At 61.9% G+C, this 57369-nt stretch carries 50 protein-coding genes (1 of these 50 only partly in view); 20 read left to right on the forward strand and 30 right to left on the reverse strand.

Annotated features, from left to right (window positions below; all coding sequences use genetic code 11):
• Positions 1-13: 13 nt before the first annotated feature.
• The gene (locus BEN48_RS13740; RefSeq protein ID WP_070735501.1) at positions 14-913 is read right to left on the reverse strand and encodes an IS3 family transposase; all 900 of its coding nucleotides are present in this window, start codon (positions 911-913) and stop codon (positions 14-16) included.
• Positions 910-1218 (reverse strand): transposase, encoded by a 309-nt coding sequence (locus BEN48_RS13745; RefSeq protein WP_070735502.1) that lies wholly within the window; start codon positions 1216-1218, stop codon positions 910-912. Before BEN48_RS13745 ends, BEN48_RS13740 begins: the two co-directional genes overlap by 4 nt.
• 339 nt (positions 1219-1557) lie before the next feature.
• Between BEN48_RS13745 and BEN48_RS13750 the strand changes: the two genes are divergently transcribed.
• The 3 genes from BEN48_RS13750 (at position 1558) to BEN48_RS13760 (ending at position 5775) form a co-directional block, all read left to right on the forward strand.
• The gene (locus BEN48_RS13750) at positions 1558-3591 is read left to right on the forward strand and encodes an FAD-dependent oxidoreductase (RefSeq protein ID WP_070735503.1); all 2034 of its coding nucleotides are present in this window, start codon (positions 1558-1560) and stop codon (positions 3589-3591) included.
• Positions 3578-5188, forward strand: a complete 1611-nt coding sequence (locus BEN48_RS19965) for a hypothetical protein (protein ID WP_070735504.1) — start codon at positions 3578-3580, stop codon at positions 5186-5188. The genes BEN48_RS13750 and BEN48_RS19965 overlap by 14 nt, the downstream gene beginning before the upstream one ends.
• Positions 5189-5388: 200 nt before the next feature.
• A complete protein-coding gene (locus BEN48_RS13760; protein WP_158010195.1) occupies positions 5389-5775 on the forward strand; it encodes a hypothetical protein in 387 nt (128 codons plus the stop codon).
• Positions 5776-5820: 45 nt separating this feature from the next.
• On the opposite strand, the gene BEN48_RS13765 is transcribed toward BEN48_RS13760, so the two are convergent.
• Complete coding sequence (locus tag BEN48_RS13765; RefSeq protein ID WP_070735625.1) at positions 5821-7284, reverse strand: aldehyde dehydrogenase family protein; 1464 nt, start codon at positions 7282-7284, stop codon at positions 5821-5823.
• Between the two features lie 192 nt (positions 7285-7476).
• Positions 7477-8139 carry a hypothetical protein gene (locus BEN48_RS13770; RefSeq protein WP_125932654.1) on the reverse strand — a complete coding sequence of 221 codons (663 nt, stop codon included), beginning with the start codon at positions 8137-8139 and terminating at the stop codon, positions 7477-7479.
• 284 nt (positions 8140-8423) lie between these two features.
• Between BEN48_RS13770 and rluF the strand changes: the two genes are divergently transcribed.
• On the forward strand, positions 8424-9440 hold the full coding sequence (gene rluF / locus BEN48_RS13775; protein WP_070735507.1) for a 23S rRNA pseudouridine(2604) synthase RluF: 1017 nt from the start codon (positions 8424-8426) through the stop codon (positions 9438-9440).
• A gap of 14 nt (positions 9441-9454) precedes the next feature.
• Here the strand turns inward: rluF and BEN48_RS13780 are convergent, their stop codons facing one another.
• Positions 9455-10729 (reverse strand): S41 family peptidase, encoded by a 1275-nt coding sequence (locus BEN48_RS13780; RefSeq protein ID WP_158010196.1) that lies wholly within the window; start codon positions 10727-10729, stop codon positions 9455-9457.
• A gap of 95 nt (positions 10730-10824) precedes the next feature.
• Between BEN48_RS13780 and BEN48_RS13785 the strand changes: the two genes are divergently transcribed.
• From BEN48_RS13785 to BEN48_RS13815, 7 genes are all read left to right on the forward strand, one after another.
• Positions 10825-11487, forward strand: a complete 663-nt coding sequence (locus BEN48_RS13785; protein WP_125932655.1) for a hypothetical protein — start codon at positions 10825-10827, stop codon at positions 11485-11487.
• On the forward strand, positions 11448-11663 hold the full coding sequence (locus tag BEN48_RS13790) for a hypothetical protein (RefSeq protein WP_070735510.1): 216 nt from the start codon (positions 11448-11450) through the stop codon (positions 11661-11663). Before BEN48_RS13785 ends, BEN48_RS13790 begins: the two co-directional genes overlap by 40 nt.
• 65 nt (positions 11664-11728) lie before the next feature.
• On the forward strand, positions 11729-12703 hold the full coding sequence (gene rlmF, locus BEN48_RS13795) for a 23S rRNA (adenine(1618)-N(6))-methyltransferase RlmF (RefSeq protein WP_070735511.1): 975 nt from the start codon (positions 11729-11731) through the stop codon (positions 12701-12703).
• Positions 12704-12817: 114 nt separating this feature from the next.
• A complete protein-coding gene (locus BEN48_RS13800) occupies positions 12818-13330 on the forward strand; it encodes a cold-shock protein (RefSeq protein ID WP_070735512.1) in 513 nt (170 codons plus the stop codon).
• Positions 13331-13468: 138 nt separating this feature from the next.
• A complete protein-coding gene (locus tag BEN48_RS13805) occupies positions 13469-14314 on the forward strand; it encodes a DUF5694 domain-containing protein (RefSeq protein ID WP_070735513.1) in 846 nt (281 codons plus the stop codon).
• 103 nt (positions 14315-14417) lie between these two features.
• Positions 14418-15188, forward strand: a complete 771-nt coding sequence (locus BEN48_RS13810; RefSeq protein ID WP_070735514.1) for a DUF6503 family protein — start codon at positions 14418-14420, stop codon at positions 15186-15188.
• Between the two features lie 192 nt (positions 15189-15380).
• Positions 15381-15869 (forward strand): nuclear transport factor 2 family protein, encoded by a 489-nt coding sequence (locus tag BEN48_RS13815; RefSeq protein ID WP_083321066.1) that lies wholly within the window; start codon positions 15381-15383, stop codon positions 15867-15869.
• Positions 15870-15948: 79 nt separating this feature from the next.
• Here BEN48_RS13815 and lpdA read toward each other — a convergent pair whose 3' ends face one another.
• Both lpdA and BEN48_RS13825 read right to left on the reverse strand, forming a co-directional pair.
• A complete protein-coding gene (gene lpdA, locus BEN48_RS13820) occupies positions 15949-17355 on the reverse strand; it encodes a dihydrolipoyl dehydrogenase (protein WP_070735515.1) in 1407 nt (468 codons plus the stop codon).
• A gap of 113 nt (positions 17356-17468) precedes the next feature.
• The gene (locus tag BEN48_RS13825; RefSeq protein ID WP_070735516.1) at positions 17469-19133 is read right to left on the reverse strand and encodes a M1 family metallopeptidase; all 1665 of its coding nucleotides are present in this window, start codon (positions 19131-19133) and stop codon (positions 17469-17471) included.
• 123 nt (positions 19134-19256) lie between these two features.
• On the opposite strand from BEN48_RS13825, the gene BEN48_RS13830 reads away from it, so the two are divergent.
• Positions 19257-20222, forward strand: coding sequence for an EamA family transporter (locus BEN48_RS13830; RefSeq protein WP_070735517.1), 966 nt, complete (start codon positions 19257-19259; stop codon positions 20220-20222).
• A 198-nt stretch (positions 20223-20420) separates the two neighbouring features.
• Positions 20421-20816, forward strand: coding sequence for a group III truncated hemoglobin (locus BEN48_RS13835; protein WP_070735518.1), 396 nt, complete (start codon positions 20421-20423; stop codon positions 20814-20816).
• 14 nt (positions 20817-20830) lie between these two features.
• On the opposite strand, the gene BEN48_RS13840 is transcribed toward BEN48_RS13835, so the two are convergent.
• The 5 genes from BEN48_RS13840 to BEN48_RS13855 form a co-directional block, all read right to left on the reverse strand.
• Entirely contained in the window at positions 20831-21358 is a 528-nt protein-coding gene (locus BEN48_RS13840) for a DUF4126 family protein (RefSeq protein ID WP_083321067.1), read from the reverse strand.
• A 113-nt stretch (positions 21359-21471) separates the two neighbouring features.
• Positions 21472-23157 (reverse strand): 2-oxoglutarate dehydrogenase complex dihydrolipoyllysine-residue succinyltransferase, encoded by a 1686-nt coding sequence (odhB, locus tag BEN48_RS13845; protein WP_070735519.1) that lies wholly within the window; start codon positions 23155-23157, stop codon positions 21472-21474.
• A gap of 30 nt (positions 23158-23187) precedes the next feature.
• Complete coding sequence (locus BEN48_RS13850) at positions 23188-23598, reverse strand: HEPN domain-containing protein (RefSeq protein WP_083321068.1); 411 nt, start codon at positions 23596-23598, stop codon at positions 23188-23190.
• The gene (locus BEN48_RS20225) at positions 23550-23909 is read right to left on the reverse strand and encodes a nucleotidyltransferase domain-containing protein (RefSeq protein ID WP_083321069.1); all 360 of its coding nucleotides are present in this window, start codon (positions 23907-23909) and stop codon (positions 23550-23552) included. Before BEN48_RS20225 ends, BEN48_RS13850 begins: the two co-directional genes overlap by 49 nt.
• Positions 23910-23975: 66 nt before the next feature.
• Complete coding sequence (locus tag BEN48_RS13855; RefSeq protein ID WP_070735521.1) at positions 23976-26897, reverse strand: 2-oxoglutarate dehydrogenase E1 component; 2922 nt, start codon at positions 26895-26897, stop codon at positions 23976-23978.
• A 569-nt stretch (positions 26898-27466) separates the two neighbouring features.
• Between BEN48_RS13855 and BEN48_RS13860 the strand changes: the two genes are divergently transcribed.
• Entirely contained in the window at positions 27467-27898 is a 432-nt protein-coding gene (locus BEN48_RS13860) for an RlpA-like double-psi beta-barrel domain-containing protein (RefSeq protein ID WP_070735522.1), read from the forward strand.
• An 80-nt stretch (positions 27899-27978) separates the two neighbouring features.
• Here BEN48_RS13860 and BEN48_RS13865 read toward each other — a convergent pair whose 3' ends face one another.
• The 4 genes from BEN48_RS13865 to BEN48_RS13880 form a co-directional block, all read right to left on the reverse strand.
• Positions 27979-29157 carry an L-dopachrome tautomerase-related protein gene (locus BEN48_RS13865; protein ID WP_070735523.1) on the reverse strand — a complete coding sequence of 393 codons (1179 nt, stop codon included), beginning with the start codon at positions 29155-29157 and terminating at the stop codon, positions 27979-27981.
• A gap of 124 nt (positions 29158-29281) precedes the next feature.
• Positions 29282-30070, reverse strand: coding sequence for an SHOCT domain-containing protein (locus tag BEN48_RS13870; protein WP_070735524.1), 789 nt, complete (start codon positions 30068-30070; stop codon positions 29282-29284).
• 25 nt (positions 30071-30095) lie between these two features.
• Positions 30096-30824, reverse strand: coding sequence for a hypothetical protein (locus BEN48_RS13875; protein ID WP_070735525.1), 729 nt, complete (start codon positions 30822-30824; stop codon positions 30096-30098).
• Positions 30825-30848: 24 nt separating this feature from the next.
• A complete protein-coding gene (locus BEN48_RS13880; protein WP_070735526.1) occupies positions 30849-31103 on the reverse strand; it encodes a hypothetical protein in 255 nt (84 codons plus the stop codon).
• Positions 31104-31673: 570 nt separating this feature from the next.
• Between BEN48_RS13880 and BEN48_RS13885 the strand changes: the two genes are divergently transcribed.
• Complete coding sequence (locus tag BEN48_RS13885) at positions 31674-34412, forward strand: S8 family peptidase (RefSeq protein WP_070735527.1); 2739 nt, start codon at positions 31674-31676, stop codon at positions 34410-34412.
• Between the two features lie 268 nt (positions 34413-34680).
• On the opposite strand, the gene BEN48_RS13890 is transcribed toward BEN48_RS13885, so the two are convergent.
• The gene (locus tag BEN48_RS13890) at positions 34681-36510 is read right to left on the reverse strand and encodes an FUSC family membrane protein (protein ID WP_158010197.1); all 1830 of its coding nucleotides are present in this window, start codon (positions 36508-36510) and stop codon (positions 34681-34683) included.
• A gap of 12 nt (positions 36511-36522) precedes the next feature.
• On the opposite strand from BEN48_RS13890, the gene BEN48_RS19190 reads away from it, so the two are divergent.
• A complete protein-coding gene (locus tag BEN48_RS19190) occupies positions 36523-36732 on the forward strand; it encodes a hypothetical protein (RefSeq protein WP_158010198.1) in 210 nt (69 codons plus the stop codon).
• 214 nt (positions 36733-36946) lie between these two features.
• Here the strand turns inward: BEN48_RS19190 and BEN48_RS13895 are convergent, their stop codons facing one another.
• Entirely contained in the window at positions 36947-37360 is a 414-nt protein-coding gene (locus BEN48_RS13895) for a RidA family protein (protein ID WP_070735528.1), read from the reverse strand.
• A 169-nt stretch (positions 37361-37529) separates the two neighbouring features.
• Here BEN48_RS13895 and BEN48_RS13900 point away from each other — a divergent pair, with 169 nt between their 5' ends.
• The 4 genes from BEN48_RS13900 to BEN48_RS13915 all read left to right on the forward strand — a co-directional run bounded on the left by BEN48_RS13900 (position 37530) and on the right by BEN48_RS13915 (position 44542).
• Positions 37530-38354: an energy transducer TonB gene (locus tag BEN48_RS13900; protein WP_158010199.1), complete on the forward strand. Its 825-nt coding sequence runs from the start codon at positions 37530-37532 to the stop codon at positions 38352-38354.
• Between the two features lie 85 nt (positions 38355-38439).
• A complete protein-coding gene (locus BEN48_RS13905; protein WP_070735530.1) occupies positions 38440-39936 on the forward strand; it encodes a DNA integrity scanning protein DisA nucleotide-binding domain protein in 1497 nt (498 codons plus the stop codon).
• A gap of 112 nt (positions 39937-40048) precedes the next feature.
• Entirely contained in the window at positions 40049-41137 is a 1089-nt protein-coding gene (locus BEN48_RS13910) for an alpha/beta fold hydrolase (RefSeq protein ID WP_070735531.1), read from the forward strand.
• Positions 41138-41308: 171 nt separating this feature from the next.
• Positions 41309-44542 carry a WD40/YVTN/BNR-like repeat-containing protein gene (locus tag BEN48_RS13915; protein WP_070735532.1) on the forward strand — a complete coding sequence of 1078 codons (3234 nt, stop codon included), beginning with the start codon at positions 41309-41311 and terminating at the stop codon, positions 44540-44542.
• A 226-nt stretch (positions 44543-44768) separates the two neighbouring features.
• Here BEN48_RS13915 and BEN48_RS13920 read toward each other — a convergent pair whose 3' ends face one another.
• The 12 genes from BEN48_RS13920 to deoC form a co-directional block, all read right to left on the reverse strand.
• Positions 44769-46358: an amidase family protein gene (locus BEN48_RS13920; RefSeq protein WP_083321072.1), complete on the reverse strand. Its 1590-nt coding sequence runs from the start codon at positions 46356-46358 to the stop codon at positions 44769-44771.
• Positions 46359-46441: 83 nt separating this feature from the next.
• Positions 46442-46939 (reverse strand): PaaI family thioesterase, encoded by a 498-nt coding sequence (locus tag BEN48_RS13925; RefSeq protein ID WP_070735533.1) that lies wholly within the window; start codon positions 46937-46939, stop codon positions 46442-46444.
• 105 nt (positions 46940-47044) lie between these two features.
• On the reverse strand, positions 47045-48292 hold the full coding sequence (locus BEN48_RS13930) for a hypothetical protein (protein WP_125932657.1): 1248 nt from the start codon (positions 48290-48292) through the stop codon (positions 47045-47047).
• 8 nt (positions 48293-48300) lie between these two features.
• Positions 48301-49074 carry a hypothetical protein gene (locus BEN48_RS13935; protein WP_070735535.1) on the reverse strand — a complete coding sequence of 258 codons (774 nt, stop codon included), beginning with the start codon at positions 49072-49074 and terminating at the stop codon, positions 48301-48303.
• Positions 49075-49202: 128 nt separating this feature from the next.
• Complete coding sequence (locus tag BEN48_RS13940; RefSeq protein WP_070735536.1) at positions 49203-49772, reverse strand: RNA polymerase sigma factor; 570 nt, start codon at positions 49770-49772, stop codon at positions 49203-49205.
• A gap of 221 nt (positions 49773-49993) precedes the next feature.
• Positions 49994-51598, reverse strand: a complete 1605-nt coding sequence (gene amaB / locus BEN48_RS13945; RefSeq protein ID WP_083321073.1) for an L-piperidine-6-carboxylate dehydrogenase — start codon at positions 51596-51598, stop codon at positions 49994-49996.
• Positions 51599-51737: 139 nt separating this feature from the next.
• A complete protein-coding gene (locus tag BEN48_RS13950) occupies positions 51738-52193 on the reverse strand; it encodes a hypothetical protein (protein WP_070735537.1) in 456 nt (151 codons plus the stop codon).
• 255 nt (positions 52194-52448) lie between these two features.
• Positions 52449-53966, reverse strand: a complete 1518-nt coding sequence (locus BEN48_RS13955) for a Do family serine endopeptidase (RefSeq protein ID WP_070735538.1) — start codon at positions 53964-53966, stop codon at positions 52449-52451.
• Positions 53967-54367: 401 nt separating this feature from the next.
• Positions 54368-55192, reverse strand: a complete 825-nt coding sequence (locus BEN48_RS13960) for a hypothetical protein (RefSeq protein ID WP_125932658.1) — start codon at positions 55190-55192, stop codon at positions 54368-54370.
• A 36-nt stretch (positions 55193-55228) separates the two neighbouring features.
• Positions 55229-56422, reverse strand: a complete 1194-nt coding sequence (locus BEN48_RS13965) for a M20 metallopeptidase family protein (RefSeq protein ID WP_070735540.1) — start codon at positions 56420-56422, stop codon at positions 55229-55231.
• Positions 56423-56654: 232 nt separating this feature from the next.
• Entirely contained in the window at positions 56655-57209 is a 555-nt protein-coding gene (locus BEN48_RS13970; protein ID WP_125932659.1) for a sporulation protein, read from the reverse strand.
• On the reverse strand, positions 57190-57369 hold the final stretch of the coding sequence (gene deoC, locus BEN48_RS13975; RefSeq protein ID WP_070735542.1) for a deoxyribose-phosphate aldolase. Its footprint extends 489 nt past the window's final position; only the last 180 of its 669 coding nucleotides appear in the window; the start codon falls outside the window, past its right edge — the gene reads right to left on this strand; its stop codon occupies positions 57190-57192. Before deoC ends, BEN48_RS13970 begins: the two co-directional genes overlap by 20 nt.

The following is a 57369-nucleotide window of genomic DNA, read 5'->3' on the forward strand; positions in this document are numbered from 1 at the left end:
TGAGGTGGTCCAATTACGCTGGACAGTTTAGGGCGTTAGTTTGAAGAAGCTGTTGATGAGTGTGATAGGGCGTCTGATAGTCGATGCTGGAGTGTAGGCGCTCGTGGTTATAGTAGTCAAAGTAGTCGGCGACGCTGGCCTGCGCGTCGGCCAGGTCGGCAAAAACGGGCCGTTCGCGCAGTTCGATCACCTCGGTTTTGAGGCGTGACCAGAGGCTTTCGGCTTGGGCATTGTCGTAGCAGTCGCCGCGCCGGCTCTGCGAGCGCACGGCGCCGTGGTCGTGCAGCAGCTTTCGGTAAGCATTGCCGCAGTACTGCCCGCCGCGGTCCGAATGCACCAGCAGGCTTGGGGTCGGCGGCTGGGCCCAAAAAGCGCGTTGCAAGGCCCTGGTGACCAATTCTTCCGGCATCGTCGCCCCGACTTGCCAGCCGACCACCCGCTTGCTGGCCACGTCCTGGAAGGCGCACAGATAGGCCCAGTCGCCGTTCGCCAGCGGCAAGTACGTGATGTCGCTGACCCAGACCCGGTTCGCATGGGTCGGCTTGGGCTGGTCCAGCAGCCGGTTCGGCGCGCACCGCAGCCCGTGGGTTGAGTCGGTGGTGCGCGGGGTGTAGGCCTTGGGTTGCAGCGCGCGCAGGCCCCGCCGGCGCATGGCCCCGCGGAGGCGGTGACGGCCGACACAATGGCCTTTTCGGCGCAAAGCGACCTGCAGTCGGCGCGTACCGTAGCGGCGTTTGTGGTGGCCGAATGCCTTCACCAGCGCCGTTTCCCAAGCGGGCTCGCCTGGTGCTATACTTTGTTGTTGCGCGTGTTGCCACGCGTAATACCCGCTGGCCGGTACGCGCAACACCTGGCAGAGCAGGCGCACGGGGTGCGTGGCCCGCTGCCCGTCGATGAAGCGGTAGCGGCTCATAGGCTGTCGGTCGCCGAGAAGATGGCAATGGCTTTTTTTAAAATGGCCAGCTCCTGCGCCTGCCGCCGGGCCAAGGCCCGCAGCTGACGCAACTCCGCCGCCGTGGCCGGGTCCAAATCGGCCCCACGAGCCGCCGCCACGGGCGTGAGTGCCTCTTTCTGCCACTTGTAGAGCAGTTTGGGGCTGATATTTAGCGCGCGGGCGGCTGCCTGGGTGGAGCGGCTCTCGCCAGCCAGGCGTAAGGCTTCGACGCGGAAGGCGGCGTCATAACGCCGACGTTTGGCGGGTTGGGGGCTGTCTTTCATGACAATCGAAAGTTAAGACCCTATTCTGTCCAGATTTATCCGACCACCTCACCTCACCCCTGCCGGGCACGGCCCCGGCCCCTCTCCAAAAGAGAGGGGAGCCTCACGAATTCCTTGTAAAGTGAAGACAGTTGCTATTATTGAGGGCAACGTTTTCTAATCGGATAATTCACGCTTTCCTTGTGCGTGGCTCCCCTCTCTTTTGGAGAGGGGCCGGGGCCGTGCCCGGCAGGGGTGAGGTTGCTCGCGTGCGGCGCTAAAACACACCCCAAAAATACTCGGCACGCCTAACACTTTACTGAAAAATCGCTACCTTTTAGCCATTAAAATCCTCGCCTTATGTTCACGCTTACCCCCGAACGTTCTGCCGTTCTGCACGCCATTGCCGATACCATTATTCCGGCACTGCCCGATGGCAGCCCGGCCGGTTCGGTGGGCGTGAACCTGGAGAAGCTGGAAGCCGCCATTCAGGAGCAGCCGCTGGGCGCGCAGGCGGAGTTCGGCCAGCTGCTCACCCTCATGCAGAAGCCCATTCTGGGCCTTACCTGGTTTGGGCCGCTGAAACCGTTTCGCAAGCTGGAGCCCGAGCAGCGCGAGCAGCTGCTGCAAAGCTGGGCTACTTCTAACGTGCCACAGCTGCGCAAGGGCTTTCAGGCGGTGCGCAAGCTGTGCACCCTGCTCTACTACGGCGGCAGTATGGCCGAGGTGCCCGCCGCCTGGGGCCGCCTGGGCTACCCCGGCCCCGACGAGAAACCCGTGGACACACCCAAGCCCATCCATACCCTGCGGCCCGTGCAGGACACGGGGTACGACTGCGACGTGCTGGTGATAGGAAGCGGCGCGGGCGGCGGCGTGGTGGCCGGCGAATTGGCCCAGGCCGGCTACAACGTGCTGGTGCTGGAAAAAGGCCCCTACTGCCACGGCTGCGACTTTACCCAGCGCGAAGTGGACATGCTAGGCAAGCTATATGATGCGAAAGGCACCCTGAGTACTCAGGACGGCAGCATCGGCATCCTGGCGGGCTCCTGCCTGGGCGGCGGCACCACCGTGAACTGGGCCGGTGCCTTCCGCACCCCCGATTATGTGCTGCAGGAATGGGCCCGCGAGCACGACGCCCCCCATTTCACCACGCCGGAGTTCAAGGAAAGCATCAATGCCGTGGCCCGCATCATCGGCGTGAACACCAACTACACCCGCCACAACGGCCAGAACCAGGCCCTGTGGGACGGCTCGACCAGGCTGGGCCAGGAAGTGAAGCTAATTCCGCGCAACGAAAAAGGCCTCACCGACTCCGACAGCCACTTTCGCAGCCTGGGCTACACCAGCCTCGGCGATGCCCACGGCATCAAGCAAGGCACGCTGAACACGTATTTGCTCACGGCTTTTGAGCACGGCGCCCGCATTTTGGCCGATACCAAGGTAGACCGCGTGACCATTGCCAACGGCCACGCCACCGGGGCCGAAGCCGTGCACACCACGGCCGATGGCCGCCCGGTGTGCATCACGGTGCGGGCCCGGCGCGTGGTGGTGGCCGGCGGCGCCATCCAGACGCCCGCTCTGCTGCTGCGCTCCGGCCTGAAGCACCCGCACCTGGGCCGCCACCTGCACCTGCACCCTACCGTGGTGGTGGGGGCCCGCTACCCACACCCCATGAACTCCTGGCACGGCCCGAGCATGAGCGTGGTGAACGACAACTTCACCATGCTGCACGGCACCAACTTCGGCGCCAAGCTCGAAACGCCGCCCACCCACCCCGGCCTGCTAAGCATGGTGCTGCCCTGGCTCTCGGGCCGGCAGCACCACGAGCTGCTGCGCGACGCCAGCCACCTGGGCTCGTTTATAGTGCTCACGCGCGACCGCGACGGGGGCCGCGTGAGCATCGACAATCAAGGTGCCGCCCTCATTGACTACACCCTCTCAGATTTTGACCGCGCCAATATGCTGGAAGGCGTGCGTGCGGCAGCCCAGATTCACGTGGCGGCCGGCGCCACTGAGGTGTACCTGCCCCACGGCACCCTGCCTACCCTGCACGCCCAGAACGGCGTGCTACAAAACCCGGAGCTGCTCGACGAGCTGCCGCACCTGAGCTGGAAGGCCAATCAGTTTGGTCTCTACAGCGCCCACCAGATGAGCACCTGCCGCATGGGCGGCGATGCAGCCACCCACCCACTCAAGCTTAATGGCGAAACCGTGGAAGTGCAGGGGCTGTTCGTGGCCGATGGCGCGGCGTTTCCGGCCTGCAGCGGCGTCAACCCCATGCTCACCATTATGGCGCTGGCCCACTTCACGGCCCAGGGCATGAAAACAGGGGACGGCCGCTTCGGCCGCGCAGTACCTTTGGCCCCAACTTTGGGCCTCCATGCTACGAATTAACAACGCAGTAACGACGCGGCGAATAGCCGCAACGCTGTTTTTTGGCGGCCTGCTGTTGCTGGGACTGCTGCTTACGCCCAACTACGGCATGGGCTGGGACGAGCCCACCGACCGCGAGGCCGGTTATATCAGCCTGCGCTATGTGGCCCAGGTCCTGCACCCGGCGGCGCTCGACCACAGCTACTTCACGGGCCTGCCCGAGTTGCGCACCTACAAGGAGGCCGACCACGGCGTGGCCTTTCAGCTCCCCCTGGCCGTGCTGGAAGCTACTTTCTTCCCGCACGACATTCAGCGGGCCTATTGGATGCGGCACTTCCTGTGCTTTGCCACCTTTGTGCTGGGGGCCTGGGCGGTGTACAGAATGGGCGCCCGGCGGTTTGGCAGCTGGCGCTGGGGGCTGGTGGGCGCGGCCATGCTGATGCTCTCGCCCCGCATCTTCGCCGAGGCGTTCTACAACCACAAGGACGTGGTGTTTATGAACCTGTTTGCGCTGGGCGGGCTCACGCTCCTGCGGCTGTTGCGCCGGCCCACGGCGGGGCGGGCGGCGGTGCACGCGCTGGTTACGGCCCTGGCCGTGGATGTGCGCGTGATGGGGCTGCTGCTGCCGGCGCTCACGGTGGCCTTTGGGGCGCTGGAATGGTGGGCCCGCCCGGTGCGGCGGCAGGCGCTGGCCCGCAGCATAGCCGTGTATGCGGCGGCCACGGGGCCGCTGGTGGTGCTGTTCTGGCCTTACTTATGGGAGGCACCCGTAGCGCGGCTCTGGGAATCCTTTGGCAACTTCCGGCGCTTTCGCCAAACCATGCAGGTGTTTTACCTGGGCCAGATGGAATCCTGCCAGCGCCTGCCCTGGCACTACCTGCCGGTGTGGCTGCTGGTGACTACGCCGGTGGTGTACAGCCTGCTTTTTTTAGGCGGCGCGGGCGCGGTGCTGCGTGGCTTTTTTCGGGGGCCGTTGGCCTTTCTGCAGCGCACGGCGGGGCGGCACGACCTGCTTTTTGGGGCGTGGTGCGTGGGGCCGCTGGTGCTGATTGTGGCCATTCAGTCGGTGGTGTACGATGGGTGGCGGCACGTCTATTTTATATATCCGGCCTTTGTGCTGCTGGCGGTGCGGGGGTTGAAGGCGGGCGTGGCGGCGTATCGGGCTGCCCGGCCGGGCTCGGCGGGGCGGCGCGTGGGGCAGGTGGCCGGCGTGCTGCTGGCAGCGGGGGTGGCACACACAGCCGTGCGCCAGGTAGCCGACCACCCGCACCAATATGCCTACTTCAGCTTTCTGCCGGGGCCGGTGGCGGGCCAGCTTTTTGAGCGCGACTATTGGGGTATTTCGGCCCGACAGGGCCTGACTTGGGTGCTGGCCCACGACCCGCGCGCAACCGTGGCCATCAGCGACACGCTGTATTACCGGGACTTTCTGGGTAATAATTCGCAGTTGTTACCGGCCGCCGACCGCGCCCGGATTCGCCTGGTTCCCCATTATCGGGCGGCGTACTTTATTGGAATGTACCGTTGGCACCCGGCTGACTACGACGCGTCGTATGGCACGGCCGTGCACGAAATCCGGGTGGCAGGGCTGCCCATTCTCACCGTGTTTCGCCGCTGAGCCCTGGCAGCGTGTGTGCAGCGTGCGAAGCAGTTGCGGCCATGCCCGGTCGAACGAGCAGCAGTACTAATGCTTTGCCTACGGGCAGTCCTAGCAAGGCTTTTTGAGGCAAAACGCACCCAATCACGGCATTTTGCGTACTCGTGGGAACAATTCTTTTGTTCCTGCTCATGCGTTTCGCCTCATTTTCTGCTTCTGCTTTGCTTCTGGCCTCAGGTTTGGCAATGGGTAGCTGCACCCTGTTTCGCCCCCGCGATAAAGCCCCGGTAGTAGAAACGGTGCGCACCGTCGACTCTCCCACTCCGCCCACTGCGGCCCGGGACCTGGCCGATGTCATTGCCGCCGACCTGCAGCTTACTACTGAGCAAACCGGCCAGGTGCGCAGCATCCTCAACGGCACGGTGCAGCAGGCCAATGCCGCCAAGGCAAAGTACCCCGCTAAATCGCCGCAGCTAATGGCCGAGTTGAAGCGCATCAACGTCGATTCACAGAAGGAGCTGAAAGTTTTGCTGGGCCCCGTTAAATTCAAGCAGCTGCAAACCGACCAGCGCAAAATAGCTGCCGAGATGCAGCAGAAGCAGAAGTAGCGACTGGTCAGCGCGGCCGTGCGTTATTACAAGCAACTCAATTGCTTACAAATACTTCACGAGCCAGCTAATGAGCTTGCGCACCTTGGGCGTGTAGGGCGGGTACATGGCCTTGATGCCGGTGAAGCCCACACGCTGTCGCATCACGCCCTTTTCGTTGCTGAACGCCAGGAAGCCGGCGTGGCCGTGCGCCTTGCCCAGGCCGCTGTTGCCCACGCCGCCGGTGGGCAGCTCGGGGTGTGCAAAATGCAGCACGGTTTCGTTTACGCCCGCGCCGCCGGCCGAGATATTATCCAGCAAATAGCGGCGATTTTCGGCGTTGTTGCTGAACACGTACTGCGCCAGCGGCTTGAGGCGGGCGTTCACGTATTCGGTGGTTTCGCTTAGGGTCTTGAAGGTGAGCACGGGCAGCAGCGGCCCGAAAATTTCTTCTTCCAGAATGCGGGCCCCGGCCGGCACATTGGTCAGAATAGTGGGCTCGATGTAGTTCTGCGCGGCATCGACGGTGCCGCCGGCGGCCACAGTGGCGCCGCGGGTCCGGGCGTCTTCGAGCAGGCCCGCCAGCCGGGCCAAGTGGTGGTGGTTGACTACGCGGGCCAGGGACTCGGAGTGCTGAATGCCGGCCCCGTCGGGGTTGTAGGCCCGCTCAATGGCGGCTTTGAGCTCTACTAGCAGGGCTGGTTGCACGCTTTCCTGCACCAGCAGGTAGTCGGGGGCCACGCAGGTCTGGCCGTTGTTCAGGAACTTGCCCCACACTATTTTTTCGGCAGCGTCGCGCAGATTGGCCGTTTCGTCCACCACGGCGGGGTTTTTGCCGCCCAGCTCCAGGGTGAGGCCGCTGAGGTGCTCAGCAGCGGCGCGCATCACAATTTTGCCCACTTCGGGGCTGCCGGTGAAGAAAATATGGTCCCAGGGCAGCTTGAGCAGCTCGGTGGCCACCTCCTTGTCGCCCTGGATGAGCACCACTTCTTCGGGCCGGAACAACTCCTCGCACAGGCGCTGCAGCAGAGCCGAAGTGGCAGGCGTTTGCTCCGCTGGCTTGATAACCACGGCGTTGCCGGCTGCAATGGCCGAAATCAACGGCCCCACCGCCAGGTAAAACGGGTAGTTCCAGGGCGAAATAATGAGCGCCACGCCTTTGGGCTCTACCTGCACCCAGGAGCGGGTGCCCAGCAGCGCCAACGACGTGCCCACCCGCCGCCGCGCCATCCACTGCTTCAGGTGCTTGCTGGTGTGGTTGAGCTCGACCAGCGACGTCCAGATTTCGGTCATGTCCGTCTCAGCCGACGGCTTGCGGAAATCGGCATGCAGGGCCTCATGAATGGCCGTGCGGTTGGCGTGCAGCCAGTCAGAGAGCTTTTGCAGGCGCGCGCGCCGCTCGGCTACGCCCTCGCGACGAAGGGCGGGCGCGTGCCGGCGTAAGGCATCAAACTGGGCCTGAAAGGCATTGGCCGGCGCCGGGGCAACGGGGCCGGAAGCAGCACTGGGCCCGGAAGCAACTGGTTGCATAAGCAGGAGGGTAAGGTGGCTGGCCCCTACAAGGCCGGCTGCTTGAAAGATACGCCGCCAACTGAGCATTCTCGACGGGTGGCAACTGTGGGCCAAAAAACAGGGGTGCAATTTAGATTGCCTAGTAACAGAGGCAAACAAAAAGCCCATTCCACTACTGAAACGGGCTTTTTACCTGTCATCTCTCAAGCTTTAGAACAGCGGCTTCTTCACTTTCTTGTTGCCGTTTTCATCGATTTTGATTTTGGTGCCGTCGGCCAGCTTCACTTTGCGCGAGCCGTCGTCGCTCACCTTCACTTTGGCATCGTTCAGGTACTTGGTTTTGCGGTTGCCCTCGCCGTCGCGCTCTAGCTTTTTCACGCCCGAACCCTGGCCCACGTTGGAGGTGCTGGTACGGGTGCCGGTGCTAACCGTGGTTACGCGGGCCGGAGCCACCGAATACGGGCCGTTGCCGTAGCTGGCGCGGTTGGCCGAGTAGGTGTTGTAGTAATCGGGGTTATTGAGCGTGGTGCGCACTTCCTCGTCGGCGCGGTCGTTGGTTTCGCGCATGGCCGTGTAGCGGCCCGTGGTGTCGGCAGAGTAGCGGGTTTCGAGCTCGCCCAGGGTCCGGCCGCGGGTATAGTAGGTCTTCTCGATGCGGGTAACCACCACGGTGTCGGTCAGCTTCAGGTCTTCGGCCACCCGGGCAGCCAAGCGGCGGGCCTCGTCGCGGGCCATTACGTCATCTTCCGTTTCCACAGCCATGTTGGAGTCGGTAGCGGGCGTAGTGGCAACAACTTCCGTGGTTTTTTCTTGCGAGCAGGAGGCAGTGGCCAGCGTGGCAGCGGCCAAAAGGCCAAGGAGTTTACTATTCATGATGTTGAAGTTGAGTAACCATAAATGGCCATGTAGCCATTTTTAGGCCCTGATACGGCGGCACTGGTTCAGAGGTTCGAATGGGGGATATGGCCCCGCTTAAGCACTCACCACCGGGCTGCTGTTGGGTTGCCGCGTCTGGCCCGAGAAACAGCAGGTGTCCTCTGGGGCCAGGATTACACAGCACGGGGCTCCGCTTCCCCAAGCCGTACCTTTGGGGCTTCCGTTCCGGCGGGGGCGCCCGCGCCGTCATCGGTTTCGGTACTTCACCCACTCCTTGCCCAATGCCCCCCATCTCCTCCACCCGCCTCAATAAATTCATCAGCGAAAGCGGCTTTTGCTCCCGCCGCGAAGCCGACCGGTTTATCGAGCAGGGGCAGGTGCTGCTCAACGGCAAGCCGGCCCAGATAGGCGACCAGGTGGGCCCGCGCGACCGGGTGAGCATAAACGGCCACAAGCTGGAGCCCAAGCAGGCCGAAGATGCGGTGTATCTGGCCTTCAACAAGCCCGTGGGCGTGACCAGCACCTCCGAGCCGGGTGTGCGCGGCAACATCGTGGACTACGTGAACCACGCCGCCCGCGTCTTCCCCATCGGCCGCCTGGATAAGGATTCGTCGGGTCTGATTTTCCTGACCAGCGACGGCGACATCGTGAATAAAATTCTGCGCGCCGGCAACAAGCATGAAAAGGAATACCTCGTGCAGGTAAACCGCATTCTCTCCGACCGCATGCTGGAGGAAATGTCGCAGGGCATCCCCATGCTGGGCACCGTCACCAAGCCCTGCCTCATTGAGAAGGAGACGCCCTACATCTTCCGCATCACGCTGGTGCAGGGCCTCAACCGCCAGATTCGCCGCATGGTGGAGCATTTTGGCTACGAAGTGGTGAAGCTCGAACGCGTGCGCATTATGAATGTGACGGTGAAAGGCCTGCCCGTGGGCGACTGGCGCGAACTGACCCCGCAGGAGCTGGCCGGCATCATGAAAATGGTGGCCAAGTCCAGCGGCACCGAAGACGCCTCCGGTGGCCGCCGCCGCACCACCCAAACCGACGCCCCCAAAACGCCCGCCGTGGACCGGCGCCCCAAATCCGGCCCGCCCTCGCAAAAAAACCCCGCTGCCAACGGCTGGTGGGGCCCCCGCCCCGAAAAGGCTGCCGGGCCCGGCACCAGCAAGCGCCCGGCCAAAGCCGGTGGCGGTGCCTCAAAACCGAAGAACAGCGGCCCGAACAAACTGGGCAGCCGCCCCCCTGCCAGGGGCAACTCCGGGGGCCGCAGCAAAGGCCCGGCCCCAAGGCGATAAGGGCCGAAAGGTCTTTATTTCCGAACCTGCAACAGGCTGAGGGCTCTTTGCAGGGCCGGGTCCGGGCCATTGGCCGAATCCTTGCCATCAGCTACCGGGGCGACGTAGACCGGCGGGCGAAACGCTTCGCGAGGCTGCCCGTTGACGTGAAACAGACGCTCGACGGGAATGCTGAATCCGATACTGGAATTGGGCAGTTTGTAGGAATAAATAGCGCCGTTAAGGCGGGCCATTTCAGGACCCACCACCGTGGCTCGGCCCAGCGCGTCGAACCCAATGGCCAAGCCCTCGCCCATGCTGCCGGTCCAGCGGCCCACCAGCACTACCACCGGGGCCGCGTAGCGCACGCCACGCGGTGCCACCAGCTCCAACCAGCTCCGGCGGGTTTGGGTTTGGACATCTTCCGGCAGCTCGTGGCGCTGGTACGGCGCTTCCCGCTCAATAAAACGCCCCATGATGGCGCGGGCCACGGTGGTATTGCCACCACTGGGCGTTTCGCGCAGGTCTAAAATAAGGCCCTGGGTATTGCCCAGGGCCGTCAGTGCGCTGTCGAAAGGAGCAATGAGGCCGTTATCGAACAAGCTATTATTAACCTTAATATAGCCAACAGTGCCGATGCGGCGCACTTCCAGGAGCGTGGGGTAGCGGCTGTTCTCCAACTGCATGCCCGCGTCGTCGGGATGTGCTATGAAGGGCCCTCCCGCCGACTGCAGGCTCCACACGCGCGGGGTAAGGTGGTCCCCGGCCAGCAGCTGGAGCAGGGCAAAGTTGCGCGCGGCAGCATCGGGCCGGCGCAGGCTGCGGGGCAGGAATGGCTTGAGCGCTTCGTCCACCGGCACCCCGTTGACGGCCGCGACCACCATGCCCACCCGCACGCCGCTCCGCTCGGCCCCGAACGCGGGGCGCACCGCCCGCACCACGGCTTTGCCGCTCACAAACTCGGCCCACACGTCGCAACCCGTAGGCACTAGTCGGCGCGAATCGGGGCGGTTGGTGCTCAGGCCGGCGTGGGGGTCGTATAGCTCGGCAAGGGCGTTTTCGAGAAGGCGCACGAAGGCCCGGCGGCTGCTTAGCGTGTCAAGCTGCGGCTGGTAGAGGGCCTGCACTTGCTCCCAGTCGGTTTGTTTGGATGGGAAGTAGCCATAGCTGGTGCGGATGGTGTTCCAGAAATACACAAAATCCTCCTGGTATTGCGGGCGCGTGAGCGGCGGTTTCTGGGCAGCGGCCCGATTTGGTGAGAGCCACATTCCAATCAACCCGACAAGCAGAACCAGAAGGCGACTTTTCATGGACGTAAAGAAAGGCCAGCGGGCGGCAACGGGGCAAAAGTGCGGGCCGCGGGCCGCCGGAATCAAATCCATTCGTTTCGGGGTTAGGTTTGTTGATGAAGCACTTTCTACTACTCGCCCTGTGGCTGTGGCTGCCCGGGATGGCACGGGCCCTCGCGCCGCTGCAGCCCCTGCAGATTGCCGAGCAGTTTGTGGCCCCGGCCGGGTGGCCCGAAATGCGGGACTACCTCTGCTGCGAGGCCGCCGGCCAGGCCCGGCGCGAAACCCTGGGCCAGCAGATTCCGGCCCGCCTGCAGCGCGTGTGCCAGCTGGTGCAGCAAGGCCCCGCCACCGCCGTAGTAGCCGTGGAGCTGCGCGACTCCCTGGACCGCAAGGATTTTTACCTGCACTTCAGCAAGGAAGCCGGGGCCTGGAAGCTGCTCGCCATCCGCAACCTGGCCATGACGCACCTGGGGCCGCCCATGGTTGAAATCCTGGCGGGCATGACGCCCGCCGAAGTAGCCGATTACGACCAGAAGCACCCCGACGCCGGCCATGCCTTCACCCTGGGCAACCTGAGGCTGTGGACCAGCGCCGATGCCGACATTGCCGCCCACTTCGCCCGCAACCGGACCGATTTCCAGCAGCTGCTGCGCCTGGTGCAGGCGGCCGGTACTTTCCCCCGGCCCGGCTTGCAGCCGCGCACACCGGCGAGCAGGCCGCCAACGCCAACCCGGCCGTGCACGCCCTGCTCCGCAAGCTGTTTCTGGCCCAGGTAACGCGCCGCGAAACCAGCTGCACGAGTTGCCTGGAGTTCGTTATCGGCGGGAAAGTGCGCAGCACCGTGGGCCTGCTCTACCAGCCCGCGGCCTCCCTGCTCCCCGCCATGCACCCCGACCACCTCATTGTCCTTAAGCCCCTGGGCGACGGCTGGTACCTCTACAAAACGGTGTGAGCCGCACGGCTACCAACCGTGCCCCGGCTCAGGCTGGTACCTTTGTGGCCTCAATGCCCCACCCCATGAAGCCACCGCTCCCCACTGCTCCCCTCGAAAAAGACCAGCTGCACCCGCGCAACCCGCACCGCGCACCCTACGATTTTCCGCAGCTCAGCCAGATCAGCCCCGAGCTGGCTGCCTTTGTGCAGCCCAACCAGTACGGCAACCTCTCCATCGATTTTGCCAATCCCACCGCCGTAAAAGCCCTGAACCGGGCGCTGCTGCGGCAGTTCTACGGCATCGAGCACTGGGACATACCCAAGGGCTACCTGTGCCCGCCCATCCCCGGCCGCGCCGATTACGTGCACTACCTGGCCGACTTGCTGGCCGAAAGCAACGGCGGTGTGCTGCCGCCCGGCGAAGAAATAACGGTGCTCGACGTGGGCGTGGGCGCCAACTGCATTTACCCCATCATCGGTCGGCGGGAATACGGCTGGCACTTTGTGGGCTCGGATGTAGACGGTGTGGCCGTGCGCGCGGCCCAGCAGATTGAGGCGGCCAACCCCGCCCTGGCCGGCGCCATTGAGTGCCGGCTGCAGCCCGCCCGCACCCGCATTTTCGACGGCCTCATTCAGACCGGCGAGGTGTTTGACCTCACCATGTGCAACCCGCCGTTTCACGCCTCGGCGGCGGCGGCGGCGGCGGGCAGCCAGCGCAAAACCGCCAACCTGGGCACCGGCCGTGGCCCGCGCCCGGCCCTGAACTTTGGCGGCCAAAACAACGAGCTGTGGTGCGAGGGGGGTGAAGCCAGCTTCATTCGCCGCATGGTGCAGGAGAGCGGCCGGCGGCCCCGCTCCTGCTACTGGTACACGTCATTGGTCTCCAAAAAAGAAACCCTGCCCGGCGTGTACAAGGCCCTGAAAACGGCCGGCGCTACTGATGTACGCACCATAGACATGGCGCAGGGCCAGAAAAAAAGCCGCCTCGTGGCCTGGACCTTCCTCACGCCTGCCCAGCAAGCCCGGTGGCAGGCGGAGCGGTGGGCCGCTATTCAGTAGCCGCCCCAACGAACGCACCTTAATATTGCGTATCTTCGTAATAATCCACTCCTCTGTTTTGTGCTTCTACTTAAATTAGACAAAACAGATACAACGATTTAGCAGCACAAAACTATGGGTAGGTCACAAGAAACTTTTGGTAAGAAGGACAACGAGAAAAAACGGGCGAAGAAGAAAACCGAGAAGGAAGAGCGTAAGGCCGAGCGCCAGGCAAATGCCAAGGCCGGCCAGCCGCTGGAAGAAATGTTTGCCTACGTGGACGAGGATGGCAACATCTCGGCCACGCCGCCCGACCCCAAAAAGAAGCGCATCATCAAGGACGAGGACATCCAGATTGGGGTGGCCCGCCGCACCGACGATGACGACGACGACCCCGTGCGCAATGGCATCGTGAGCTTTTTCAACGATTCCAAAGGCTACGGTTTCATTAAAGACCAGCAGACCCAGGAAAGCATTTTCGTGCACGCCAACGGCCTGGCCGGTGGCCCCATTGGCGAAAACGACAAGGTGACATTTGAGGTAGAAATGGGCCCCAAAGGCCCCAACGCTGTGCGCGTGAAGAAAGCCAGCGCGACGCCTCCGCCCGCGTCGGCGGCTCCCGCGCCTCCTGCTGCCCCTGCCGAATAACCCCGGCTAACCATTGCTGCAAAGAGGCTGACACTTCCGAAGTGTCAGCCTCTTTGCGTTTCGACCAGGAGGTCGGCTCGGACTTTTCGCCAGTACAAGCCACTTTCTACTGAGCGGTGCTTTCGTAACCTTGCACCTATGAAACAATTTTTTCTTGTTCTTCTCTCGTTCGCTTTTGCCACTACGGGCTTTGCAAAGTCTAAAAAAGGCGACATCCTACTACTGGGCACCTTACACTTCGATAACCCGGGAGCCGATATGGCCAAAGTCAAAACCTTTGATGTGATGACCCCCAAGGTGCAGGCGGAGCTGGAGAAGATGACCCAAAAAATCAGCATTTTTCACCCCGATAAAATCTTCGTGGAATGGGCGTGGAATGAGCAGGTTGGGCTGGATGAGCTGTACAAAGCCTATTTAGGCGGCCAATACGAGCAGTACGTCACCACCAAATACGCCAAGAATCAGCGCGACTTTTATCTGAAAAGCGAAATCATTCAGCTGGCTTTTCGGGCGGGCAAAAAGACGAAACTAGCCCGGATTCACGCCCTCGATTACCGCAAAATATCCCTTCCATTCGACAGCGTGATGAATGCCATGAAGGCAGCCAACCAAACGGCGCTGATGCAAAAAGTGCAGGATGCCATCAGCGAGCTGGAAACCAGTCAGAATAAGAAAATTGAAAAGCTCACGCTCACTCAACTGCTGCTGGACACCAACACCAAAGAAGAGCTGGCGTTCAACAAATCCCTTTACATCGACATCCTCAACCGGGCGGGCAAAACCGACAATTTTGCGGGCGCGTTTCTAGTGTCGGAATGGTACCGCCGCAACCTCTACATGTATTCCCTGGTGCAGAAAAACATGACGCCACCGGACGGCAAGGCCCTGGTGCTGGTGGGTTCCGGCCACGCCGCCATGATGAAGGAATTCATCGAATCGGACCAGCAATTCCGGTTAAAAGAACTGAAAGACGTGCTGAAGTAAGCCGAATTCATCCCGAGCTTTTGGCTCGGCCAGGGCGTATCACGCAAGCCTGCGCCTGCCGCCTTCGGGGCGAGTCTTGCCTACTTTGTACTACCTTCCGTTCATGCGAATCATCATCCTACTGGCCGGCCTGCTACTCGGCTCGGCTTCTTCCCTATTTGCTCAGGTGCCAGCTTCTAGCCTGGCCCCCGCGCCCGCTACCCTTACCGGCCCCCAGGTGGTGCAGCGTAGCATAGCCTACCACGACCCCCAGGGCCGCTGGCCTGCCCTGCGCCAGCGCCTGCACTTTACCACTACCAACGCGACCGGCAAGGAAAGCCGCTTTGAGGTGGAGCTGGACAACCCCGGCGGCTACTTCTGCTACATTAGCCACCCGGAGGGCCACGAAGTAATAAAGGCCGTGGTGAACGGGCAGGAGGTGCTGCTGCTCGATGGCCGCGCCGACCTGACGGAGGCCGAGCGCAAGCAGTACCGCCTCGCCCCCGGCATTGGGAACTTCATGCGCAACTACTACACTTACCTCTACGGGTTGCCCATGAAGCTACAGGACGCCGGCACCCAGATTCTGGCCGACGCCGCGCCCAAAGACCTGCTGGGCCAGACCTATACCACGGCCCGCGTAAATTACGAGCCCGCCATAGGCCAGGATTCCTGGACGTTCTACTTCAACCCACGCACGTTCGCGCTGCAGGCCTACCAGTTCTACCACAACCATACCCCCAGCGAAGGCGAGTACATTATGCTCCAGGACGAGATTCTGGTGGAAGGGGTTCGCATTCCCAAGCAGCGCAAGTGGTACCTCAACAAAGACCAGAGCTTCCTGGCCACCGACCTACTGCTGCGGGCCGAGCCGCTCACCACGCGCCGCCTCTAACGCCCGGCCCAAAGAGGCCTACCTGCCGCTAAAATACCTGGGTAGCCTGTGGGGGATGCTGAGCAACGATTTTGCACGGGTATGCCGCTCGTTCATCATGGCAGACCGCTGCACCTAGCGAAGTAACACTGCCTGATTCACCTCAACTTCCCTGACCGCTTTTGTAGTTTGCCTACCCTGGCCGCTCTTGTCATGCGAAACCCACTGGTAATTTTCTGGCTGCTGGCTATCCTTTGCGGCCCTACCGCCTACGGCCAGCACACGCCCCACAAGCCCGCGCCGGGCAAACCGGCGGCCCAAAACGAGCTATACCAAACCGTTGCCCGGCTCGACACGGAAATGTTCGCTGCCTTCAACGCCCACGACGTGGATAAGCTCATGGCCTACTTCGCCGACAATGTGGAGTTTTACCACGACAAAGGCGGCCTGAGCAACTTCGCCCAAACCAAAGCCGGCTTCGCCCGCCTGTTCGCCCAAAGCCCCGACATTACCCGTACGCTGGTGCCCGGCACCCTGGAAGTATACCCCGTGAAAGACTACGGGGCCATGCACATTGCCACCCAGCGCTTCTGCCACCTCGAAAACGGCCGCCCAGACTGCGGCAACTCCAAGTTCGTAATGGTCTGGCAGCAGCAGGCCGGCATTTGGCGCATCACCCGCGTCGTGAGCTATGACCATTAGGTTAGTCCCCAATCACTGAAAAGAGGCTGAAGCTACGGTAGCTTCAGCCTCTTTTTGTGTTTCTGCCGCGAGGGCGGAATTACATATGAATAGCCCGGTTCTCGGTAGCAGCCAGACACGCTTCCTTCATGGCCTCGGCGTAGGTGGGGTGCGAGTGGCTCATGCGGGCCACATCCTCGGCGGAGGCGCGGAACTCCATGGCGGTCACGGCTTCGGCGATGAGGTCGGCGATGCGCGGGCCAATCATATGGACGCCCAGGATTTCGTCGGTGGTTTTGTCGGCCAGCACCTTCACGAAGCCGTCGGTGTCGCCGCTGGCGCGGGCCCGACCGCTGGCTTTGAAGGGGAAGCTGCCGATTTTGTAGGCCTTGCCCTGCTCCTTGAGCTGCTCCTCGGTGTAGCCCACGCCCGCCACTTCGGGCCAGGTGTACACCACGCCAGGGATGAGCAGGTAGTTGATGTGGGGCTTCTGGCCCACGATGGTTTCGGCCACGAACACGCCTTCTTCCTCGGCCTTGTGGGCCAGCATGGCGCCGCGCACCACGTCACCGATGGCGTAGATGCCGGGCACGTTGGTTTGCAGGTGGGCATCGACCTTGATGCGGCCGCGCTCCTCCATCTCAATGCCGGCGGCTTCGAGGTTGAGACCGGCGGTGTAGGGCACGCGGCCCACGGCCACCAGGCAGTAGTCGCCCTCAAATTTCACTTCCTCCCCTTTCGGGTTGGTGGCGGTTACGGTCACGGAGTCGCCCTCGCGGGTTGCGCCGGTCACTTTGTGGCTCATAAAAAACTCGATGCCGATTTTGCCCAGCACGCGCTTGAGCTCCTTGCCCAGGCCGCGGTCCATGGTCGGGATGAGCGAATCCATGAACTCAATAACCGAGACTTTCGCGCCGAGGCGGGCGTATACGGAGGCCATTTCGAGGCCAATAACGCCGCCGCCAATCACCATCATGTGCCGGGGCACTTCGCGGATGTTCAGGGCCTCGGTGCTGGTGATGATGCGCTCCTTGTCCTGCGCAATAAACGGCAGCACCGTGGGCTTGGAGCCAGTGGCGATGATGACGTTCTTGGTTTCAATCTGCTGCGCCTCACCGCCCTCGGTGGGCGCGATGCTGATGTGGGTTTTATCAACAAAAGAGCCGACGCCGGTGAGCACGTCGATTTTGTTTTTCTTCATCAGGTAGGCAATACCGTCCACATTGGCCTTCACCACGCCGGCCTTGCGGTCAATCATGCGGTTCATGTCCACCGTCAGGTTGTCGAGACCGATGCCATGGTCGGCAAACACCGAATGGGCGTTGTGGTAGTGCTCGCTGCTATCGAGCAGGGCCTTGCTGGGGATGCAGCCCACATTGAGGCAGGTGCCGCCCAGGGTGGGGTATTTCTCGATGAGGGCCGTTTTGAGGCCAAGTTGGGCGCAACGGATGGCGGCCACATAGCCCCCCGGGCCGGAGCCGATGACGGTGACGTCGTATTGATTCATAGAGCCGAATGTTCGGTGAAGGTTCGCCCCGCGAAGGTACGCCTGTCATGCTGACGAAGGAAGCATCTTATCCTGTTCCCACTGCCAAGCTAAGCCGGCTAGGCATTGCATCCCTATTCTACCAGCACGCCGATGTAGTAGTTGAAGGTATCCACTTCCAGGGTTTCCCTGGTGGCGCCGGCTAACTCCTTAACCACCGCAAATTTCGTAGTGAGCGGTATCAGCTGGTAGTCGCCGCCCTTGAGCCGCATGCGCACGGGCATGTTGAAATCGGGCACTTCCGACACCCAACGGGCCAGTGTTTTGCCCTCCTCGAAGCGCACTTCCAGTGTGGGCAGGCTGCGGTGGCGCAGGTACTGGTCGAATATTTTGGTGAGGTCCTGGCCGCTTTCGCGGTTGAAATAGTCGATGACCTGCTGGCCGGTCACGGTCTGGTGATAAAAGGTGCTGGACAGCCCGCGCAGCAACTCCCGCCACTTGGCATCGTCGTTAATGACCGTGCGCAGCATGTTGAGCATGTTGCTGCCTTTGTCGTACATATCGCTGGAGCCTTCCTTGTTCACGCCGTAGGGGCCGATGATCGGCGCGTCGTTCTGAATGTTGCGGCGCTGGCCGTGGATGTATTCCTGGCCGGCGGGCTTGCCAAACTGGCTTTCCACAAACAGGGCTTCGGAGTAGGTGGTGAACGCCTCGTGCACCCACATGTCGGCAATGTCTTTGGTGGTAATGTTGTTGCCGAACCACTCGTGGCCGCTTTCGTGGATGACGATGAAGTCCCACTTCGCGCCCCAGCCGGTGTTGCTGCGGTCGCGGCCCAGGTAGCCGTTCTGGTATTTGTTGCCATAGGCCACGGCGCTCTGGTGCTCCATGCCCAGGTGCGGGGCGTCCACCAGCTTGTAGCCGTCCTGGTACCACGGGTACGGGCCGAACCAGTATTCCATGCTTTTTAGCATGGGTTTCACGTTGGCAGCAAACTGCGTTTTGGCTTTGGCCAGGTTCTCGGGCAGCACCCAGTAGTCGAGCGTGAGCGGGCCTTTCTCGCCGGCGTAGCTATCGGAAAAATGCTGGTAGTCGCCCACATTCAGGGCCACGTCGTAGTTGTTGATGGGGTTGCGCACGGCCCAGTCGAAGCGGGTGTAGCCGCCCTTGAGCCTGGTAACTTTGCGCAGGCGGCCGTTGGAAATATTTTTGAGGCCGGTAGGCACGCTCACGCTGATGAGCATCGAGTCCACTTCATCGGCTTGCTGGTCTTTGGTGGGCCACCAGATGCTGGCGCCGGTACCCTGGCAGGCCGTGGCCACCCAGGGCTTGCCGGAGGCGTCCTTCGTAAACACCATGCCGCCGTCCCAGGGGGCCTTTTTGGCCACAATGGGGTTGCCGGAATAGTGCACCGTGAATTCATCGCGGCTGCCTTTGAGAATGGCTTTTGGGAAGGTCACAAACACGGCATTGGCCTCGCGGGTGAAGGGTACCTCCCTGCCTTTGTAGAGCACCTTTTCCACCTGCAGGTTGGCAAAGAGGTCAAATTGCAGCTGGGTGAAATCCTGCGTAGCCGTGAACCGAAACAGGTTGGAGCCGCTGATAAACCGCTTGGCGGGGTCCAGCTTCACGTCGAGGTGGTAGTAATTGAGGTCGTAGCTGGTGCGCAGCGGCGAGGTGAGGCTACCGCGCAGGGAGTCGGCACGGGAGAAAGCGGGATTGGGCTGCAAGAGCTGCGCCGCAGCCGGGTGGGCCAGGCCAAGCAGCAGGAGCAGCGCCAGAAACAAATTGTCTTTCATTACACAAAGCAACAACTAACCGGTGCAAATCGAGCCCCCGAGTTCGACTTAACCCTTAATGAGCAGCATAACTGGGCCGCCCCAATTACCGGACGTAATTTTACAGTCTTCTTACCTGCTTTCATGTCGAATTCTAATCCTGCCGCCGCGCCTTCGCGGCTGGCGCTGCTACTGGCCTTTGCCGCCGTCTACCTCATCTGGGGCTCTACTTATCTGGTCATGAAGTTGGCCGTGGCCAGCATTCCGCCGCTGCTCATGGCCGGCACCCGCTACGGCCTGGCGGGGGGGCTGCTCTACACCGTTATGCGCCTGCGGGGCGAGCCCCGGCCCACCTGGCGGGGTTGGGGGCACGGCCTGCTGATTGGCATTTGCCTGCTGGGCTTCGGCAACGGCGGCACCACGTTTGGGGTGCTGTACCTGCCCAGCGGCACCACGTCGCTGCTGGTGGCCACAGTGCCCATGTTTCTGGCGCTGCTGGGCTGGCTGAGCGGCATCACGCCGCGGCCCACGCGCTGGGTGTCCTTGGGCCTGGCGGCGGGGCTGGGGGGCATGTACCTGCTTGCCGCGCACCCCAGCTCGGCCGGCGTGCCCCGGCCGGGGCATCCCGAAATCGGCGTTACGCTGGTGCTGCTGGCGGCGGTGATGTGGTCGGTGGGCTCGCTCTATTCCAAAAAGCACCAGCCAGCCTCCTCCCCTTTTCTCTCCGGCGGCATGCAGATGATTTGCGGCGGCGTGGCCATGCTCATCCTGGGCCTGCTGCGGGGCGAGGCCACCGGCTTTGAGTTGGCGCAGGTCACCACCAAGTCGTGGATGGCATATGCTTACTTGGTCACGTTCGGCTCCATCGTAGCCTTCACGGCCTACATCTGGCTGCTGCGGGTAGTAGAGCCTGCGCTTGCTGGCACCTACGCCTTCGTCAATCCCGTGGTGGCTGTGCTCCTGGGCTGGGCTTTCGCCGGCGAAGTGTTGAACCCACAGATGCTGGGCGGGGCGGCCCTTATTGTACTGGCCGTGGTGCTGGTGGTATTGGGAGGCAGGCGCAAAGCAGTGGTCCCAGTAGCCTCACTAGAAGCAGCAGCAAAGATTTAATGCTGATTGGCGCGGGTACCAGGCACCGCATCAGCCATCTGTAAGCTGGCTGATGCTACAATAACACTTCCAGTCGTTCGAGTTGGTTTTGGTAACCGTACCTGAAAAACGTCGCGCTGAGCGCAGCAGGGCGTGCCGGTTACAGTGCACTTAATTCTGTACGACCAGCAAAACCAATTGCACTCCCTGTCGCTTCCAATGGCTCCTTCCTCATCCGACCTGCATTCTGAAGCCGACATCGTCAGGCTGGTCGATACGTTTTATGCCCGTGTCAACGAGGATGCCCTGCTGCGCCCCATTTTTAATGATGTGGCCCGGGTCGATTGGGCAGCCCACCTGCCCACCATGTACGATTTCTGGAGTAGCGTGCTGCTGGGCACCAGCCGCTATAAGGGCCGCCCCATGGCCAAGCACTTTCCGCTGCCCATCGCGGCCGAGCATTTCCGGCAATGGCTGGCGCTGTTTTATGCCAGCGTCGACGAGCTGTTTGCCGGCCCCAAGGCCACCGAAGCTAAACTCAAAGCCCAGAACATCGGGGCCATGTTTGAGCACCGCATGACGCCCAATCCTTTATCCCTACTGGGAAATCAATAGCCGCTGCCTGATAACTACATGGGGTGCCACTCGCTGGCAGCCGGGCGTTGGGCGCGCAGCAGGGCCGCGCCGCCGCCCAGCACCAGGGCATCCTCGCCCGCGCCCACCAAAGCGGAGGGCACCCCCGATTTTTCGCTGATGCCCGTGCGCAGGGCATAGCTGACAATGGTGGACGCAAAGGCCACAGCCGCCCCAAGCAGCCCGCCGCCTAGTGCGCTGCCGTGGCGCGATTTGTACCACGCCGCTCCAACCAAGCCCCCCGAAAGCAGCCGCCCCGTCATTCCGGGCAGGGCAATGCGGTCGGGAGTGGTGGGCAGCTTGTCGGCTACCAGCTCACCAGCGGCCAGCACCTTGAGCACGGTGGCGGTGCCCGGCTTTTGCAGGAAGCGCAACGGCGACCCATTTAGGCCGGCATGAGGCTGCCGCGATAGGTAATGGCTCAGAAAAGCCGGGGCGCTCATGCTCCGCATGCCCGCCAGGGTAGCAAAGCCGAGCACGGGCCAGAATTTTGCAGGACGGGGTTTGAGGGAGTTCTTTTTCATAATGATTGGGAAGAATATTCTTTAACGCCAATCCATGATTTTGGGCTATTCGGCGCATAAAAAAAGCGGCCGGCAATAAGTGCCGGCCGCTTTAAAGCAGAATTCCTCAGGGCTTAAACCCCAAACATCATGCGGGTAGGGTCTTCGAGCAGCTCCTTCACGCGCACCAGGAACGACACCGACTCGCGGCCGTCGATGATGCGGTGGTCGTAGCTCAGGGCCAGGTACATCATGGGCCGAATCACCACCTGCCCGTTCTCAGCAATGGGGCGCTGAATGATGTTGTGCATGCCCAGAATGGCCGACTGCGGCGCGTTGATAATCGGGGTGCTGAGCATGGAGCCGAACACGCCGCCGTTGGTGAGCGTGAACGTGCCGCCTGTCATCTGCTCAATGGTGAGCTTGTTGTCGCGGGCCAGGCCAGCCAGGCGCACCACTTCCTTCTCAATGCCCTCGAAGCTCAGCTGCTCGGCGTTGCGAATCACGGGCACCACCAGCCCTTTCGGGGCCGACACAGCGATGCTGATGTCGCAGAAATCGTTGAACACGATATCGGTGCCGTCAATCTGCGCGTTCACGCTCGGCCACTCTTGCAGCGCTACGCACACGGCCTTGGTGAAGAAGGACATGAAGCCCAGGCCTACACCATTTTTGGCCTTAAATTGGTCCTTAAACTTGTTGCGCAGGTCCATGATGGGCTGCATGTTCACCTCGTTGAAGGTGGTGAGCATGGCCGTCTCGTTCTTCACCGTCACCAGGCGGCGGGCCACCGTCTTGCGCAGGTTGCTCATGCGCTCGCGGCGCACCTCGCGGCTGCCGCCAGCAGCAGGGGCCGCCGCCGGAGCAGCAGCTGGCACGGAAGCCGGAGCAGCGGCCGGAGCTGGCGCGGCAGGTTTCGCCTGTGCGTTTTGCGCGTCTTCTTTGGTAATGCGGCCGTCGCGGCCGGTGCCGGCTACGTCGGCAGCCGCAATACCTTTCTCGCCAAGAATCTTGCCCGCGGCCGGCGAAGGCACGCCGGTAGCATAAGTGGCCGCGCCACCGCTGGCCGGCTGCGAAGCCAAAGCCGCCGTGGGGGCCGCTTGCGCTGCCGCCGGAGCCGCTGCTGCCGGGGCCGCACCTGCGCCGCTACCGCCCTCAATGCGCGCAATGACGGTGCCGATGGCAATGGTTTCGCCTTCTTTCACGGCGTGGCGCAGCGTGCCGCTGGCTTCGGCCGGCAGCTCAAACGTGGCCTTGTCCGATTCCAACTCGGCGATTACCTCGTCGCGGCTCACCTGAGCACCGTCTTCCTTGAGCCATTTGGCCACGGTTACTTCGGTGATGGACTCGCCTACGGTGGGGATTTTCATTTCTATGGTGCCACCACCACCGGCTGGTGCAGCCGCAGCAGCCGGCGCGCCGGGTGCAGCCGCGTCCTTGCTCTCGTTGCCGGCAGGGGTGCCGCCGTAGCCAGCCTGGTTGCTGGCCTGGGGGTTTTCCTCGCCCTTGGAAACAGGGTCGGGAGCGGCTGGGGCTGGGGCCGAAGCCGCCGGAGCAGCCGCGGCTGGGGCCGCGCCATTGCCACCCGCGCTATCCAGGTCGGCGATGATGGTGCCGATGCCGATGGTTTCACCTTCGGCTACGCGAATTTTCAGAATGCCGTCGGCTTCGGCGGGCAGCTCAAACGTGGCCTTGTCCGATTCCAGCTCGGCAATGACTTCGTCGCGCTTCACGGCGTCGCCGTCCTGCTTGAGCCACTTCGCAATGGTGACTTCGGTAATGGATTCGCCAACGGCGGGGATTTTGATTTCGAGGGGCATGGGCGGTGAAAGCGTGTAGTTAAGTTTTAATTAAATCAGAAACGCCTGGGCCAGTGGCCGGAGCTTGGTCTGAAAACGAGTAGCCATCGTCAACAAATCAGCCGAAGTGTAGCTTGGGTCATCGTCGGTTTCGTAGCGTAACTCTACGCCAAATTCATTGAGAATTGCAGCCTCCACTAGGTCTTGATGAGAAAACTGAATCAAATTCGCTTGAACAAGTGGCAACAGCAGCTTGGTTAGGTCGTGAATGAACGGTGTAGGCAGCGACGAGGCTACCAGTACGGCTTTTAAATATTTTTCCGTCGCTTGCTGGCAGTGGAAACCAATATTTTCATAAAGGTGCGGACTAGCCTGCAGCAGGGTTTCAGCGGCTTCCATGTCACGGTCAGCCGTTAACATTGACATGGCAACGCGCTTCTGTTCGGGGGTCTTAGGCAGCATACAGTAGCCGGCCTTGTTTCTCGGCAATGGTTTCTACGGATTGAAAAACACCTGCTGCCCGCTCCATCTCGCCGCCGCGTACGAATCAGAATATCCATTGCGGGAGCATCAGTACCCCACAGCAACGTGCGGACAGCAATAGCGCGTGCCATTCGCTTCTCCTCCGCATCACGCTTGATAATCAGCAAATCCAAATCCGAGTCCTCAGTGGGCACCCCGTAGGCATACGAGCCGAACAGAATAATTCGGTCCGGCGCATAGCCTTCCACGATGCGCTGCACCACGTCTTGGATTTGCTCTTCGGTTATCATGTTTAGCGCATGCTTTAGCTTGTTCGATGTGAGTACGAGCGCAAGCTAAAGCATGCGCTACAAGCATTAGTCCTGCTTTTTAGCGATTTCGGCGGTAGCCTTAATGGTATCATCGGCCACGGCTTCTTTGGGCTTGTCGAAGGCCCGGGCCACCAGCTCCTTTTGCTCCTTGACGTGGATTTTGTTGTAGCCCGTGGCCGGCGAGGCCGATGGCTTGCGGGCAATAACGTCTTCCAGCTCGCGGCGCATGTAGCGGAGCATGTAGTTCCAGTAGCCCATGTTTTCGGGCTCTTCCTGCACCCAGTACAGCTTGGCCTTGGGGTACTTGGCCAGCTCCACGGCAAGCTGCTTTTGGGGGAAGGGGTGCAGCTGCTCCAGGCGCACAATGGCCACATCAGTGCGCTTGGATTCGCGCTGTTCTTCCAGCAGGTCAAAATAGACTTTACCCGAGCACAGCAGCACGCGCTTTACCTTCTTGGCTTCGGCGAAGGCATCGCCCATCACCTCACGGAAACTGCCGCTGGTGAAGTCTTCAATAGGCGACACGCACAGCGGGTTGCGCAGCATCGACTTGGGCGACATCACCACCAGCGGCTTGCGGAAGCTCCAGGTGAGCTGGCGGCGCAGGGCGTGGAAGAAGTTGGCCGGCGTGGTCATGTTGGCCACCACAATGTTGTGCTCGGCGGCCAGCTGCAGGAAGCGCTCGGGGCGGGCGTTGGAGTGCTCCGGGCCCTGGCCTTCGTAGCCGTGGGGCAGCAGCATCACCAGGCCGTTCATGCGCTGCCATTTGCTCTCGCTGCTCACAATGAACTGGTCAATCATGGTCTGGGCGCCGTTGGCGAAGTCGCCGAACTGCGCTTCCCACACCACCAGGGCCGTGGGGTTGGCCATGGCATAGCCAAATTCAAAGCCCAGCACCGCGTACTCGCTCAGCAGCGAGTTGAAGATGCTCAGCTCTTCGTTTTCGCCTTCCATGTGGTTCAGCGAGGTATACGGGGCCGAGGTTTCGGCATCGTGCAGCACCGCGTGGCGGTGCGAGAACGTACCGCGCTGCACGTCCTGGCCGCTCACGCGCACCACGTGCTTTTCCGTTAGGAGCGAGCCGTAAGCCAGCAGCTCGGCGGCGGCCCAGTTCAGAATGCGGGTTTCGAAGAACATCTTGCGGCGTTCCTTCAGCAGGTTATCAATCTGCTTGATGGGCTTGAAGCCGTCGGGAATCGTGGTCAGGGCCTGGGCTACTTTCTCCACGGTTTCGGCCGAAATGCCGGTTTCGGGCGACTGGTCGAAGTCCTCGGGCTTGCTGCGGCGCAGGCTGCGCCACTCGTTTTCCAGGGCCTGGTACTTGTAGGGCAGGGCTTTCTGCTTCACCAAATCGAGGCGCTCCTGCAGGGTGTCGCGGAACTCCTTGTCCATTTGGGCAGCCAGCTCGGCATCTACGTCGCCGCGTTTCACCAGCATGGCGTTGTACACCTCGCGCGGGTTCTGGTGCTTCGAGATGAGGTTGTAGAGCGTGGGCTGCGTGAACTTGGGCTCGTCGGACTCGTTGTGGCCGTGGCGGCGGTAGCACACCATGTCAATAAAGATATCGGCGTGGAACTCCTGGCGGTATTCGGTGGCCAGCTGCACGGCAAACACCACGGCTTCGGGGTCGTCGCCGTTTACGTGCAGCACCGGCGCGTCAATTATTTTGGCCAGGTCCGTGGAGTAAATCGACGAGCGGGCGTCCTCAAAATCGGTGGTGAAACCGACCTGGTTATTGATGACAAAGTGAATGGTGCCGCCCGTTTTGTAGCCTTCCAGCAACGACATCTGGGTCAGCTCGTAGCCAATGCCCTGGCCCGCCACCGCGGCGTCGCCGTGAATGAGAATGGGCAGAATCTGGTGGTAGTCGTTGCCGTACTGGTGCTCAATTTTGGCTCGCACGAAGCCTTCCACCACCGGGTTCACCGCTTCCAGGTGCGAGGGGTTGGGGGCCAGCTTCAGGTTTACCTTCTGGCCGCTGGCCGTTTCCACTTCCGACGAGTAGCCCATGTGGTACTTCACGTCGCCGTCGCCCATCGTGAGGTCGGGCACGGCGGTGCCTTCAAACTCCGAGAAAATCTGCTCATAGGTTTTGCCCATGATGTTGGCCAGCACGTTGAGCCGGCCGCGGTGGGCCATGCCAATCATCACTTCCTGCACGCCCAGCTCGGCCGCTTTGCCAATGATGGCATCCAGGGCCGGAATGGTGGTTTCGCCGCCCTCCAGCGAGAAGCGCTTCTGCCCCAGAAACTTGGTATGCAGGAAGTTTTCAAATACCACCGCCTCGTTTAGCTTCTTCAGAATGCGCTTCTTGTACTCCCCGCTGGGGTTGAAAGCCAGCGAGTCGCGCTCCACCTTCTCGCGGAACCAGTCCAGCACCTGCGGGTCGCGGATGTACATGTACTCGAAGCCGATGGGGCCGGTGTAAATCTTCTCCAGCGCCGCCAGAATGTCGCGCAGCGTGGCCTGAGTACCCAGGCCAATGACTTCGCCGTTCTTGAAAACGGTGTCAAAATCGGCTTCGCCCAAGCCAAAATCGCCCAGGTCGAGGCGGGGCTTGCGGTCTTTGCGCTCGCGTACTGGGTTGGTTTTGGCGCGCAGGTGGCCACGGCTCCGGAACGCGTGAATCAGGTTGCGCACGGCCGTTTCCTTGTCGCTGGCGGGTGCGCCGCTGGCCATGGCGGGGGCATTGTTGGTCGAAGCCGGGGTGACGAGAACGCCGTAGGAGTCGGGCTGCGGCCGGGGGCCGGGGGCCGCTGCGGCTTTGGTAGCTAGCGCGCCGGTGCCATTGGTGGCAGTAGCACCGGGCACCACGGAGGCGCCTTCGGGGAACTGCTGGGAAAAATCAAACCCCTCAAAGAACTTACGCCACCCGAAATCCACTGACTCCGGATTTTGCTGATAGGCTTGGTATAGGGTTTCAATGGCCGCCGCGTCAGCGTTGGCGATATACGAGTATGAATCCATGTGAGAATCGGGGTGGATAAGGCTGCGTAAATGTAGGAGGCTTATATGCCAGGCAAAAACCTAAATTCGGGTAAACGAATACACTTGCTAATCAAAGGCATCATATCCTTTGGTTTTGCACCTTCAATCAGGTTGGCTGGCCAATTTATCGAAAATTGACAACACGGTTGAGGATACTCACTACGTAGGCGCACTGAGATAATATAACCCACCAGTAATTAACAACGCGCGCCACGCCAGTAAACTCATCCATTCCTGCTATTTGTGCTATAAAAATTCAAATATTATCGCCCCATAGAGCACGTAAGACGCCATCTGATTGGATATTTTATTTTCGTAAAACTTATCTATCTACCTAATCGTTAGAACCTTTCCCCATAAACAAAATTCGGGGGCGCCTATGCTGCCAGGCGAAGAATGGCGGATGAACGAAATCCTTTTTAATGAGTTCTGTACGGTTATTTTTAGACATACTTTTAGCAGCCTCCGCGTTAACAGCCCCTCTTTTTTCCTCGTCACCAGCCACTAACGAAGCATCCGGTCTGGTTAAGTTTATTACGCCGCTTGAAGTGAGCCGCCCCGCCGAGCGCTGGGTAGCCAAAGTGCCAGTTGACACTCTAATGGATGCCAACAAGCCCAAAGAGTACGTTGCCCAGAGCCCCACCTACCGCGTGACGGCCACCATTTACGAAGCAGTACCGGGACAAACTGACGACGAGCCGTTCGTGACGGCCGACAACTCCCTGATTAAGCCCCATTACGGAACCAAAAAGCGCTGGATGGCCCTGTCGCGCGATTTGCTGAAGCGTTGGGGTGGAGAATTCGATTACGGCGACATGGTGCGCGTATCCGGCATCTCCAAAAAGCTGGACGGTGTGTACACTGTGCACGATACCATGAACCAGCGGCACCGCCACTGCATGGACATCCTGGCCCACACCAGCGAAAACCTGGACGTCTTCACCAAAGGCGTAAAAATCCAGAAAGTAGCATTCGAGTAATTATATTTATCTTAATAGCTACCTAAAAAAGCCGCACTAGGTAATGGTGCGGCTTTTTTCATGCCCACGGCCTCCGGATTTTACTTAGACGGTGCCTTTTTCTTAGGAAGTGCCATTTTAAAAATACGGAAAGGCTCGTGAGGCTGTTCCACGCCTTTGTTCCAGGTGGGCATCTTGTGAATGGCGGAGTTGGCCACGTACAGGTTACCGTCGGCGGCGAAGCTGTACGTATCGGGCCACTGCAGACGGGCGTCCTTGGCCACGGTTTCGATGCGTCCAGCGGGTGTGCGGCGCAGCAGGGCGCTTTGCTCGTAAGAAGTGATGTACACGTTATTAGCAGCGTCGATTTCCAGGCCGTCGGAGGCGGGAATCTTGCCCACGGTTTCTACTTGCTGGGCCAGTTGCGTCTCGCTGAGGGAGGCATCGCGCAGGGCAGCTGTTTTGATGCGGTACAGGGTGTGTCCCGTAAGCGGACAGTAGTACAGGTAGGCGTTGTCGGTGCTCAGAGCAATGCCGTCGGCGTTGATTTGGGCGGGCCTGCCCTGGGCATCAACCATCGGGTGGCCTGCGGCCTTTACAACCAGGCCTTTCTCGGCTTTGGTTGACGGGTGGCTGCCGAGCAGGCTGCGGGATTTGCTGGTTTTCAAATCGACCACTACAATGGCGCCAGTGCCCGAATCGGTGATGTAGGCGTAGTTGTTCTGCAGGTCAATCCGCACATCGTTGAGATAGGACTTGGTGGGCACCACGCTGGCGGGAAACGAAACATTGAGCAACACCTGACCGGTTTTGGGGTCGGTTTTCACCAGTTTGGGGCCGCCGGGCACGGTGCCCTGAAAGCCGGGCGAGGCGGCGTCGAGCACCCACACCATGCCCGCTTTGTCGGCAAATACGCTCTGGGGGCATATCCAGTGATTCTGGGGCTCGTTTTTCACGGCCTCCGTCCAAGTGCACCAGCTGGCGTTGGGATACGGGGTGAGCGTGTTGTTGGGGCCCACCACGGCAATAGGATACACGGGGTTGTAGTCCCAGCGCGGAAAGCACGCGAAGATTTTGCCGCCGGGCGCTACGGCCACGCCCACCATCTGAGGGCCGGTGAACTCCGCCACTACCTGCAGCGGCGAGGTGGGTGTGGCCGGCCCGGCGGCTGCAACAATGCTTTGCGATTCGTTGCCGGGCGATGAGCAGCTGCCAAGCAGGAGGCCAGCAGCGGCCAGCGCGGCCAAAATCCGGGGAGAGGAATACAGAGGAAGCGGCATGGTGCTGGGGTGGTGGAAAAGAAAGACAAAAAAGTCCAGGCTGGTACCAGCCTGGACTTAGCATACGGCCACCGGGCCGGCGCGTTGAATAAGTGCCTCCCAACAAGCATGCTGGAACCAGAACCTAGGGATTTAGCGCCGAATCGGGCCTGGTGGAGTCAGCAGTTGAGTCGCGGACGGTAGCCCTGGGACGAGCCGGCACAATGGGGGCGGGGTTGGTGGGCACTACCCGAATGGTTTCGGGCACTGCTTCGGTTCGCGACAGGGGCTCGGCCTGGGGCCCTACTTCTATGGTAGCGGCCACCGAATCGGCCGCGGTCTGGCTGGTGCTGGTGAGGCGCTCGGAGGGCGGGCGATTCATAGACAGGTACACCACTAAGGCCAGCAGCGCCAGCAAGCCGCCAATGGACAGGATGAGGGCCAGCGGGCTGCGGGCCGCCGGCGCGGCCGCCTCCGGGAACTCGCTCGTAACCCAGCTGGCATCGGCATCAGGAGCGGGAGCGGGAGCGGTTGGCGGTGCCGTAAAGCTTGAGGGCGGCACCTCGCTGCTCCACTCCTCCCCTGCCCAAGGCGGGCCTACCGGCGAGGCAGTGCCCCCGCTCGGGACGACGTTTTGGGACGCGTCTTCTACAACGACGGGGTGCTGTTGGCTGGGCGGCGGCGCGGGCGTGAAGACGGGCGGCGGGACCAAAACAGCAGGCGGCACGGGTGCTGCCGGAACAATGGGCGCAGGCGCACTAATAAACGGGGCCGACGGGGCAGGCTCGGCAGCCGGCGGAGCCTGGGGAATGGGCGGGTCCGTGAATACTAGGCGCTGCTTCAGAGACTCAAACTCGGTGGGCGTGAGGGCGCCCGCATCCAACATCTCCTTGAGCTGGCGGAGGGTTTCGAGGGGCGAAGAGGGGTTGTCCATGACCTGAGTACGGCCGGCGGCGGGGCTAGTTTTTGCGGTCGAGCGTGGAGAGCTGGTTGCGGCGGCGCTGCAGGAGCGCCCGGCTTTGCTCCAGCTGCAGTCCGTTCGATATCAGCGAAACCGAATCGGAACGCGACTGAATGAGGTTTTCGGCGTTTTTCTTCTTCAGTTCTTCTATGCGCGACAGGTTGGAGGCCGTGTTGCTGCGCAGGTTGCTCCGGCTCTTTTCGAGCTTGTCTTTTTCTTTCTCGTCGGTCTTGAGTTTTTTCTCGGCCTCGGCTACCTGGTCGCGGTAGGCCTTGAGGCGCGCGGCGCTGGCAAAGCTCTGCGCAATGGTGCGCAAAGCATTGTATTCGGTGGCGGTTTTGTCGGGGTCGAAAAACGTATTGTCGTCGAAGCCACCAAACAGGCCTACTTCCGTGATGGTATCGGCGGGCGCTATCACGCTGGCATAAATGTCCACGAGCTTGCCCGACACGGTGCTGGCCGGGGTTTGGCGGGCCACCAACACGTCGCTTTTGCCCAGGCCCAGCACCCCGCCGCTCTTGAATTTAATGTTGTAGCTGCTTTTCATCCAGCTTTGCAGGAAGTCGCGCACATCGGAGGCATTGCCGTCTACCTGCACTTTCACTGCCGGGCGCGAGCCTTTGTTGTAGCTCACTTCGCCGGCGCGCACGTCGTAGAGTTGGGCCGTGGCCGGGGCCGCTACCAGAAAACCCGTGAGGGCGAGCAGCAGGACAATTAGTTTTTGCATCACAAATGGGGGAATAGAATGGCCTTAGCGTAACTCGTGGCGGTCGAAAGCGGCCTGCAAATCGGCGCGCATGGCCTGAAAACGCGCAATGGCACTGGCAAAGAAATCATCGTCCAGCAGCTCGCGCACTTCGGCGTCGGTGCCGGTAAGCAGGTCGAGCTCGGCTACCTTATAGGTCTGCTCCAGATTGCCCTGCTCCAGCTTCAGCAGGAACTTGCCGTTCCAAGCCAGAAGCGTGATTTTGACCGCGGGGTGGGGAATGTCGGCAACGTGGCGCATAAGTAAACAGAAAGGGCCGGAGCCGGCACGAAGGTAGGACGAGCTGCAGGGCAAGTCCGGCCGCCCGTCAAAGCAGGGCAAAAGTACAAAGTAGCAACGCCCGTCCTGGCAACGGGTTCCCCCCGGAGCCCGCCACTGCCCTGCACCGACCAGACACTTAGCATGATGCCAGGCGTGTCGGCGGCGCGGCACTGCCTTGGCGAAAGCGGGTCCGGCACCTGAACGAATGGGCCTGCACAGATTATTAATTTGATAATCGTCCGATTATTTTAAAATCAGCTGTCACACTCACAACACAGACAGGCCATCAGACCAGTAATTAATACCCAGACAGTCTCTAAAAGCCGTTTTTGACGATTTTAATGCAACTCAAAAAATCTCAAAACACTGGTGACTCGCATAATATATGCGATGAAATTTATGTTGACTAATAAAGAAATCACTTTAATATTTTCATGCAAATCGACTTATGTAGCAACATTATTAAAAATTTGGCAATCCGTTTTTTTAGTCTTTTCGTAGGTTTGGGCATTGTTTCTCACTCTTTACAAAAACAAGCTTTTTTAAACGATGAAGAAAACCCTACTACTGATGTTGCTCTCCGCGAGCAGCGCGGTGACGCTCCAGGCGCAGGCCCTCCTCGACCCTCAATTGCAAGAAGCCATGGTGGGCGGCACCGGGTTACGGCAGGTTATTGTTACTTTTAAGGGAGCAGGCGCGCCTTCGGCCGCAGCCATGCAAACCCTCAGCGGCCTCGGCATCACTCAGGGCCGGACGTTGCGCGAGCTGCCCATTGCCGGCGTGCTTGCCACCGATGCCCAGATTGCCCAGTTGGCGGCTTCCCCCAACGTGCTTTCGCTTTACCTCAACCGCTCGCTGAGCCTGGAGAACGAAGGCGCTACCCACCTCACCGGCGCCCGCCGCGTGCGGAACGAGAGCAGCTTCACGCAGCGCAACGGCGGCCTGCCAGTAGCCGGCACCGGCATTGGCCTGGTAGTGAACGACAGCGGCGTGGACGGCACGCACCCCGACCTGAAGCTGGGCGCTAACCTGAAGCAGAACGTGCTGGGCACCAGCAACCTCAACGCGCAGGACGGCATGCTGCCCGTTACCTACCTCGAAGACATTGCCAACACCGACCAAAGCGGTGGCCACGGCACGCACGTAGCCGGCATCGCCGGCGCCACTGGCGCGGCCTCCAACGGCCAGCACGCTGGTGTGGCCCCCGGCGCGAGCATTGTGGGCTACGGCACCGGTGCCGGCCTGTTCATCCTCGACGTAATCGGCGCGTTCGACTACGCGCTTGTGAACCAGTTCCGCTACAACATCCGGGTTATCACCAACTCCTTTGGTACCACCAGCGACATCGGCACGGACGTAAATCCAGCTGACCCCATCACGGTGGCCACAAAGCGTTGCGTAGACCGCAACATCGTGGTGGTGTTCTCGGCCGGCAACTCCGGTTCGGGCTCGGGCACCATCACCGGCAAATACAAGAAAGCACCGTGGGTAATTGCTGTGGCCAACTCCGACAAAGCCGGCGTGCTGGCTCCGTCGTCGTCGCGCGGCCGCAAGGGCGTGGGCGGAACGTTCTCAGTAGACGGCGAAAACTTTACCTGGCGCGATGAGCCCACGGTAACGGCTCCCGGCACGGACATTATTTCGACCCGGACCGCTTCGCCCGTAGGCGTGCTCAGCAGCCAGAAGGACGCCGCTGTTCTTCCTCCTGGCCAGCTTCCTTTCTACACCCACCTCACCGGCACCTCCATGGCTGCGCCCCACGTGGCCGGCATTGTGGCCCTGATGCTGGACGCCAACCCCGCGCTGAACCCTTACCAGGTGAAAGCCATTCTGGAAGAAACCGCTACCAACCTGCCCAACCGCGAGTCGTGGGAAGTAGGCCGTGGCATGGTTAACGCCTACGCCGCTGTGGACCGCGCCTTCCGCGCTGCCCCCGGCTATGGTGCTTTCTCCAACGCCACCCGTGCCTTTGTAAGCAGCGTGAACACGAGCAGCGCCAAGAGCACCTTTAGCATTGATTTCAACCCAACCAGCACCGCCACCAACTCCCGCACTTTTGCGGTAAGCAGCGGCACCAGCTCGATGGAAGTGAGCTGCAAGGTGAGCGGCGTGCTAGGCGAAACCGGCAACCCGGTTAACTTGGTATTGTTGTCGCCCACGGGCAAGCGCTTCGCCTCCGGCATCTCGGTGCTGTTTGCTACCAGCCCCGGCCGCGCCGTGGCCGTGGTATCGCCTGAAGCCGGCACCTGGACGGTGCGCCTCGAAGGCCTGAATGGTGCTGCTTTCCCAGAAAGCGTTACCGGCAACATCTCGCTGAACCAGGCTACCGGTACCACCGGCCTGAACGACGCCGTAGGCCATCCGGCCGAAGGTTCTATTAAATTGGCGGTGAGCAAGCGCCTGATGGACGGTTTGGCTACCGGCTTTGCCCCCGATGCCAACCTGACCCGCATTCAGCTGGCCGACTACCTGATGATGGGCCAGGCTATTCGCCAGTTCATGCCTCTCGACGGCTCGGTGAGCTTCAGCGACGTGAGCAGCAGCCAGCGCTTGTTGGCCGAGTCGGTGACGTCGAAGGGCGCTGCCCTGCGCGACCAGACCCAAACCAAAAACGGTGTGATGACGGCAACCGCTCCTGGTGTGTTCTCGCCAGATGCCGCAGTGCAGCGGGCCAGCCTGGCTTACTCGCTGGTGCAAAGCCTGGGCCTGCAAAACAACGCTCTGAAAGCCACGGCGCCCGTAACGGTGCTGGTGAACGGCCAGCGCATTGCCATCGACGATGCCGCTCAGATTCCAGCTGGCTTGGCTGGCTACGTGCAGGTAGCACTCGACATGAACATCATGAACGCCTTCTTCAGCCTCACCCAGGGCCCGAACGACTTGCAGCCCGTGCTGCACGCCACGTTCAACCCCGCTCAGGTAGTGAAGCGTGCTGACTTCGCTGTGCTGGTGACCCGCACCCACGACCAGTGGAACATGCCCGCCGTGCAAGCCGCACGTGGCAGCGCTTCTACCAGCGCCGCGCAATCGGCTAAGGTGATTGAGGCTGCTCCGAACCCCTTCCAGAACCAGACTGTCCTCACCTACATCCTGTCCGAAACCGGTGCTGTACGTCTGGACGTGTACAACCTGCTGGGCCAGCGTGTGAAGACGCTGCGCAACGAGGTGCAAACTGCTGGTGTGCACAAGCAGCTGTTCGACGGCACGCAGCTCGCGGCCGGTACGTACATCTACAAGCTCACCACGGGCAGCAAATCCAACAGCGGCCGAGTGGTTCTAACGCACTAATCCCCGCGTCACTTTTTTCCAGAAAGCCCGCTCAATTCGTTGAGCGGGCTTTTTTTTGCTTTCTAAGTACTGGTATTAGCACGTCATGCTGAGCGCAGCCGAAGCATCTCTACTACGCAGCTAATCAAAATTAGTATTGCGGTAGAGATGCTTCGGCTGCGCTCAGCATGACGTTTTTTTTCAATGAGATTACTGATGCGTGCGGGCTTGCGGCTTTGGCTACAGATGCATCGACAATCCCAGCAGCAGCGCCTTAGATGACCACGCGCTACTTCGCCAGCACCTCGGCCACTTTGCTGATGTCGCCGCTCACCTTTTGCAGGAAAACCAGCTGCTGCTGTACCAGTTTGTCTTCCGGGGTTGTGCTGGCTTCGGGCTCGGTGGGGCTGCGTTCCGGTAGGGGCGCCACGGCTGGGGCGCCGGGCACCAGCAGCACCAGGCTTTTGTGCAGGGCAGCCAGGGCACTGGTGAGGGCGCGGCGGCTCTCGGGCAGGAAGGGCGGCACGGCGGGGGCCGCTTCGCGAAGCGTGGCGGTGAGAGCGGCCACGTTGGAGTACAGAATGTGGTTGAGGACCACAAACTCGTGGGTGTCGATGGGGCGATGCTGCTTGCTGCGCGGCTCGTTGAGCATGCGCTGGAACGCGGCCGCGAGGTTGGCGCCGCTCACGTACACGTTTTTGCGCAGCAGGCGGTATTCGTTGGGCGGCAGGGGCCGGCCGGCCAGGCGGTTGGCCAGCTGGTGCAGGTAGGCCAGGTTGGCCCGCAGGGCCGCGGCCATGAAATCGGTGAGTTTTTCTGACTCCCAATTGGGAAACAGGAAATACCCGGCCGAGAAGGCAATGGCACAGCCAATGAGGGTGTCGGTGATTCGCTCCTCGACCACGCCAACGTAGTTCAGGCCCAGAAAGCTGAACAGAATCAGCAAAAAGGCCGTGAGAAACACCACCGTCACCACGTATTTGGTGCGCTGGAAGCTATACGCCACCACCATAAATACCACCAGCACGCCAAACTGCACCTCGGCCCAGGGCACCAGCCAGAGCACCACCCCCCCCAGCACCCCGCCGGCCAGCGTGCCCACAATGCGCGCGGTGTTGCGCTGCCGCGTGAGACTGAAACCGGGCTTGAGCATGATGGCTACCGTCATCAAAATCCAGTAGTTGTGCTCGCCGCGCCAGAGCCACTGCCCCGCGCCAAACGCCACCAAGCAGGCCAGCATCATGCGCACGGAGTGCCGGAACACTGCCGATTTCGGCGTAAGGTTTTCGCGCAGGGCTTTGGGGTCGAGGTGTTGCGGGGCGATGAACAGGGTGTGCTCGGCGGCGCGGCCGGGCTCGGGAGCGGCTTCGTCGATGCCTTCGTCGAAATAGCGTCGGATGTTGCCCACGCGCCGGATGATGTCGCGCAGGTTGACCACTATTTTTTTCAGAACCAGCGTGCTGCCCTCCACGCTGGCGTCGGTATCCAGGGCCGCGAGGCGGGTTTGTAGCTGGCTGAGCTCGGCGTCGAGGTCGGGGCCGGGGGCGTCGTAGGGGCGGTTGGCCTGAATGGCAATGCCGAGGTGGTCGAGCTCGGTGGCCACGTGCCGAATGAGCGTGGCCACAGCCGGCAGCGCCCCGGTTTGCCCAAATCCGGCCCGCACGGTGGCGTAGTCGTAGTAAGTGGCCGTGATGCGCTCGTACAAATCCACGGTGGCCACGAAGGTGAGCACCAGGCGGCGGCCGGTGGGGGTGCTTTCGTTCACAATCTGGCGGGTGCGAAATAGTAGGTCGCGCGCGGCTTCCTGCTTTTCATTCACCACCACCTGCTGCGCCACCAACTGCCGGTAGTTGTCGTCGAGGGCCGTGGTGGGGTCGTAGAAACGGGCCTTGAGGGCCAGGAAGCGTGCCAAGGCGTGCACGCACTCGCCCAGCGCCTGCTGGGCCGGCCGGTAGGGCCGCACGCGGTGCACCAGCAGCGCCAGCCCCGCGTACCACAGCGCCCCCGCCACCAGCAGCCCCGTGTGCGGCAGCAGCTGGCCGAACGATGGCGGCCGGGCCAGCAGCAGAATTGTGTTGAGCAGCCCCGCTGTGCCCACGGCCGCGCCCGGGCGCCCCACACCAGAAACATAGTGAAGAGGAAGGCGAACCCGCCCACCACCAGCCCCAGCAGCCAGACGTTGGCGGCCGCCAAGCCGGTGGCCAGGGCCGTGATGACCACCAGGGCCAGCGTGGCCAGCATGCCGTTGCGCCGGTGGCGCGCCGGGCCAGGCGTGTCGGTCACGCTCACGCACACCGCCCCGGTAGACATAATCAGGCCCCATTCAAAATGGCCCAGCTGAGCCAGCACCAGCGTGGGCACAAGAATGGCCAGCGTGGTGCGCAACCCGTCCGAGAAATTCTGGCCGAAAAAGAAATACTGCAGATTGCGCGTTTGGGTGTTCATGCTACGCAAAGAAACGGGTAGGGCCGCGCCAAGGATGCCCGCCGCTCCGGGCGCATGCAATCGGGTGCCGGGGCCGAGGTTATTGTCTTACCACTGCTAGCCGTTCAGGGCTAGTCGCCCAGGGCCGCAATGCATTTCAGCTCAATGGCAATGGGCGTGGGCAGGCAGTTGATTTCGAGCGTGGTGCGGCAGGGCTGTGCCGTGGCAAAGTACTCGGCGTAGAGGCGGTTGTACATCGAAAAGTCATCCTTCATGTTGGTCAGAAACACGGTCACGTCCACTAGGTCGTCCCACTGCGCCCCGGCTTCTTCCAGAATGTAGCGCACGTTCTGGAACACGGCGCGGCACTGGCTTTCAAAATCATATTTCAGGATGTTGCCGTCTTCATCGAGCTCAACGCCGGGAATGGCTTTCTGGCCGCGCTGGCGCGGGCCCACGCCGGACAGGAACAATAAGTTGCCCACGCGGCGCGTATAGGGGTAGGCGCCCACGGGCTCGGGGGCTCGGGATGGTTGTTCGGTCATGCAAAAAAACGGCAGGCGATGAAAGTAAATGGCCCCAAAGAACGCCAGCCTGCTCGACACCGTTGGGACTGGCAAGGTTTTTAGAGCGGTGGGGTGCGGCCACCGTTCTTTTCGGGTTGCCGTACTTTGTAAAACGGGTCCTACCTATTCCCATAACATACGATACGCTATGCTCTTCCGTGTACCCAAACCACTAGTAGTCCCGCTTGCCGGGTTGTTGCTCCTCACATTTGGCGCCCAGGCGCAGAAGCGGAAGATGCCCCCCAAGCCGTCGGCCACCGAGGTGTATGACTCCGTGGCACAGCCCGCTGTGCCCCTGGGCGGAACCGAGAAATACGCGCAGTTTCTGGCTGCCAACCAGCGCTACCCCGCTGGCGCCATGCAAAAAGGCATTCAGGGCACGGTGAAAGTGAGTTTCATTGTAGAGAAAACCGGCACCGTAAACGAAGTAAAAGTGGATGCCCCGCTTTCGCCGGAGCTGGACGCCGAAGCCATTCGCCTCATTAAGAGCGGGCCGAAGTGGACGCCCGCCAAGCACCGCAACCAGGTGGTTCGCCAGCGCATTTACGTGCCGGTGTCGTTCGTCATGTCGCCGGGCAGCGAAGTAGTGACCATGGGCGCCAAGGAGCGGCCCATCACCACCTCCGCGGCCGACATTGCGGCGTCGGCCAACCCCAACCGGCCTGCCGTGGTGGCTCCCGACCACCCCACCCGGCCCGTGGGCGGCACTGAGGCCTTCTTCGAGTGGATTGAAAAAAACCAGAAGTACCCGCTGCTGGCCCGCCAGCGCAAGATTCAGGGCAAAGTACTGGTCGAGTTTGTGGTGCAGACCGACGGCAGCCTGACCGATGTCCGTGTGGTAAAAAAGATGGGTTCCGGCCTCGACGAAGAAGCCCTGCGCCTGATAAAAGCGGCTCCCAAGTGGGAACCCGCTTCGTATAATGGCAAGCCTTTAAAGCAAAAGATGATATTGCCGGTTCTATTCCAGCTGTAGCCCCGCCCGTGGGGCGCGCGGCCCCACGCCCCCTTACTTTGGCTGAGCAGGGCGTTTTCGATTTGCTGCTTGTTTTTCCGTCATCATGCCTGCCCCCGCCCCTGCTCCCGTTCTCCTCTGGCCCCATCAGGAGCGTTACCGCAAGGCCGCGCAGGCGCTGGCCACCGACCTGTTTACGGGCCTGGATGAAGACCTGAACCCGTTTGTGGTGCTGTTGGCCCTGCCCAGCGACCCCGCCCAACCCGCCCGCTGCCTGGAGCCGGCCGACTGTGGGCTGGACTCCGGTGCATTTGCGGGCGTGGTGGCCCGCGGCCGCTTCATTCAGAACTCGCGGCCCTGGCCCTATCCCGAGCGCGAGGACGTGAGCCCGGCCATGCTGCGGCGCAAGCACGAAGGCCTGGGCCTGCGCGATGCCGTGCAGGAAACCCTCAACGGCCTCGACGAGCACGAGAGCCACCAGCACTTTGCGGGCTACCCCATCGAAATAAGGGGGTATTTCGTGGTCACGGTGCTGCGCCTGCAGCGCAAGCCGCTGCGCGCCTACCCGTCGCTCCGCCCCCACCGCTTTTACACCGACGGCCGGCCGCTGGCGCCGTCGCTGCTCGTGGCGGCCATGTACCGCTTCAACGAAGAAAGCGTGAAGGCCCTGACCGAGCCCGAGCCCGGCGCGGGCTTCATCGTGCGGCCCCGCGAAAGCGAGGAACTGCTGCGTGCCGCCGGCAAAACCCTGCTCGACACCCCCGCCCAGGCCCTGGGCTTCGACCCCGCCACCACCAAGCTATTTGCCACCTGCAACACCATCAGCAGCCTACGCTACGAGGGTGCCGAAGGCGTGGGCAAGCTGCTGCTGGCCCGCCGCGGCCACCCCAACATCGAAGAAGTATTTGCCCTCACCTGCCCCACGGAGCTCACCGACTACCGGGCCGTGCGCAAGCTGCTGGAAATGGCCACGCCCGACGTGCACCTGCTGGCCAACGGCGAAAACGTGTACGCCCTGGGCCGGCAAGTAGGGAAATATGACGCCGAGCGCGAGGATTTGTTCGTCATCAATTTTGTGACGCACTACTCCTGGGAACTGCAGCACGACACCCACGTGCTGCTGCGCTCCCACTACGGCCTGCCCGGCCTGGCACGCAACCGCCTCAGCCGCACTGCTTTTCGGCGGGCGCTCAAGCGCACCTTCGCCCTCACCGACGCGCCCAAAGTGGAGCGCCTCTGGGAAGTAGTGCTCGAAGCCAGCCGCCAGAAGCACGGCACGCTGCTGGTAATCACCACCGAGGCCCTGGCCGAAGCCGACCGCCTCAAGCTGCAGTGCACCCTGGTGGAGCCCGTGCCGCTCACCCCGCTCATCACGCGCCTCGTGACCAGCATCGACGGTGCCGTTCTGCTCGACCCCGAAGGGTATTGCTACTCCATCGGGGTCATTCTCGATGGCCGGGCTTCCGGGCGCGGCGACAGCACCCGCGGGGCCCGCTACAACTCGGCCCTGCGCTACGTGGAAAGTTCCGACTATCCCTGCCTGGCTGTGGTGGTGAGCGAAGATGGATTGACGGACATTATCACGTCCGTACCGGAGGAATAACCCGCGTACCCTTAAGCGTTGAGTATGGAATTGTGGTTTTTATGGGCGTCATTTGGAGGCAGTTCCGCGCAGGTGGGGCTGCTTTCTTTTTTTGACGCTTCGTTTTCTCCGCATGGCTACTATCCGTCCCTTGTTGTTTCTGCTGTGGTGCTGGCTGCTACTGCCCGCGGTGGGACAAGCCCAGTCGCGCTACCCCACTCCGGTAGAAGGCGACTTCAGCCTGCCGCAGTTCCGCTTTGAAAGCGGCGAAACGCTACCCGCCCTCAACCAGCACTACACCACCGTGGGCCAGCCCCGCAAGGACAAAGCCGGCAAAGTGGTGAACGCGGTGCTCATCATGCACGGCACCACGGGCAGCGGGCAGGCCTTTCTGAGCGAGCTGTTTGCCAACCACCTCTTCGGGCCCGGGCAGTTGCTCGACGCGGCCAAGTACTACCTCATTCTGCCCGATGCCATCGGCCACGGCAAATCGAGCAAGCCCAGCAACGGGCTGCGCATGCAATTTCCAAAGTATACTTACAACGACATGGTGCTGGCCAATTACCGCCTGCTCACCGAAAAGCTGAACGTGGCCCACGCCCGCCTGGTAATGGGCACCTCCATGGGCGGCATGGAAACCTGGGTGTGGGGCTACAAATACCCCGATTTCATGGACGCCCTGATGCCCCTGGCCAGCCTGCCGGTGGAAATAGCCGGCCGCAACCGCATGCTGCGCAAAATGGCCATCGACCTGATAAAGATGGACCCCGCCTGGCAGGGCGGCAACTACACCACCCAGCCCCAGACCGGCCTCACCGGCGCCATCTCCTCGCTGCTGTTCATGACCAGCAGCCCCAAGCAGATGCAGAAGCTGGCCCCCACCCGCGAGCTGGCCGAAGCCGCTTTGGCTAAATCTCAGGCCCGGTTTCTGGGCTCGCTCGATGCCAACGACTTTATTTACCAGTTCGACGCGTCGCGCACCTACAACCCCGCTCCGCACCTGGCCGCCATCAAGGCGCCCCTGCTCGCCATCAACTCCGCCGACGACCAAGTGAACCCGCCCGAGCTGGGCATTATGGAAACCGAAATTAAAAAGGTGCCGAAAGGCCGCTACGTCCTGCTGCCCATCACGGACCTTACCACCGGCCACGGCACCCATTCCAACCCCAGCATTTGGGGCGAATACCTGCTGGAATTTCTGGCGCGCACGGAGATTAAGTGAGCGGATATTTTACCTAATAAATATAATTTGAAACGTCATGCTCATCTGACGTCCGCAGAGTCGAAGCATCTCTCCCGCTTCGTTGAATCAGCATTAATTACTACTGCAATAGAGATGCTTCGGCAAGCTCAGCGTGACGTTCTTTCTTTGTCTCAATTTACTGTTTGCCTCATGCATCAACCGTACACCTTCCTCAAAACCGGCTTCCTTGCGCTGCTTCTGATGCTCACTGTGGCAGCGGGCAGTTTCGGACAATCGAAAACCAAGACAAAAACCAAAAGCAAACCGGCCAAAGGCAACGTGGCCGTGTTTGACTCGGCGCTGTACAACGGGCTGACGTGGCGCTCCATTGGGCCGTACCGGGGCGGACGCTCCTGCACGGTGACGGGCGTGCCCGGCCAGCCCAACCTCTACTACATGGGGACCACGGGCGGTGGCGTGTGGCGCACCAAAGACGGCGGCGGCACCTGGGAAAACATCTCGGACAAGTACTTCGGCGGCTCCATTGGGGCAGTGGCCGTGAGCGAGGCCGACCCCAACGTGCTCTACGTGGGCCAGGGCGAAAAAACGGTGCGCGGCAACGTGTCGTCGGGCTTTGGCGTGTGGAAGTCCACCGATGCCGGCAAGAGCTGGCAGAACGTGGGCCTGAAGGATTCGCGCCACATCGGGCGCATCCGCATTCACCCCAAAAACCCGGACCTGGTGTTCGTGGCCGCCATGGGCGACCTCTACCAGCCCAGCGAAATGCGCGGCGTGTACCGCAGCAAAGACGGTGGCAAAAACTGGGAACGGGTGCTGTTTGCCAATAAAGACGCCGGCGCCGTGGACCTGACGTTTGACCCCACCAACCCGCGCATTATGTTTGCCACCACCTGGAACGTGCGCCGCACACCCTACGGCTTCTCGTCGGGCGGGCCGGGCTCGGGGTTGTGGAAAAGCAGCGACGGCGGCGACACCTGGCAGGACATTTCCCGCCGCGAAGGCCTGCCCAAGGGCACGCTGGGCATTGGGGCGGTCACGGTTTCGCCCGTGAACTCCAACCGGATGTGGGTGCTGCTGGAAGCCGAAAACGGCGGTGTGTTCCGCTCCGACGACGGCGGCCTGACCTTCAAGAAAACCAACGACGACCGCAGCCTGCGCCAGCGGGCCTGGTACTACACCCGCATCTACGCCGACCCCAAAGACGAGGACGTGGTGTACGTGATGAACGTGTCGTACCACAAAAGCAAGGACGGCGGCACCACGTTTGAGGCCCGCAACGCCCCGCACGGCGACCACCACGACCTGTGGATTGCGCCCGAGAACACCAGCCGCATGATTATTGCCGACGACGGCGGTGCCCAAATCAGCAGCGACGGCGGCCTGAACTGGACCACCTATTTTAACCAGCCCACTGCCCAGTTCTACCGCGTGGTGACGGACAACCACTTCCCCTACCGCATCTACGGCGCGCAGCAGGACAACTCCACGGTGCGCATCCTGCACCGTAGCAGCGGCAATACCATTGGCGAGCGGGACTGGGAAACCACGGCCGGCTCGGAAAGTGCCCACCTGGCCGTGGACCCCACCAACCCCGACATTGTGTACGGCGGCAGCTACGGCGGCCTGCTCACCCGCGTGGACCACAGCACCGACCAGACCCGCAGCATCAACGTGTGGCCTGACAACCCCATGGGCCACGGCGCCATCGACTCGAAGTACCGCTTCCAGTGGAACTACCCCATCCTGTTTTCGCCCCACAACCCCAAGAAGCTCTACGCCGGCTCCAACCACCTGCACGTGAGCACCAACGAGGGCCAGTCGTGGGCCACCATCAGCCCCGACCTCACCCGCAACGACCCCAAAACCCTGGGCTCGTCGGGCGGGCCGCTCACCCAGGACAACACCAGCGTGGAGTACTACGGCACCGTGTTCGCCATTGCGGAATCCCCAACGGAGCAGGGTGTTATCTGGACGGGCTCGGACGACGGACTGGTGCAGGTAACCCGCGACGAGGGCAAAACCTGGACGAAAGTGACGCCCAACGGCCTGCCCGAGTGGAGCCAAATCAACAGCATTGAGGCCCACCCCACTGCCAAGGGCACGGCCTACATTGCCGCCACGCGCTACAAATCCGGCGATTTCCGCCCCTACCTCTACCGCACCGCCGACTACGGCAAGACCTGGACGAGCATCTCGGCCGGCATTCCTGCCACGCACTTCACCCGCGTGGTGCGCGCCGACCCCAAGCGCGCCGGCCTGCTCTACGCCGGCACCGAGTACGGCATGTACACGTCGTTCAACGACGGCGCCAGCTGGCAGCCGTTTCAGCTGAACCTGCCCCAGGTGCCCATCACCGACCTTACCCTGAAAAACGACAACCTCATTGCCGCCACCCAGGGCCGCGGCTTCTGGCTGATTGACGACCTCACGCCCCTGCACCAGCTCACGCCCGCCGTGGCTGCCAGCAAGGTGCACCTGTTCAAGCCCCTGGCCAGCTACCGCCTGGAGGGCGCCGGCGGACCCACCGTGCCCAAAACGGCCGGCCAGAACCACCCCGGCGGCGTGATGCTGCACTACTACCTGGCCCAGAAGCTGGACACTACCAGCACCCTGAAACTGGAAATCCTCGACCCCAACGGCAAGCTGATTCGCGCGTTTACCAACAAGGTGAAGGCCGTGGAAAAAGACAAAAAGCCTGCTCCCGGCGCCGAAAAGGACAAGCTGGTTACGAAGAAGGGCCTGAACCGCTTTGTGTGGGACATGCGCTACCCCGAGGCCAGTAAGTTCGACGGCATTATCCTGTGGGGTGGCGGTACCGAAGGCCCCAGGGTCATGCCCGGCACCTACCTGGCCCGCCTCACCCTCAACAAGGAAACGCCGCAGGAAACCGAGGTGGTAGTACTGCCAGACCCCCGAGCCAAAGCCACACCGCAGGAGCTGCAGGCCCAGTTTGCCTTCCTGCAGGAAGTGCGCGACAAGCTCACCGAAACCAACGACGCCGTGCGCGACATCCGCACCATGCGTGGGCAGCTCGAGGCCCTGACCACGCCCCTGAAAGCCGATGCCGCCTACCGCGAAGTTGTGCAGGCCGCCGAGGCCATCGACAAAAAGATGACCTCGATAGAAGAAGCCCTCTACCAAACCAAAAACCGCAGCGGCCAGGACCCACTGAATTACCCCATTCGCCTCAACAACAAGCTCGCTAACCTGGTGGGCCAGGCCAGCGAAGGCAACTATGCCCCCACCGACCAGCTGGTAGCTTTCAAAAAAGAAGTAGCCGAACTGATTGACCACCAGCTAGGCGTGCTGAAACAGCTGCGCGAGCAGGACGTACCCGCCCTCAACAAGCTCATCCGCGACAAGGCGGTAGATGCTATTTCGATGCCCAAACCCAAGCCAGCGGCTACGCCAAGCTCACTATAGAGCAACGCCCACCTGTCATGCTGAGCGCAGCGAAGCATCCTCTCACCGCTGAACAAATCGTTTCAGCCTGATGGGGTACTTCGCTGCGCTTTGTCTGTCATTTTAAGCGCAGGGAAGCATCTTCTCACCGCTAGACGACTCGTTCAGCGGTGAGAGGATGCTTCGCAAGCTCAGCATGACAGGCGGCGCTGTGCTCCACTTGACAAGCCGTTTAAAATTCCACCTGCTACTTCCCAGCCGCCGGCAACGCCGGGAACAGCGCGGGCGCCTTGCGATGCCGGGTGGCCTGCTCGTAGGCGTAAACGTATTTAATCAGCGTGGGCTCATCAAATGAGCGCCCCAGAAACTGCAGCCCGGCCGGCAGGTTATCGTAGGTGTAGCCCATGGGCACGGTGAAGGCCGGCTGCCCGGTGTGCGGCGCAATGAGCTGGCTATTGTCGCCCCGGTAGCCTTTGAAGTCGCCTATTTTGGCGGGCGGATTGTTCCAGGTAGGATAAACCAAAGCGCCCAGCTGGTTCTGGTTCATCACGGCCGTGACGGCGTTGCGGAAGGCAATACGGCGCGGGTCGCTGTAGGCTTCACCACAGCCGGCAGTAGTCTGGCCAGGCAGGACCCCATTGGCCAACTCGTCCTCCAGGTTTTCTTTGATATAGGCCGAGTATTTGCCCGAAGCCAGCACCTGGTTGATGTTTTTTACGGGAGCACTGGGGCCCAAATCCGTTAGGTAGGCATTGACATCGTGCTTGAAAACGGAGCACCAATGGCCTTTGCTGATTTCGTCAAAATCAGGTATTTCGACCTCTACGACCACCGCACCGGCTTTGCGCAGGTCGGCCACGGCCTGCGCGAATACGGCCTTCACCTGCGCATCAGGGTTGCGCTCACTCAGCGTACGCAACACGCCAATCCGGGCGCCTTTCAAGCCGTTTTTATCAAGAAACTGGCGGTAGCCGCCGGCCGGAACCTTGCCGGCGCTGTAGGCAGTAAGCGGGTCGGCCGGGTCGGGGCCGGCCATTACCTCCAGCAGGCGGGTGGCGTCGGCTACGGTGCGCGTCATGGGCCCGCCAGTGTCGTTACGCAGGTAGAGCGGCGTGATGCCGGCCCGGCTCAGCAAGCCCAGCGTGGGCCGAAAACCAACCAGCGCGGTGTGCGACGAAGGCCCGCGGATGGAATTGCCGGTGTCGGTGCCCAGCCCCACGGTGCCCAGGCTGGCTGCCACCGCCGCCGCCGTACCGCCACTGGAGCCCGCCGGCACATGCGCCAGGTTGTAGGGATTCCGGGTTTCGCCCGCAATGGAGCTGATGGTGACCATGGGGCTAAAGGCCCATTCGGCCATGTTGGACTTCGCCAGCACAATGGCCCCCGCCGCCTTCAGGGCCCTCACCATTGACGCATCGGTGGTGGGCGCAAAGCCTTTGAGCGCCAGCGAGCCGGCGGTGGTTTGCAAGCCGGCGGTGTTGTAGTTGTCCTTCACAATCACCGGAATGCAGTGCAGGGGCCGCATGGTGTCGGTGCGCTTGTACTCGGCGTCCAGCTGCCGGGCCGTTTCGATGGCCTCCGGGTTGGTGATGACAATGGAATTGAGCGTGGTGGGCTGGTCGTAGGCTGCGATGCGGGCCAGGTAGGCACCCACCACTTGCTCGCAGGTGCAGTCACCGCGTTGCAGTGCTCCCTGCACGTCCTCTATGGACGCTTCTGTCACCTCAAAAGGGGGCTTTTTGGCGTGCTGCTGTTGCTCAGCAGCGCTGCAGCCACCGCAGAAAAATACGCCGATAGCCAGCAGCACACAGCACGAGAACCGGATAAGATTTGCCATGCCGCGAAGGTATGCCAGCCGGCGACTTTCCGTGCCTGGTACCCGCAAGCCGGGCGCTATGCGCTTGTAAACGGGGTGGGCATTTACTTCTTCGCGCGAAACGACCAGGTGATGCGGAACACCGCTACCACGTCGCCGGCTTCGTCCACGCCGGTGCTGGTGCACACTACGGTGCGGCCTTCGCCGGTGGCACGGCTCTCGGCGATGGCTTGAGCGATGTCGGGCCCATTGGGTGAGTTGAAGGCAATGACCCCTACTGCTTTCTTGGTAAAATCGGCCTCCAACTTCGTCACGAGCATCGACACCGAACTGCCGGCCTGCACGTGCATCATGGCCTGAATGCCGCTGGCCAGCTCGGCCGCCATGGCCAGGCAGGCAAAGTAGATGCTGCGAAACGGATTTTGAGTGAGGTACTTAAAGCGCACCGTAACCGTGGCCTCTTCGGGCGAAATGCGAACGAGGCGCAGCCCCGCCAGCCAGGCCATGGGCAGCTTTTGCAGCATAAACAGCCGCAGTTTCGTGGGGCTGAGCACCTGGCGGCGAAAGGCCGCCGCTTGGGGCGTGTCGGTGAGGGCAGGCATAAAGTGGTGGTAAAAGGAGCAACGAGCAACAGGAGCACGCAAGAACGTCATGCCGCGCTTGGCATAACATGACGCTCCCGGCATTTACCCTAAAAATCCCTACTCCTACTTGCTGAAGCGCACCGTGCCGTAGCGCACCTTGATGTTCACATTGCCGGCGTGGCGGGTCGGAGTGGTACTGCCGAAGGTGCCCAGCACGTCGCTGGTAATGGGGCCGTTTTCCTGCGAGAGCACCCGCACCATGTCTTTGTCCACCAGCAGCTGGCCCTGCTCGGTGCTCACGTCAAAGCGAAAGCTCGGCGACTCGGCAAAGCCCAGCCGGATGGAGCTGTAGCCGCCGTCCAGGTTCACCTGCCGGAAGTTGGGTCCCATGTCGCGCACCACAAAGTCGGGACAGTAGCGCAGGGCCATGTCCAGGCCCTGGCCGAGCTTGTCTACCGTGAAGCGCGAATAGCCCGAGGAGCCGCGCAGGTTGCGCACCGTGCCCAGAGCCACATCGCCGTACTTGCTGTGAATGGTGAGGTCCTCCACCGTGCCAATGTCAACGTCGGAGTGGTTGTTGCGCAGCACCACTTCCGAACCCTGGTCCAGCCGCAGCCGGGCATAGCTGGCATCAATGCTGGCCTGGCCCGCAAAGGCAATGGTGCAGTTGCCGTTGGCAATGCGCACCAGGTTCTGCGGCCCTTCGAGGCGCCCCGTGCGCAGGGTGCCGTATTCCACCACCAGCTCGGTGGGGCCGCTCAGGTCGCCATTGATGGCAATTTCTCCGAAGTTGTTGTACAGGGCCAGGGCCGTGGTGCGCGGCAGCCACACGGTGTAGTTCACCTCGTAGCGGCAGCCACCGGCCCGGCCGCGCAGCGCGGGGCCAAACTGCGTACTCACGGCCACGCCGCCGGTTTTGGCATCGTAGTCGAGCCACTGCACGCCCAGCGCGTCCAGCACCTGCCGGGCCCCGGCTTCGGATTCGGAGCGGGCCACCATCTCGGCTTCCACCTTTATTTCTTTCTTGTTCCAGGGGTTCACCTGCACGCGGCCATAGCGCGTGTGCAGCGAGAAGGCCCGGCCGCGTTGAGGCACCGCGTAGCTGCGGCTCACGCGGCGGCGCTGCTCCACCTGCAGCGTGGCCTTTTCCTGCTCGGTGGGCTGTTCCGGTTGCGGGTTCTGGGCGGGCAGCTGGCCGGCGCCGGTCAGGAAATCCTCGGCTACGAACGCCTGCACTTCCAGGGCCCGCATGGCGCGGGTGGGGCACACGGCTACCCACTGGCTGGTTTGCGCCAGCGCCACGCGGGGCTGCCACAGCCCCGCCACCGCCAGCAGCGTCACCATTGCAGCCCGCCAGGTTATCGTAGCCATCCGGGGTTTCATTTATTAGAGGAGTTCCGGCTGTCAGCCAGCACAAAAGCGTTGGGGCCGTTTTCTTCGGTGGGCGTGCCTACCTGCAGCTGCTGGTCCAGAATATCGAGGCGAATCTGCAGGTTGCGGTTCATGGCCGTGAGCACGGCATCGGGCTGCGGGTGGTGCAGCAGCTCCACCTTCAGCTTGCGGTAGCTGGAGTCCAGCGACACCAGCTCCCGCTGCCAGTCGGCGGCCATGGCGGCCATGCCGGGGCCGGTCATTTCGTGCAGCTCGCTTTGGCGGCGGGCCAGCTGGCTGGTGTAGTAGGCTTCCATGCCGCGCACGGCCCGCACCAGCTGGCTGTCGGCGCCGGTGCTGCGGTCGGCCGCCGTCATGGCCATGGGCATGCCGCTCTGGTACAGGGCAGCGTCGGGCTCGGCCGCGGTGTGGGTGCCGTGGTAGCTCGCGGCGGCCAATGGCGCTGGTGCGCTGTACCTGGATTTCCAGGCTTCGCCGGCACCGGCGGCCAGCACCAGCAGGGCCAGCGCCGCCGCCACGCCGTAGCGTTGCAGCCAGTTGGCCGGCCCGGTAGCCACAGCTGCGCTAGCTACGCGCGCCGGCGCAGTTGTGGCACTGGCCGCATCGACCAGGCGCATTACCGGCGTGGCGGGGGTCGCCACGGGCTCGGCCAGCTGTTGCTCGAGAGCGGCCCACAGGTCCGGGCGCGGCTCGTGCGTGTCGAAATCGGCACGGTGCCGCTCGACGAATTTTTCTAAAGAATCAGGCTTATGAGTATTCATAAAGGAGAAGCAAACGCACGGTTCTTCCAAAGTCGGCAGGTGGCGGGGATAGGCTGGGGTAAACGCAACCGAGCGCCGAAGGATGAAGCGTGGTGGAGGTTAATTAACAGCGCAAGCAGAATAAATGATTAGCTAAGACCGCGCTGGGCGGCTAATTCGCGCAGCCGAACCCGGGCCCGGCTGTACTGAGATTTGGAGGTAGACTCGGAAATGCCCATGATGCTGGCAATTTCGAGGTGGTCGTAGCCTTCGAGCAGGTACAGGGTCAGCACCACCCGGTAGCCGTCGGGCAGCTCCTGAATGCAGCGGCGCAGCACGTCGGCCCGGTAGTGGGCATCGGCTTCGTCTTCGGCCGAAGGCGCGGCTTCGTCCCGCTCTTCGTGGTGCTGCTCGCCCAGCGGCACCAGCGCCAGCCGCCGCTGCCGCAGGCAATTGATGCTTTTGTTGACGACGATGCGCTTGAGCCACGCCCCAAACGCGGAGTCGCCCTTGTAGCCGCTGAGCTCCCGAAAGGCGCTCAGAAACGACTCCTGGAGCACGTCCTCGGCCTCCGCATAGTCGCCGGTAATGCGCAGGGCCGCGTTAAACATGGCCTTGGCGTAGCGGCGGTAAATCTCGGCCTGCGCTTGGCGGTCGTTCAGGCGGCAGCGCTCCACCAGGGGCGCGTTGATGTCAATGTAGGCAACAGCGGCTTCCATGCAGAAAGGCGAATTAAGAATGCGTAAGCGAGCAAAAGACCCCACGGCGGGCGCCGGGGTTGCACCACCCGGACGGGGGTGGTGCGTAGTAAATTTAAGGATTCCTGCTTAAGTCCTGCCGGTTACGCAGCCACGCTCGCCAACCGGGTCCCGCCGGGCAGCAACAAAAAACCCCATCGGCACTACCGATGGGGTTCACGTTACTGCTATCAGGCTACTGCTTACACGTCGAACTTGATGCCCTGCGCCAGTGGCAGCTCCGTGCTGTAGTTGATGGTATTGGTCTGGCGGCGCATGTAGATTTTCCAGGCGTCGGAGCCCGACTCGCGGCCGCCGCCGGTTTCTTTCTCGCCGCCAAACGCACCGCCGATTTCAGCGCCGCTCGTGCCGATGTTCACGTTGGCAATGCCGCAGTCGGAGCCGGTGGCAGCCAGGAAGGCTTCGGCCTCGCGCATGTTCAGGGTGAAAATGCTGCTGGACAGGCCCTGGCGCACGTCGTTTTGCAGCGCGATGGCCTGCTCCACGTCGCCGCTGTACTTGATGAGGTAGAGAATGGGCGCGAAGGTTTCCTCCTGCACCGTGTGGTAGTGGTTCTCGACCTCCACCAGCGCGGGCTGCACGTAGTGGCCGCCTTGCAGCTTGGCGCCGCTCAGCACCTGGCCGCCGGTGAGCAGCTTGCCGCCTTCGGCCTGCACCTTGGTCAGGGCCTCTTCAAACATCTTCACCGCGTCGCCGTCAATGAGCGGGCCTACCAGGGTGCCTTCCTGCAACGGATGCCCGATGGGCAGCTTGGGATAAATGGCCAGCAGGCGGTTTTTCACTTCCTCGTAAATGCTGTCCTCGATGATGACGCGGCGCGTGCTGGTGCAGCGCTGCCCGGCCGTGCCCACCGCCCCAAACACAATGGCGGGGATGGCAATGTTGAGGTCGGCGTTTTTGGTGACGATGATGGCGTTGTTGCCGCCCAGCTCCAGTAGGGCGCGGCCCAGGCGGGCGCCCACTACCTCGCCTACTTTGCGGCCCATGCGGGTGCTGCCCGTGGCCGAAACCAGCGGCACGCGCTTGTCGGCGGCCATAGCGGCCCCAATGTCGGCCCCGCCGATGATGATGCTGAACACGCCCTCCGGGATGTCGTTCTCGGCCAGCACGTCCTTGATGATGTGCTGCACGGCCACGGCCGTGAGCGGGGTTTTCTCCGACGGCTTCCAGATGCTCACGTCGCCGCACACGGCGGCCAGCATGGCGTTCCAGCTCCACACGGCCACCGGAAAGTTGAAGGCCGAAATGATGCCCACCAGGCCCAGCGGCTGGTACTGCTCGTACATGCGGTGCGCGGGGCGCTCCGAGTGCATGGTCAGGCCGTGCAGCTGGCGCGAAAGGCCCACCGCGAAGTCGCAGATGTCAATCATCTCCTGCACTTCGCCCAGGCCTTCCTGCAGGATTTTGCCCATCTCGGCGCTCACCAGCTTGCCCAGCGGCTCCTTGTATTCGCGCAGCTTGTTGCCGATTTGCCGCACAATCTCGCCGCGCTTGGGGGCCGGCATCAGGCGCCAGGTCTTGAAAGCTTCCTGGGCGGTTTTCACCACGGTATCGTAGTCTTCCACGGTGGCAAAGGCTACGCTGGCAATCGGGCGGCCGTCGGCGGGGGCCAGCACGGTGCGGCGCTCGGCGTTGGCGCTGCCGCCCCACTGGCGGCCGGTACTATAAGCCGCATTATCGGCCTGCACGCCCAGTTGGCGCAGCACGTCCTGGATGCCATGGGGGTCTTCGTGAGGGTGAGCTACGGTTACGTCAGGCGCGGTGGCTTGTTCGAGGGCTTGCTTCATGGAGTAGGGGTGGGAATGCGATGAGTGATGCTGCAGCAAAGCTACGGAAAGCCCAGTGCCGCAACCGGCCGGGGTCCTTCTTCCCTTTGCCCATCCGGCAACTAATGGCCAGCTACGGCACACCCCAGGAGTTGCGCAACTACTCCGAACTGGATGTTTGAGCGGTCCGGACGCCGGCCCGCTCCTGCTGGTCGGTCAGCCAGATTACGGCTTCGGCTTCGTCGTCATAAAACAACGGGTACGAGTCTAGGGTGGCGGCGTGGCGCAGGTGCAACTCCATTTCGGTGCTTTCGGCCGCAAGGCGCTGGTGCGGCCCCGCCAAATAGGCCGTAAACAACGGCCCGCCAAGTGCAGAAGCTATCTGGGGCGAAAACTGCTCACGAAACCACTCGTTGAGGTCGGGGCCGGCCAGCGGGCGCCGGCGCAGGTCCAGCAGCCAGAAGCGGCAGTTGCCGTATTCCTTGGCCGCCTCCAGCATGGCCTCGTAGGTACCCTGCAGCTCGGGCGGAGGCAAGGCATGCAGCCAGCGGCCAATCAGGATGCCCAAATCGGCGCGGTATTCTAAAGAAAAAGCGTTGTTTGAGAAAGTAGCCACAGGCACTGCAAAAATTTAGCTCGTCAGCTATACGAGTCAAGCAAAAGCCAGGTTTAGCCCGCAATTGGCGCAAAACAGTATTTAGTCCACGCGGTTGCGGCTGGTTGGCTACGCCTAGCGCGGCTCCTGGAGCACATTCCGAACTGGTGAATTACCCAGGCAGCTATTACAGGTAGCTCACCCGCCTCCAAAAACCACAAAAAAGCCCCCTTCCATCGTGGAAGGGGGCTTTTTTACTTGAGCCTAAACAGGAGCTTACTCCTGGCCGATGGGGTAGTACGCCTTGCGGCCGTCGGGGTAAACCCCTTCCACCAGCGCGCCCGATTTCTCACGGGCTTCGTCGAGGTATTTTTTCACGTCAGCCGGATTGTTCACCTGATTTTTGTCGATGCGGGTGATGATGAAACCGTCAGCAATGCCCGTTTCGCGGAAGTTGCTGCCCCGAATGCCGCTGATTTGGGCACCGCCTTCCAAGCCCAGCTTGTTCTGCTCGCGGGCCGGCACCGGCGACAGCGTCGCGCCTTCGTATTTCACCGTGGCCGAAGCCGGCACCTCGCGCACCACGCTGGTGGTACCGGTTGCGTTGCGCAGCACGGCCGTCACTTCGTTGGCAGCAGTGCCGCGCAGGAAGTTCACTTTAATCTTGTCGCCAGGGCGGAAACGCGCCACTTGCTCCTGCAGCTGCGAGGAGGTGCTCACGTTGGTGCCGTTTATCTTGGTGATGATGTCGCCCGCTTTCAGGCCAGCAGCCTCGGCGGCACTACTCCCGCTAAAGCCTTGCACGTACACCCCGTTCAGGGTAGCCAGTTTCTTCTCCGATGCCAGTTTGGCGTCTACTTCCTGAATCTGAACACCCAACAAGGCGCGCTGCACTACTTTGTACTTCAGCAGGTCATCCACCACTTTACTGGCCAGCGAGCTGGGAATGGCGAAGGCATAGCCCTCAAACGAACCGGTGTGCGAGGCAATGGCCGAGTTGATGCCAATCAGGTCGCCACTGAGGTTCACCAAGGCACCGCCCGAATTGCCGGGGTTCACCACGGCATCGGTCTGGATAAACGACTCGATGCCCATGTTGTCCTTGCGGCGCAGGATATCGATGTTCCGGCCTTTGGCCGAAATAATACCGGCCGTCACGGTGGAGTTCAGGTTGAAGGGGTTGCCCACGGCCAGCACCCACTGGCCCACGCGCACGTCGTCGGAGTTGCCATACTTCACGAAAGGCAGGTTATCGGCCTTCACTTTCAGCACGGCCAGGTCGGTGTTGGGGTCGGCCCCCACCAGCTCGGCCTCGAACTTGCGCTTGTCGTCGAGCACCACTTCAATCTTGGAAGCCTTGTCGATGACGTGATTGTTGGTCACGATGTAGCCGTTGGCAGCGATAATCACGCCCGAGCCCGAACCCTGGCCGCCGCTACGCGGCCGGCCTTGATGGCCCTGCTGACCGTGGAACTGCTCCAACTGGTCGCCAAAGAACTGCCGCAGGAAGGGGTCCATCTGCGCCTGGCGCTGGTCAACAGCCGGCGCGGCGTATTCGGTCATCACGTGCACTACGGCCGGGGTTACGGCGGCGGCGGCGGCTACGAAATTCAGGCCCTCGGGCACGGCGTAGGCGCTGCTGCGCATCTCAGAGGTATAACGAACCTGGGGGTCGGCAGAAACAGCCTGGGGCGCCACCGGGGCCGGCTCCAACAGCTTGTACCCCCCTACGGCCACGCCGCCGCCGAGAATGGCGGAACCGAGCAGGCCGAGCATCATTTGTTTTGCTTGCATGGGTAAGGGAAAAATGGGGAAAATTGATTTGATTACTTCGAGAACCTAATTTAGCAAACAGCGGGTAAACCGAATGCCCCAACCAGGAATTTTATTGGCAACGACGAAAGGATTCGTTTTCGTGTCCCAGGGTTGCTTTTAGCAGAAAGCAGGCCAACCCGTGGCGCTGATAGTACAACACCGATAACCGCAAAAAAGGCACCCCAAGGGGTGCCTTTTTTTTATTGGACGACTGAAAACCACCTGAATTCGTGCTGTGCTCGGTCATTTTGGCCGTATCGAAGGAAAGCGCGAGGCGCAGAATGCCGCCGGCGAGTGCAGCCCCATTGGTCGTTGCGTTAGCCGTGTCGGGCAGGCGAAAACTACGGGTATAACCCGTGTAGCTGGTTTCGAGGAGGCGCTTAGTGCTGCGTGGGCAACTGCCGGCGCTCAGTTCCCGCTGCCGTGCTCCCGAATGTGAGCCGTAGGTCTAAACCTAATAATGGGGTCAGGAGATTGGTGCGCCCGCCACCTACTTGCTTGCCCGTGTTGTCGAACTGGGGCAGGGTATTGATGTACCAGGTCTGGTAGGCTACCCAAGGCGTAATATCCAGGGCAGGCGAAAAGCGCAGGCCCACCTCCCCACGCAGGTTGCCGAAATCAACCACCCGCTCCTTCAGTTCGTTGTCGTCGCGCTGCAGCCGGACGTAGGCAGCCGCTTCGTAGGCCAGCCGGGGCCGAAGGGTCACTTTTTCGCCTACAGTCAGCGGCCGTTCCACGTCGAAGCGCAGGCGCGCCAGGGCGCGGTCTTTCACGTCGCGGCCCTGTGCATTGTAGGCGGTGCCGTACTCGGCCCCCAGCCGCTGGCCGAATACGAAGCTGCCAGCGGTGCTGGTGTGCCGCAGCAGCAGCCCCGCAATGAGGTTGCCGGCCTGCCCGATAAAGTCACCGTAGCCGTCACTGGGCCCGCCCAATACGCGCAGCGTGGCCCCGCCGCTCCACTTCTCGCTCCAGAAACGCTCGTATCCGAGCCGCAGCTGCCCACCGGCAAAAGTGGGACCGCTAACGTTGTTTAAAGGAGCCAGCGCGCTGATTCCCACCAGCAGATAATCGTTGCCCTTTAGCGCCAGCTCCACTTGTGCCTCGGGCTGCAAAGACAAGTTCGCCACGTTGCGGCGTTGCGCCACCGCGGGCAGGGACACCACCAAACCAGCCGCAGCAAGCAGCAAACCAGAGACAGAACGCATTCGGGTAAGAAGTAGATTGATGATAGTGAATCGGGCTTATTCCCCGGCCAGCTCTTTTACCGCGAGCCAGGCCATCAGGCCCGGACCGGTGGCCAGCGCTTTTTCGTCAATATCGAAGGTAGGCGTATGCACCGAAGCGGCAAAGCGCCCATCCTCGTGCCGCGTGCCGAGGCGGTAGAAGCAGGCCGGCCCGGCCTGGGAGAAGTAGGCAAAGTCTTCGGCTGCCATCCACTGGTCCAGTTCCACCACGTTTTCGGGGCCCAGGTACGCTTCGGCGGCGGCTTTTACGCGGGCCGTGAGGGCGGGCTCGTTTTCCAAATACGGGTAGCCCCGGCGGATTTCCAGCTCGCACACGGCGCCCATACTGTCAGCCAGGCCTTCGCAGAGGCGGCGCAGGTGCTGGTGGGCTTCGTTGCGCCACTCCTCGTTCAGGGTCCGGAAAGTGCCTTCGAGGTAAACTTCGTTGGGAATAACGTTGGTGGCGCCGTTGGCGATGACCTTCCCGAAGCTCAGCACCGACGGCAGCTTGGGATTGGCGCGGCGGCTCACAATCTGCTGCGCGGCCACAATGATGTGCGCCGCCACCAGCACCGGGTCGAGGTTCATTTCGGGCATGGCACCGTGGCCACCTTTGCCGCGCACGGTCAGGTACAGCTCGTCGGTGCTGGCCATGTAGCGGCCTGCGCGCAGGCCCACCTTGCCCGCCGGCAAATGCGGAAACACGTGCTGGCCCAGCACGCGGGAAACCGCCGGGTTTTCCAGCACGCCTTCCTCAATCATGAGCGAAGCACCGCCGGGCAGCCGCTCCTCCCCCGGCTGAAACATCAGCTTGATATTGCCCTTAAACTCGCCCTTCAGCTCGTTGAGAATGCGCGCCGCGCCCAGCAGCGAGGCCGTGTGTACGTCGTGGCCGCAGGCGTGCATCACGCCGGGGTTGGTGGATTTGTAGGGCACATCGTTGGCCTCCAGTATGGGCAGCGCGTCCATATCGGCCCGCAGGGCGATGGTGGGGCCGCCGGGCAGGCCTTCAATCAGGGCCACCACGCCCGTATTGGCAATGGGTTGGGGCTGCAGGCCGAGCTTTTCCAGCTCTCGCGTCACGAAAACCGCCGTGTTGGTTTCCTCAAACGACAGCTCCGGGTACGCGTGCAGGTGGCGGCGCAGGGCCACGGTGTCGGCGGCGTGCTGGGTGGCGAGGCGCTGAATCTGGGGGAGAAGAAGGTCAGTCATGGGTTGCGAAAACGATAACTCCCCTCCTTTTTTAAGGAGGGGATATTTTGCTGAAGGCAAAATTGGGGTGGTGCAGTCGTTGAACGATGGCCGAACGAAGGTGATATAGTGCGCGAAAAGATGGTACGGCTTGTTCGGGTAACGTTCAACGACTGCACCACCCCAGTTGCGACTTCGTCGCAACGTCCCCTCCTTAAAAAAGGAGGGGAGTTGTTGTTCTTTCCTCCCTCCCCTACGGGTTCTTATTCAGCAGCACCTGCGTGGATTCCAGCTCCAGCTTGGGGGCCAGGCCGCGCAGCTTGGCCAGCGCCCGGGCCGCTTCCAGCTTGGTGAGGTAGTCGCCGATGTACAGGCGGTACACCGGCGACTTGAAGGTGATGTAGTCGGTTTCCTCGGGGTAGCGGCCAATGATGCTGCGGCGAATGGCCATCACCTGGTCGCGCTCCAGGCCCAGATACACCAGAATGCGGTATCCCTGGGCATATTTCACGTTCTGGTTGGTGTAGGCCTGGTCGCGCAGGCGCTGCTCTATCTGGGCGTTTACCTGGTTGGTGGGCACCGAAGCCGGGCGCACGGGGGCGCCCGCAGGCGCCGCTTTGGGCGCCGGGAACACGGGCCGGTACCGGGTCACGTCTTCCGCCGGCATGGGCACGGCGCTGGCCACCGCCGGCTTTTTGGTGGTGTCGGCGGGGGCGCTGGCGCGCGGGGCTTGAGTGGCGGTGCTGGCACAGGCAGCCAGCCCCAGCAGCAGGGAAGCCGTCAGCATTTTAGGCAGCAGTCGTTTCATCGGTTGCAGTAATCAGGGCCACACTATTGGACGAGCCGATGCGGTCGGCGCCGGCAGCAACCAGGGCATTGGCGGCTTCGCGGGTGCGAATGCCCCCGGCGGCTTTTATGCGTACGGTTTCGGGAAGCACGCGGCGCATCAGCTCCACATCGGCTACCGA

This window comes from Hymenobacter glacialis, from assembly GCF_001816165.1.
GTDB classification, from domain to species: Bacteria; Bacteroidota; Bacteroidia; order Cytophagales; family Hymenobacteraceae; genus Hymenobacter; species Hymenobacter glacialis.

Bases quoted from the DNA above. Each gene is read 5' to 3' on its own strand.
- BEN48_RS13740 (WP_070735501.1), bottom strand. From the start codon at position 913: ATGAGCCGCTACCGCTTCATCGACGGGCAGCGGGCCACGCACCCCGTG.
- BEN48_RS13745 (WP_070735502.1), bottom strand. From the start codon at position 1,218: ATGAAAGACAGCCCCCAACCCGCCAAACGTCGGCGTTATGACGCCGCC.
- BEN48_RS13750 (WP_070735503.1), top strand. From the start codon at position 1,558: ATGTTCACGCTTACCCCCGAACGTTCTGCCGTTCTGCACGCCATTGCC.
- BEN48_RS19965 (WP_070735504.1), top strand. From the start codon at position 3,578: ATGCTACGAATTAACAACGCAGTAACGACGCGGCGAATAGCCGCAACG.
- BEN48_RS13765 (WP_070735625.1), bottom strand. From the start codon at position 7,284: ATGCAACCAGTTGCTTCCGGGCCCAGTGCTGCTTCCGGCCCCGTTGCC.
- BEN48_RS13770 (WP_125932654.1), bottom strand. From the start codon at position 8,139: ATGAATAGTAAACTCCTTGGCCTTTTGGCCGCTGCCACGCTGGCCACT.
- rluF (WP_070735507.1), top strand. From the start codon at position 8,424: ATGCCCCCCATCTCCTCCACCCGCCTCAATAAATTCATCAGCGAAAGC.
- BEN48_RS13780 (WP_158010196.1), bottom strand. From the start codon at position 10,729: ATGAAAAGTCGCCTTCTGGTTCTGCTTGTCGGGTTGATTGGAATGTGG.
- BEN48_RS13785 (WP_125932655.1), top strand. From the start codon at position 10,825: ATGAAGCACTTTCTACTACTCGCCCTGTGGCTGTGGCTGCCCGGGATG.
- rlmF (WP_070735511.1), top strand. From the start codon at position 11,729: ATGAAGCCACCGCTCCCCACTGCTCCCCTCGAAAAAGACCAGCTGCAC.
- BEN48_RS13800 (WP_070735512.1), top strand. From the start codon at position 12,818: ATGGGTAGGTCACAAGAAACTTTTGGTAAGAAGGACAACGAGAAAAAA.
- BEN48_RS13805 (WP_070735513.1), top strand. From the start codon at position 13,469: ATGAAACAATTTTTTCTTGTTCTTCTCTCGTTCGCTTTTGCCACTACG.
- BEN48_RS13810 (WP_070735514.1), top strand. From the start codon at position 14,418: ATGCGAATCATCATCCTACTGGCCGGCCTGCTACTCGGCTCGGCTTCT.
- BEN48_RS13815 (WP_083321066.1), top strand. From the start codon at position 15,381: ATGCGAAACCCACTGGTAATTTTCTGGCTGCTGGCTATCCTTTGCGGC.
- lpdA (WP_070735515.1), bottom strand. From the start codon at position 17,355: ATGAATCAATACGACGTCACCGTCATCGGCTCCGGCCCGGGGGGCTAT.
- BEN48_RS13825 (WP_070735516.1), bottom strand. From the start codon at position 19,133: ATGAAAGACAATTTGTTTCTGGCGCTGCTCCTGCTGCTTGGCCTGGCC.
- BEN48_RS13830 (WP_070735517.1), top strand. From the start codon at position 19,257: ATGTCGAATTCTAATCCTGCCGCCGCGCCTTCGCGGCTGGCGCTGCTA.
- BEN48_RS13835 (WP_070735518.1), top strand. From the start codon at position 20,421: ATGGCTCCTTCCTCATCCGACCTGCATTCTGAAGCCGACATCGTCAGG.
- BEN48_RS13840 (WP_083321067.1), bottom strand. From the start codon at position 21,358: ATGAAAAAGAACTCCCTCAAACCCCGTCCTGCAAAATTCTGGCCCGTG.
- odhB (WP_070735519.1), bottom strand. From the start codon at position 23,157: ATGCCCCTCGAAATCAAAATCCCCGCCGTTGGCGAATCCATTACCGAA.
- BEN48_RS13850 (WP_083321068.1), bottom strand. From the start codon at position 23,598: ATGCTGCCTAAGACCCCCGAACAGAAGCGCGTTGCCATGTCAATGTTA.
- BEN48_RS20225 (WP_083321069.1), bottom strand. From the start codon at position 23,909: ATGATAACCGAAGAGCAAATCCAAGACGTGGTGCAGCGCATCGTGGAA.
- BEN48_RS13855 (WP_070735521.1), bottom strand. From the start codon at position 26,897: ATGGATTCATACTCGTATATCGCCAACGCTGACGCGGCGGCCATTGAA.
- BEN48_RS13865 (WP_070735523.1), bottom strand. From the start codon at position 29,157: ATGCCGCTTCCTCTGTATTCCTCTCCCCGGATTTTGGCCGCGCTGGCC.
- BEN48_RS13870 (WP_070735524.1), bottom strand. From the start codon at position 30,070: ATGGACAACCCCTCTTCGCCCCTCGAAACCCTCCGCCAGCTCAAGGAG.
- BEN48_RS13875 (WP_070735525.1), bottom strand. From the start codon at position 30,824: ATGCAAAAACTAATTGTCCTGCTGCTCGCCCTCACGGGTTTTCTGGTA.
- BEN48_RS13880 (WP_070735526.1), bottom strand. From the start codon at position 31,103: ATGCGCCACGTTGCCGACATTCCCCACCCCGCGGTCAAAATCACGCTT.
- BEN48_RS13885 (WP_070735527.1), top strand. From the start codon at position 31,674: ATGAAGAAAACCCTACTACTGATGTTGCTCTCCGCGAGCAGCGCGGTG.
- BEN48_RS13895 (WP_070735528.1), bottom strand. From the start codon at position 37,360: ATGACCGAACAACCATCCCGAGCCCCCGAGCCCGTGGGCGCCTACCCC.
- BEN48_RS13900 (WP_158010199.1), top strand. From the start codon at position 37,530: ATGCTCTTCCGTGTACCCAAACCACTAGTAGTCCCGCTTGCCGGGTTG.
- BEN48_RS13905 (WP_070735530.1), top strand. From the start codon at position 38,440: ATGCCTGCCCCCGCCCCTGCTCCCGTTCTCCTCTGGCCCCATCAGGAG.
- BEN48_RS13910 (WP_070735531.1), top strand. From the start codon at position 40,049: ATGGCTACTATCCGTCCCTTGTTGTTTCTGCTGTGGTGCTGGCTGCTA.
- BEN48_RS13915 (WP_070735532.1), top strand. From the start codon at position 41,309: ATGCATCAACCGTACACCTTCCTCAAAACCGGCTTCCTTGCGCTGCTT.
- BEN48_RS13920 (WP_083321072.1), bottom strand. From the start codon at position 46,358: ATGGCAAATCTTATCCGGTTCTCGTGCTGTGTGCTGCTGGCTATCGGC.
- BEN48_RS13925 (WP_070735533.1), bottom strand. From the start codon at position 46,939: ATGCCTGCCCTCACCGACACGCCCCAAGCGGCGGCCTTTCGCCGCCAG.
- BEN48_RS13930 (WP_125932657.1), bottom strand. From the start codon at position 48,292: ATGGCTACGATAACCTGGCGGGCTGCAATGGTGACGCTGCTGGCGGTG.
- BEN48_RS13935 (WP_070735535.1), bottom strand. From the start codon at position 49,074: ATGAATACTCATAAGCCTGATTCTTTAGAAAAATTCGTCGAGCGGCAC.
- BEN48_RS13940 (WP_070735536.1), bottom strand. From the start codon at position 49,772: ATGGAAGCCGCTGTTGCCTACATTGACATCAACGCGCCCCTGGTGGAG.
- amaB (WP_083321073.1), bottom strand. From the start codon at position 51,598: ATGAAGCAAGCCCTCGAACAAGCCACCGCGCCTGACGTAACCGTAGCT.
- BEN48_RS13955 (WP_070735538.1), bottom strand. From the start codon at position 53,966: ATGCAAGCAAAACAAATGATGCTCGGCCTGCTCGGTTCCGCCATTCTC.
- BEN48_RS13960 (WP_125932658.1), bottom strand. From the start codon at position 55,192: ATGCGTTCTGTCTCTGGTTTGCTGCTTGCTGCGGCTGGTTTGGTGGTG.
- BEN48_RS13965 (WP_070735540.1), bottom strand. From the start codon at position 56,422: ATGACTGACCTTCTTCTCCCCCAGATTCAGCGCCTCGCCACCCAGCAC.
- BEN48_RS13970 (WP_125932659.1), bottom strand. From the start codon at position 57,209: ATGAAACGACTGCTGCCTAAAATGCTGACGGCTTCCCTGCTGCTGGGG.